Consider the following 57,671-nt stretch of genomic DNA (forward strand, 5'->3'; position numbering starts at 1 on the left):
ACACGCCGCCGGGCGGGCTTCCGGCAACATCCGGGACAGGGTTCAATGACATCGCGGGCTCTTGACTGGCTTGGGTGTAGGAACCGTTTGCCTATCAAGAGCCCGCGACCATACCCAGCCGCCACGCCGGAACCAACCAGCCTCCTACCACCTCACCGACAACCAGGTTCAGAAACAGGCTCTATAGGAAGGGCCCCTTATTCACGGGTCAGCGTCGCAACCCCTGGCCGTTCCGTCACGGCCGGTAACCGCCGGTACGGGCTCCCGGGTCGGTCGGTAGGCTGGCGATCGTGACGACGGAAACCGTGCCCGGCCGGGTCGCCGCGATCGACTGCGGCACGAACTCGATCCGGCTGCTGGTGGCCGACCTGCCCGACCCGTCGGCTGGGCCGCAGGCCGAACTGGTCGACGTGGTCCGCCGGATGGAGATCGTCCGGCTCGGCCAGGACATCGACCGGACCGGCCGGCTGGCGCCGGAGGCGATCGAGCGGACCCGGGTCGCGCTCGCCGACTACACCGGGCAGATCGCCGAGCTGGGCGCCTCCCGGGTACGGATGTGCGCCACCTCTGCCTCCCGGGACGCGTCGAACGCCGACGAGTTCCGGGCGATGGTGCTGGCGACCCTCGGCGTCGAGCCGGAGGTGGTGACCGGCGACGAGGAGGCCCGGCTCTCCTTCACCGGCGCGGTACGCGGCCTCGGCGCCGACGTGCCGGCACCGTACCTGGTGGTCGACATTGGTGGGGGTTCGACGGAGTTTGTCGTCGGTGGCCGCCCGGCCGAGGCTGCTCCGGCGGCGGGCGGTGCGTCGGTGGCCGGCGTCGACCCGGCGGCGGGCGGTGCGTCGGCAGTGGCCGGCGTCGACGAGGCGGCGGCTGGGGCGTTGGCGGTGGCCGCCGCGCTGTCGGTCGACATCGGCTGCGTCCGGATGACCGAGCGGCACCTGTCCGCCGATCCGCCGACCGCCGCGCAGATCGCCGCAGCCGAGGCCGACATCACCGAGGTCGTCGACCGGGCACTCTCGGTGGTGCCAGGGCGGGAGGCGGCCACCCTGATCGGGCTGGCCGGCTCGGTGACCACCGTCGCCGGGATCGCGCTCGGCCTGCCGGAATACCGCTCCGACCGCATCCACCACGCCCGGATCTCGTACGACGACGTGGCGAAGGTGACCACCGACCTGCTGGCCCGCTCGGCCGCCGAGCGGCTGACCATTCCGGTGATGCATCCCGGTCGGGCCGACGTGATCGCGGCGGGTGCCCTGGTGCTGAAGGTGATCATGGAGCGGGCCGGGATGGACTCGATGATCGCCTCCGAGCGCGACATCCTCGACGGGATCGCCTGGTCCCTGCAGACGCCCTGACGCCGGAGCCGACGCGGGCGCTGGCCCGTGAGGTGGCCGCACCGGGACGCGAACTGCTTCGCGGACCCCATCGTCCGGTCCCGTATCGACCGGCCGGCTGGCCCGGTGAGTGCCAGGGCCGGCCTGCGCGGGGGTGATCCGGCGGTCGACGCGGCGGCGACCGAGCGGCGGGACCGCACACCTCACGGTTGTCGTCGCCGCGATGTGAGTGATTGATAGCCTTCCCGTTGCTGAGCGCCAATGATCGTGCAACGCACCGGGCCTAGCGTCCGCTGTATCGTCACGCTCTGGGCGAATACCCCGGATATGTCGACCATCGTCTGTCCAGAAAGGCCACCCCCCCACATGAGCATCTACGATTCCATCGGCGGAGCACCGGCCGTCCAGGCCGCGGTCGACGACTTCTACGTACGGGTGCTCGGCGACCCGCAGCTGGCGCCGTACTTCGTCGGTGTGGACATTCAGCGGTTGAAGGCGCACCAGCGGTCCTTCATCGCGGCCGCGATCGGCGGATCGGAGCTCTACGCCGGGCGGGACATGGCCGCCGCGCACGCCGACCTGAAGATCCGGGACGAGGACTTCGACGCGGTGGTCGGGCATCTGGTCGCCACGCTCTCCGGGCTCGGTGTGCCGGAGGAGACGATCGGCCAGATCGGCGCCGCGCTCTCGCCGCTGCGCGGCGACGTCGTCACCGCCTGAGCCGGTCAGGTCGGCCCGGCGAGCACGGCGAAGGTGGCCCGGGCCTGCGCGACCAGCCGTGCCCAGTCCTGGCCGTGGGTGTACGCGGCGGCGTGCAGCGCGTCGACGGCGGCGACCAGTGGATCCTCCCGTACGGCGGCGCGCAGCGCGGACAACGCCAGCGCCTGCTGCGAGAAGTTCGGGGTGCCGTCGGATGTGGTGACCACCGTCCTGGGCACGTGCGGATCGGTGGACACGTGACGCCATGCTCGCATGGTGTCGCCCAGCGGCGGCGGTGGCGGCTCGCCACGGTCCATCGCCGCCAGTGCGGCGGCCACCACGCCGAAGGCGTCCAACCCGGCCAGCCCGCAGGCTTGGCGGGCCGCCCAGCGGGCGATGTCCCGCTGCTGCTCCGGAGTGGACGCGTCCAACGCGTCGATCAGGTCCCGGTCGAGCCGGGCCAGCGCCCGGGCGTTCGCCGGCAGGCTGCAAATCCGCTCCGACGGGATCCGGCCACCCCAGCGCCGGGCCTCGGCCCGCTGCCGGGCCGCCCGGGCTTCGGCCTCCGTCCGCGCCGCCTCGGCCGCGATCTCCGCGGGTCTCGGCTGCCACGGGTGTGCCGGCGCGGCGTCGTCGGGGGGCGGCACGCCGTTGTCGTCCGGGGCCGGCGGCGCCGAACGCCCGGCAGAGACGGGCCGGTGCTCAGGATTCGGGATAGCGTACGCCGGTGAGCTGCTCGGACACCGCCCAGAGCCGGGCGGTGTCCGCCTCGTCCGGCAGGCTGGCGGGAAACTTCGCCGGAGCGGGCCCGCCGCCGAGTTCGGCGAATCCGGCCGGGCCGTAGTAGCCGCCGCCCTCGGCGTCCGGGCTGGTGACGGCGTACAGGGCGGGCAGGATGCCGGTCTCGACCTGCTGCCACACCGGTGCGAGGTACGCCAGTCGGTTCCGCAGCGCGGTGATCCGGACCCGACGCCCGCCGTGGGTGGCGCCGGTGACGGTGAGGTTGGTGATGGTCGCGCCCGGGTGGGCGGCGTTGCTGCGGATGTCCCAGCCGGCCGCCGTACCGCGTCGGTGGAGTTCTCGGGCGAAGACCAGCATGGCGAGTTTCGAGCGCCCGTACGCCAGCCACGGCCGGTAGCGTCGTTCGCTCTGCAGGTTGCCGAAGTCGAGCCGGCCGAGCCGACTGGTGAGGCTGCTCATCGACACCACCCGGGCGCCGCCGGCGGCCCGCAGCAGCGGTAGCAGGTGGCCGGTCAGCGCGAAGTGGCCGAGGTAGTTGGTGCCGAACTGGAGTTCGAAGCCGTCCTCGGTCAACTCCCGCCTCGGCGGGGTCATCACCCCGGCGTTGTTGACCAGGATGTCGACCGGTCGGCCGTCCGCGACCAGTGCGGCACCGAGCGCGGTGACGCTGGCCAGCGACGACAGGTCCAGCTGCCGGAGGCTGAGCCGGGCGGACGGCAGTTCCGCGCGGATTCCCGCGATCGCGGCGGCGCCCTTCTCCGGGTTGCGTACCGCGAGGACCACCTCGGCGCCGGCTCGGGCCAGCCGTCCGGTGAGCCCGAGGCCGAGGCCGCTGTTCGCGCCGGTGACGACGGCGAGCCTGCCGGTCAGGTCCGGTACGTCGATGTCCGCCATGCTCCGTGTCATGGATCACATTCTGCGCCCTGGCGGCCCTGTCTCGTCCGCCGACTCGGGCATGGCTCCGGGGCGTCGGCGGCCGAACCCGGTCGCCGTCCACGATGGACGATTACGGTCGGCGGGCCCGGGGTATCTGACCGGGGTGACCGAGCAGAGCGGCGGTGGATCAGGCCCGGGTGGTGAGGTGACACCGCCGGGCGGCGAGCCGCGCCAGGACGGCGGCACGCCACAGGGCGGCGTGACGTCGCCGGGTGGTGGTCAGACGTCGGTACGACGTACCCGTCGCAGGCTTGCCCTGGTCGCGGGCATCGCCGCGATCGTCGCCCTGGTCATCGGGCTGGGTCTCACCGTGTTCGGGAACGACCGGGAGATCCGGATGGAAGTCACCTCGGAGGCGGGAGCGGTTGCCGGGATCAGCTGGCGCGGTCCGGACGACAGTGCGGACTCGGACGACAGCGTCGATCCGGGGGACGACACCGGCCGGGACGGCGGGAGTGGCGCGGCAGGTGACCTCGGTGACCCGTACGACCAGGGCGGAATCAGGACGCCGTGGAGCGAGACGGTCGAGCTGTCGACCCGGACCGGCGCCCTGGTGCTGGACGCCCGGGCACTGCCGGGGCATCCGGTGACCTGCCGGCTGATCGTCGGCGATCAGGTGGTCGCCGAGCAGACCGGGACCGTCGGCGTCACCTGCACGGTCACCGTCGAGCACGCCTTCCCGGACGCCTGACCGACCCGCGCCGCTCCACGCCCGCGCCCTCGCGTCGCCGGTTGGCGTTCAGGTTGTCAAAGCCAGGGGCAGGCCGAGCCAGTACGCCAGGTCCTCGATCTCGCGCCGTACCTCTGCGGTCATCGCCCTGGTGAACGGAACGTCCTGGTGGATCGCGTCCACCCGGAACACCCCGGCTGCGCGGTCGGCGGTCGCGTCGAGCTTTCCGACGAGTCGGTCGCCGTAGAGGATCGGCATCGCCCAGTAGCCCCAGCGTCGCGCGGCGGCCGGCTTGTACATCTCCAGTTGGTAGTCGTACTCGAACAGCTCGGCCATCCGTTTCCGGTCGAAGACCAGCCGGTCCAACGGGGACAGCAGCGCGGCGCGGCCGGTGAACGGACGATCCAGCAGCTCGGGGTCGACCCGCCACTGCCCCCGTACGCCCTCGACCACGGCGGGTTCGCCCACGGTCCGTACGTCGTCCGGCTCGCCCGGGCTCTGCGTGGCGCGGGCCCGCGCGATGCCGAGCGCCCGGAGCCGGCGCTCCGCACGGATCCGCAACGCCTCCTCGTACGGCACGACCTCGTCCGGATAGATCCGCTCGGCAAGATCCCACAGTCGGTCGGTTCCGCGCCTGCCGGCGGCCGCGACCTCGCCCCGCTGGACGAGGAAGTCGATCATCTTCGTGAGGTTGCGGTCATTGGTCCACCCGGAGGACCGCCACGGGACAACGCAGGTGTCCGGCAGCTCCCGCGTGGCCAGTGGCCCGTCGGAGCGGAGCCGGGCCAGGATGTCCCGCCGGCAGCCGTTGTTGGCCTCCACCCAGTCGCGCAGGCCCTCCTGCCAGTCACGTAACGGCGGACGACCAGGCCACTCGGCCATCTCCGCCCGGTACAGCGCCAGATCCTCCGGCGGGCGGACGAAGCCGCGCAGCTCCAGCAGGGTCTGCTCGTCGAGGGCGTCGCGCAGCTGTGTCGGTGGGTACGCGGAGCCGAGGCGGCTCCACAGCACCAGATCGGCGCTGCGCGCCACGGCCGAGGTCGGATCGTTCTGCAGCAGGGTCAACCGGCGTACGACGTCGAACATCCCGTCCGGGCGGTCGGCGTCCAGCAGTTGGGCGCGTACGGCGAGTCGACGCGCGTCGGTGCGGGACAGCCTGTGCACGGTCACCGACCGAGACTAGGCACCAGGTGCGACAACAGCAGGTTCAGCGGGCGCGGGTCGCCCTGGTCGCGGTGGCCTTCTTGGCGGCGGTCGCCTTCCGGGCCGGTGCCTTGACCGCCTTCTTCCGGGCGGATGCCTGCGCCGTCCGCTTCCGGGCGGGCGCCTTGGTCGCGGTGGCCTTTCGGGCGGGCGCCTTGGTCGCGGTGGCCTTCCGGGCGGGCGCCTTGGCGGCCGTCGTCGTGCTCGCCGGGCTCTGTGCCCTCAGGTTGCGGGCCCGGGTCGGGGCGGCCTTCTTCGCCACCGGGACTCGTTTCGCTCCCGCGGTCCGTTTCGAGGGCGCTGTCCGCTTGGCGGGGGTGCGGGCGGCGGCGGATTTTGTCGCCTTCTTCGGCGCGCCCTTGGCGACGGTCGCCCCGGTGGCCCGCTTGGTGGCGGTGGCGACCTTCTTCGCCCTGGCCGCCGCCTTCGTCGGAGCCTTCTTCGCGCCGGTGGCCTTCCGGGCGGCGGCGGGTCTGGTGGCGGTCCGGGTCTGACCGCCGCGACCGGTACCACGGCCGGTACCTCCGCTCCGGCCGGAGATGAGTCTGCCCATCGCTGCTCCTCCCGTTCCGTCTGTCGGCGGCTGTCTCCCCCCGACCAGGACGGCTAAACGGCTTTCCCGCCGGTTGCGCCCGGCGCGCCGCCCGAGCGGAGTTCCGTCGGTGTCGCCCGGTACGCCTCCGGAGCGGCGTTCAGCCGGTCAGGTGCAGGTCGGCGCGGTACTGCTCGCGGGGCGCCCGCTCGTCCCGGGACCACCACCAGGCATAGCTGAGCTGTCCGGGGCGGGGCAGGTCGAGCACGATCCGGGCCAGCAGCGGTCCCTCGTACGCGGTGAACCGGCCGGGGGCCTGCTGGGTGAACCGGACCACGCCGGGCAGTTCGAGGCTGGCGACGTGCAGTTCGAGTCGGCCGTCCCCGCCGAGCAGCAGGATGCTGTGTTCGACGTGCCGTAGCCCGTCCCGGTCGTTGGTCGCCTCGTAGTCCAGAATGGCGGCACGCCCGTCCAGCGCGGAGGTCACCACCATCCGGGCCAGGAAGGGGCCGCTCTCCGGGCCGTCGCCGCGCCCCCGGTAGACCCCGGTGGTGCGGAGCAGGCGGTGCAGGACTTCGGTCTCGGCGGGCACGGCGACACGGTAACCCGGGTGCGCCACGGTAGTGCAGCGTTGACGGTACTACGCATTGAACAGTAGTATCCGTGGTCATGGACACGACCCAGTTGCTCAAAGGCGTGCTGGATCTCGCGGTCCTGGCCGTGCTGAAGGACGAGGACGGCTACGGCTACGACATCATGCGTCGGTTGCGCACCGCCGGTCTCGAGGAGATCGGCGACGCCTCCGTCTACGGCACCCTCCGCCGACTCTTCCAGGCTGGCCTGCTCACCACCTACGTCGTGCCCAGCGAGTCGGGACCGCACCGCAAGTACTACTCGCTCAACGCGGCTGGCCGCGACCAGCTCACCCGCTCCGGCAAGGTGTGGCGGTCGTTCGCCGGCACGATGGACCGGCTGCTCGACGACAAGGGGTTGGCAGCGTGACGCACCTGACCGAGCAGGAGATCGCCCGGTATGTCGACCGGGTCAGGGCGGCCCTGTCCGACCTGCCCCCGGCGACCCGGGACGAACTCCTCGAAGACCTGCCCGAGCATCTCGCCGAGGTCGCCGCCGAGGCCGGGACCGCAGCGGGAGTGGGCGGCGCCGCCGGATCACTGGTCGACCGGCTCGGCCCGCCCGAGGCGTACGCGCGGGAACTGCGGGCCGCCGCCGGTGTCGCCCCGCCGGCCGCCACGGTCAACCTCGACCAACGGGTCGGCGCCGTCGTGCGCAAGGGCCGCGCCCGACTGCGCGCGGTCGACCTCAAGCTCGGCCCGGTGATCGGGTACGAGCGGCTCAGCGACTATCTCCGGCTGCTCCGTCCGGCCTGGTGGGTGCTGCGCGGCTACCTGGCCGCCATGCTGATCGCGTTCGTGGCCGGCGGGTCGTACGGGCTGCTGCCCCGACTCGGTGGCAGCAACCTGGCCGCACTGCTGCTGCTCGCCGCCACCGTCACCGGTTCGATCTGGCTCGGCCGCCGGACCGCCCGAATGACCGGCCGGTCGAAGCTGATGCTGAACCTCGGTACGGGGGCGCTGGTCCTCTTCGGCCTCGCCGGTTTCCTCAACGCCGGCATCAACGGCCCGGTCGTCGAGTACCAGCCGGTCTACACCGACGAGTACTCCGGCATCCGGGACGTGTACGTCTACGACAGCGAGGGACGCCTGCTGGAGGGCGTACGGCTCTTCGACCAGAACGGCCAGCCGATCCGGCTCGGCGAGCCGTGGTGTGCCGAGGCCCAGCAGCGGCTGCAGGCAGGCGACGACCCCTACTACAACGATCCGGCGCAGCAGCCGTACCCGTACTGCCCGGAGGGGGCACCGTTCCGGCTGCACCCGACGAGTCCGCCGGCTCCGGCCGGTCCCGTCGCCACCCCGAGCGGCACTGTCGGCCCGACACCGGGCGACGGCGGAGCTCCGACACCAAGCGACGGTGGAGCTCCGACGCCGAGCGAGGATGCCGGCCCGACGACGGGTGAGGATGCCGACCCGGAGGTCGCCCCGACCCCGACCACCTGATCGGTCAGGCCCTTCCGCAGAGGGCGGATGTCGAAGTGGCGTACACCAACGCAACAGGAGGTGTACGCCACTTCGACATTTCCGTCCGTCGGACCGGTCCGGCGTGGCCGGCTACCCGGACACCCGACACGCGAAGACCACCACCACCGTCTTCGGTCGGAAAAACTGTGCGACCAGCCAACGATGACTGACCGACAGGAGGGCCACCGATGGGTGAGATGGTGAGTTACCGCAGTAACGGGGGAACCAGCGAGGGTTACCTCGCGCTGCCCGAGGCCGGTACGACCGGCCCGGCGGTCATCGTCATCCAGGAGTGGTGGGGACTGGTGCCGCACATCACCTCGGTCGCCGACCGGTTCGCCACCGCCGGCTTCGTCGCCCTCGCTCCCGACCTCTACCACGGCGAGTCCACCACGGAGCCGGACCACGCCGGCAAGCTCATCATGGGGCTGGCCATGGACCAGGCCGCCCGGGACATCGCCGGCGCCGCCGACTACCTGGCGGAACGGCCGGAGGTGACCGGCAAGGTCGGCTCGGTCGGCTTCTGCGCCGGCGGCAGCCTGGCGCTCTGGTCGGCGACGCTCTCCGAGCGGATCGTCGCCACGGTCGGCTTCTACCCCGTGCTGCCCTGGGAGCGGATGCGGCCGGAGTGGACGGACTACGCCGGCAAGGCGGCACTGATCCACTGCTCCGAGGAGGACGGCACGTCGGCCGCCGAGGGCGTGCAGGCCGCCCGCCGGGCGATCGAGGCGGCCGGCGGCGAGTGCGCCCTGCACGACTACCCGGGCACCCCGCACGCGTTCTTCAACGACGACCGCCCCGAGGTCTTCGACCAGCCGGCGGCGGCCAGCTCCTGGGCCCGTACCCTCGACTTCTTCCGGAACCGGCTTGCCTGAACCGCGTACCGCCGACCAGGTGGCCGCCCGCGCGCCGCGGGCGGCCGACCTGTCCGAGCTGGACGCGGCCGTCGCCGACTGTTTCGCCTGCCCCCGCCTGGTCGCCTGGCGGGAGGAGGTGGCCGAGGTGCGCCGGGCAGCCTTCCGCGACCAGGTGTACTGGGGGCGCCCGGTGCCGGGGTTCGGTCCCGCCGACGCCCGGATCGCCATCCTCGGCCTGGCGCCGGCCGCGCACGGCGGCAACCGGACCGGCCGGATCTTCACCGGGGACCGCTCCGGTGACGTGCTCTTCGCCGCGCTGCACCGGGCCGGGCTGGCCAACCAGCCGACCAGCGTCGCCGCCGACGACGGGCTCGAACTGCGGCACACCCGGATCGCCGCCGCCGTCCGTTGCGCGCCGCCGGACAACAAGCCCACCCCGGCCGAGCGGGACACCTGCGCGCCCTGGCTGCATCGTGAGATCGAACTGATCAGACCCACTCTGCGGGTCGTGGTCACGCTCGGCGCGTTCGCCTGGGCCGCGTGGTGGCCGACCCTGCGCCAGGTGTACGGCGTCCGCCCGCCCACCCCGCGACCAGTCTTCGGCCATGGGGCACACTGGTCGTGCGACGCCGTTCCACAGGTTCTCGGCTGTTACCACGTCAGCCAGCAGAACACCTTTACCGGGCGGCTCACACCGACGATGCTGGACGAGGTGTTCGCCCGGGCCAGGAGCCTGGCCGGGTTGGACGAGCTGCACTGACTGCACAGGCTTGCACTGACTGCACAGGGGGCGGTGTTGATGACCGACGGGCACTCCGGTCGTGCCCGTCCCGGCGACCGCCCACCCCGCGCCGGCCAGACAGTCGCGCTGCTGCGTGTGCTCTGGCCGCCGGCGGCGGTCGTCGGGCTGCTGGCGCTGGCCGCGTTCGCCGCCGGCCACTCGTCGATCGGGTTCCGGCGGGTCGAACCGCCGGCCGACGTCATGCCGACCCTGCGGCAGCCCGCGGCGCCGACCGAGTTGCCGGCCACCCCGCAGCCCGGTGAGCCCGGCGGCGGTTACCTGCCCGCCTGGCTCCAGACGGCCGGCCTGGTGTTCTGCGGCCTCGTGGCGGCGGCGCTGGTCGGCGCGCTGCTCTGGGCGCTCGTCCGGGACCTGCTGCGCCGTCGGCGCACCGCCCGGCCCGGCCGGGCCAAACCGCGACGTTCCGCCGCCCAGACCACGGAGGAGGTCGTCGCCGCGCTCGACGCCGGTCTGGTCGACCTCTCCGACGGTGACACCGACCCACGCCGGGCGGTGATCGCCTGCTGGGTACGACTCGAACAGGCCGCCGCCGCGGCCGGGGTCGAGCGGCGGCCCGGCGACACCCCGACCGACCTGGTGACCCGGCTGCTCCGGGGCGGCCGACCGGTCAGTGCCGACGTACTCGGCGCGTTCGCCGAGGTCTACCGGGCTGCGCGGTACGCCACGCACACCGTCGACGAGCGGATGCGTGGCCAGGCCCGGTCCGCCCTGCAACGGCTGCGCGCCGAACTCACCGCCCCGCAGGAGGCGGCCACCGGAACGGGCGGTGGGCACGGATGACCGGGTCCAGCACCAGCATCGACGACCTGCTCCGGCACGAGGAGGAGCCGGCGGCGGCCGACCCTGGTCGACGGAGGCCGGGCATGGTCGGCAGGTGGTTGCGCAGCGCACTCGTCGCCGCGGCACTCGCCATCGCCGTGCTGGCCGCGTTGCGGATGGTCGGGGTCGCGCTCTCCCCGGCCGCGGTCTTCGCCGGCTTCCTGGCCCTGTTGCTGCTGCGTCAGGTCACCACCGGGCTCGCCCCGGTCCCGCCGTCCCCGGTCCGGATCAGCCGGAGCGGGACGGGCGGCGAGGAGGACGGCAGTTACAACTGGTCCGCCCGGGACGCGCTGAGCGCCTCGATGAGCCGCTGGGAGAACAAACTCGCCTGGTCACAGGGGGAGTCGGAACGGTTCGCCCGGTCGGTCGTACCCCAGCTCGGCGACCTCGCCGACGAGCTGCTGCGCCGGCGGCACGGGCTGACCCGGGCCACCGACCCGGACCGCGCCCGGGCCCTGCTGGGCGAGAAGCTGTGGGATCTTCTTGAAACGCCGCCCCGACGCACCCCGTCGCCGCGCGACCTCGCGGCGATCGTCGCCCAATTGGAGAAGTTATGAAGGAAGCCCAGCCGGTCACCATCGCCGACGTCGGGCGGCTGGCCCAGAGCGTGCTGGACCAGGTCGGCACGGTGGTGGTGGGTAAGCGGGAGCCCCTCGGGCTGGTGCTGGCCGGCGTCCTGGCCGGCGGGCACGTGCTGCTGGAGGACCTGCCCGGGCTCGGCAAGACGCTGACCGCCCGCTCGTTCGCACAGGCGCTCGGCCTCGACTTCCGTCGACTGCAGTTCACCCCGGACCTGCTGCCCGCCGACGTCACCGGTTCGTTCCTGTACGACCAGCGCACCGCCGACTTCAGCTTCCGGGCCGGACCGGTCTTCACCAACCTGCTGCTCGCCGACGAGATCAACCGGACGCCGCCGAAGACCCAGGCCGCGTTGCTGGAGGCGATGCAGGAGAAGCAGGTCTCGGTGGAGGGGGTCACCTACCGGCTCGACCCGCCGTTCCACGTCATCGCCACCGCCAACCCGATCGAGTACGAGGGGACGTACCCGCTGCCGGAGGCCCAGCTCGACCGGTTCCTGCTCCGGGTCTCGTTCGGCTACCCGAGTCACGAGGAGGAGTGGGACGTCCTGCGCCGCCGGATGGCCCGCCGCCAGGAGGAGGCGGAACTGAAGGCGGTGGTCGACGCCGGCACGCTCCGGGCGATGCAGGCCGCCCTGGAGGACGTGGTGGTCGAGGACTCGATCGGCCACTACATCGTCGCGCTGACCGCGGCCACCCGGGAACACGCCTCCGTCCTGGTCGGCGCCTCGCCCCGGGGCTCACTGGCGTTGCTGCTGCTGGCCCGGGCGATCGCCGCCTTCGCCGGCCGGGACTACGTGATCCCGGAGGACGTCAAGGCGGTCGCGGTGCCGGTCCTGGCACACCGGATCACGCTGCGGCCGGAGATGTGGCTGCGCCGGGTCGACCCCGCGTTCGTGGTCAACGAGGTGCTGGAGACCACGCCCGCCCCGGCCAGCGGTGCCCTGCCCAGCTACGCGGCCGGCCCGGCCGGCATGCTGTCCCCGTGACCTCCGCCGAACCGTCCAGCCCGGCGGGAGAGCCGTTCGTGCGCCCGGCGGTACCCGAGCAGCGTCGGCCCCCGGCGGTCCGGGTGGAACAGCCGGCCGGGCCGGAGTGGACGCCCACCCGGGCGCTCGGCCGGGGGGTGCTGCTCACCGGTCTGCTGCTCGTCGCCGGCGCCCTGTTCGGCCGGGTCGACCTGGTGGTCCTGGCCGTGCCGTTCGCGCTCGGCACCGCGTACGCGCTGCGGCGTCGGCCGACCCAGCTGCCGGAGATCACCCTGAGCGCCGACGACACCAACCTGGTGGAGGGGGGCGCGCTGGCCGGCGCGATCACCGTGACCAACCGGGACGAGATCGGCTACGACCTGGTGATGGCCCGCACGGTGGTGTCGCGCTGGCTGCGGGTCGACCGGGTCAACTTCGCCCCGGAGGCACCCTCGGCGGCCCCCGGGACGCCGGATCCGGCGGGTCGTCCCGGCCAGGCCACCGGAGGCCCGGCCGCCGGTGACCGGGCGGGTGCCGGGAGTTCCGGCGGTCGGCGGGACGCGACCGACCGGCCGTACGGATTCACCGTGCCGGCCGGCACCGTCGTCGACCTGGGCCTGGACGGCGAGTCCCTACGCTGGGGACGGCATCCGCTCGGGCCGGCGGCGATCCGGGCCGCCGCCTGCGACGGGTTGCTGATCAGCCGGCCCGTGGTCAGTGAGCCGCGCACCGTCTCGGTCTACCCGGTCACCGAGCCGTTCGACGCCGACGAGGCGATGCCCCGGGCCGCCGGCCTGGTCGGCGGGCACCGGTCCCGGCGGCCGGGAGAGGGCGGTGAGCTGGCCGGGGTACGGATCTTCGGCCCGGGCGACCGGCTGCGCCGGATCGACTGGCGGGTCTCGCTGCGGGCCCGGCAACTGCACGTCGCCGCGATGCTGTCGGACCGGGACGCCGAGGTGGTGCTGCTGCTCGACGTACTCGCCGAGGCGGGGCGTTCGGGCGGGATCAAGGGCAGCACCTCGGTACTCGACACCTGCGTCCGGGCCGCCGCCGCGGTCGCCGAGCACTACCTGCACCGGGGGGACCGGGTCTCACTGCTGGAGTACGGGCCGAGCGCCCGCCGGCTGCGTCCGGCCACCGGCCGTCGCCAGTACCTGACCGTGCTCGAGTGGCTGCTCGACGTCCAGGTCTCCGACGCGCCGTACGAGCCCTACGAGCAGGTCTTCGGCCCGCACCTGCTCTCCTCCAACGCGCTGGTGGTGGTGCTCACCCCGTTGGTCGATCCCCGGTCGGCGGCGATGCTGGCCCGGCTGGCCCGGTCCGGACGGTTCGTGGTGGCGGTCGACACACTGCCGACCTCGGTCACGCCGCCGTCCCGGGGGCAGTGGAGCGAGGTGGCGTACCGGCTGTGGCGGCTGGAGCGGGACAACACCATCGGTCAGCTCCGCGAGCACGGGGTGCCGGTGGTCGCCTGGGCCGGTGCCGGCAGTCTGGACCTGGTGCTGCGGGACGTGGCCCGGCTGGCCTCCGCGCCCCGGCCCGCGCTGCGGTGAACCGACGGTGGGGCGGAGCGTGACGGTGAACGGAGGCGCGCGGTGGTGAGCCGGATCAGGGCGTTCTACGCGGCCATCGGCCGGGTGACGCTCACCCCGCTGCTGGTACGCGGCGGTGTGCTGCTCTGCGCGCTGCTGGCGCTGCTGTTGGCGTACCCGGCCCAGATGGTCGACAGCCGGGCGGTCGGCCTGCTGGCGGTGCTGGCGGCGTTCCCCGCGGTCGCGCCGAACCGGGCCTGGCCGACCGTGGTGATCCTGGCGGCGGTGGCCGGCTGGACGGTGGCCACCGGCTGGTACGACCAGCGGATCGAGCTGTGGCGGCTGCTCGGGCTGGCCACCTTCCTCTACCTGACCCACAGTCTGGCGGCGCTGGCCGCCCTGCTGTCGTACGACGCGGTGGTGGCACCGGAGGTGCTGACCCGGTGGATCACCCGGGCGCTCGGGGTGACGCTCGCCTCGGCGGTGCTCGCGGTGCCGTTGCTCGCCCTCGACGGGCAGCTGGGTGACCGCAGTCTGGTCGCCGCGCTGATCGGCGGCCTCGCGGTCGCGGTGCTGGCTGCCGCGTTGCTCGGCTGGCTGCTCCGCCGCCGCTGACCTCCGGGCGCCGGCCCGCTGCACCTCCGGGCGCGGGGCCGCCCGGGGGAGGGCGATTTGATCAAGCTTCTCCGATGGGCGTAATGCGCGTCACCTGTTGTCGTCAGTCACAGAAGGCCCTATCTGCCCGGCAGACGCCACCTGGTGGGGGAAAGATAGAGGCGTGAATAGGCAGCGGATCCTTGTGGTGGGTGCCGGTCACGTCGGGCTGTACGCGGCCCTGCGTCTGTCGAAGAAGCTCCGGTCGTGGGAGGCCGAGGTCATCGTCGTCGACCCGCAGCCACACATGACCTACCAGCCCTTCCTGCCCGAGGCGGCGGCCGGCAACATCTCCCCCCGGCACTCCGTGGTGCCGCTGCGACGGGAGCTGCGGCGGTGCACTGTCGTCGCTGGGTCGGTGACCCGGATCGAGCACGCCCGCAAGACCGCCACCGTGCAGCCGATCATCGGCCCGCCCCGGGAGATCCGGTACGACCACGTCATCGTCGCGCCCGGCTCGGTCTCCCGGACGCTGCCGATCCCCGGGCTCAAGGAGCACGGCATCGGCTTCAAGACCATCGGCGAGGCGATCTACCTGCGCAACCACGTGCTGGACCGGCTCGACGTGGCCGCCGCCACCACCGACCCGGAGACCCGGCGCTGTGCGCTGACCTTCGTCTTCGTCGGCGGCGGGTACGCCGGCATCGAGGCGCTCGCCGAGATGGAGGACATGGCGCGGGACGCGCTGAAGTACTACCCGGAGCTCAAGCCCGACGACATGCGCTGGGTGCTGGTGGAGGCCACCCTGCGGGTGCTGCCCGAGGTGGACCGGGACATGGGCGCGTACACCGTCGCCCAGCTGCTCAAGCGGAAGATGGACATCCGGCTGGACACCCGACTGGAGTCCTGCGTCGACGGCCTGGTCCGGCTCTCCGACGGGGACAGCTTCCGGGCCGACACGATCGTCTGGACCGCCGGCGTGAAGCCCTCGCCGATGCTCGACCGGACCGACCTGCCCCGGGACGACCGGCGGCGGGTGACCTGTCTGCCGACCCTCCAGGTGGTCGAGGACGGCAGGGTCGTGGAGGGCGCCTGGAGCGCCGGCGACTGTGCCTCGGTGCCGGACCTGACCAAGCCGCCCGGCAACTACTGCTCGCCGAGTGCCCAGCACGCGGTACGGCAGGCGTCCCGGATGGCCGACAACATCCGGGCGGTGATCCGGGGCCGGACGCCGGTCGACTACAAGCACAAGCACGCCGGCAGCGTGGCCAGCCTCGGCCTGCACAAGGGTGTCGCGCAGGTCTACGGGATCAAGCTCAAGGGCTTCCCGGCCTGGGTGATGCACCGGACGTACCACATGAGCCGGATCCCGTCGTTCAACCGCAAGGTCCGGGTGGTGGTCGACTGGACCCTTGCCTTCTTCCTCCGCCGCGAGGTTGTCGCGCTGGGTCAGTTGCACGACCCGCGCGAGGAGTTCGTCGAGGCGAGTTCGGTGGCGCCGCCGGCCCGGACGACGGTCCGCTAGCGGGACCGTCCCGGTCCCTGAGCGGGGCGGTTGATCCTGTGCTGGGTGGGGCTGGGGGCCGGGTGCCCCGCTCTGGGCGGTCAGGCTTGGTCCCGTCGCGGGTCACCCGGCCCCCAGCCGATCCGCTTCCGGGTGGTCAGGCTTGATTTCGTCGCGGGTCACCCGGCCCCCAGCCGATCCGCTTCCGGGTGGTCAGGCTTGATTTCGTCGCGGGTCACCCGGGCCGGAGCCGATCCGCTTCCGGGTGGTCGGGCTTGATCCCGTCGGCCCGGCCCGGCCCGGGCCGGGCGGGTCAGCCGACCCGCCAGGTCCAGACGTCGACGGCCCGGGTCGCCGGCCCGAGCAGGCTCTCCAGGGTCGTCCGGAGGCTGTCCGCGTGCGGGGCGTCGTCGCCGAGCACCACGCAGGAGGCGTTCCAGAACCGGATGTCCTGCTGCGCCTGCTGGCGTTCGGCGTCGCCGACCGCCGGCACCGCGCCGGTCTTCGCCACCTCGGTCAACAGCTGCGAGGTCGGCTGCTTGTAGGTGCCCATCGACGCCTTGCCCCCGGCCGCGTACGGGCCGATGAAAAAGCCCTCCGGCAGCGCGAACGAGGCATCGGCGGCGACCGCCCAGCGCATCGGCCAGGGTTCCTGGGGCGTCGCCAGCGGCACCGGGACGAGCACCCCGCCCGGTTCGACACAGTCCCGCCAGTGCCCGGCGGTGAAGAACTGCGGCACCTCCGGTCGGGTGGAGACCGGCAGCGGGGTCGGGAAGATCGGCAGCAGGGCGATCACCGCCGACACCGGGAGCAGGATCCGGACCGACCGCTGCTCGGCGGCGAGCGCCCGGTCGACCGCGAGGGCCAGCACCGTGGCGATCAACGGAAGCAGGGCCAGGGCGAACCGCATCGGCAGCGCCCCGTCCACCACCGGTATGCCGAGCAGCAGCGCGTACGGGCCGCTGATCTCGGTGGCCTCCCGGTGGACCACGATGGTCGGGCCGAGTGACAGGGCCACCATGGCGAGCCCGGTGACCGCGGCGGCGATGACAACCGGTCGCCGGATCAGCCAGACCGTGGCGCCGACCGCGGCGACCAGCAGCGGCCAGCCGAGGAAGGTGTTGTACTCGGCGGGTCCGGTGGTCAGCTGGGCGGCCTGGTCGGAGCCGGCGAGCGACAGCGGTGAGATGGCCGGCCAGCTCGCCAGGTCGGCGGAGAAGTAGTACGGGCTGAACATCCCGTTCGGTACGCTCTGCGGCCCGGCGAACTGGAACCAGAGCGGGTACGCCAGCAGCACCCCGGCGACCACGACGGCGAGCGCCATGCCGGCGAGGAACCCGGGCAGTACCCGCCGGGCCAGCGCCGGGTTGGCGGCGGCGTACACCAGGCTCAGGATCACCATGGCGACGGCGGTCAGGAAGAGCACTTCCTCACCGATGAAGACCTGCACCGAGACGGCGACGGCGAGTCCCACCGCCGATGTCACCACCCCTCGCCGGTCGACGCCGGGCTGCTCGGGGCGGGCCTGCGGATCGGCGGCCCGGACCAGCCGGACGACCAGCCAGATCAGCACCGGGACCAGCCACTGCGCGGTCATGTGCAGGTGGCTGTTGGTCTGGGAGAGCATGCCCGGCCCGAAGCCGCAGAGCCCGGCGGCCAGCGCGGCGGCGAGCCGGCGTACCCGCAGCGTCCGGGTGAAGAGCAGGTACCAGGCGGCGGCGGTGCCGGCCAGGTTGAGGGCGGCCAGCAGGGCGAAGGTGACCGGTGCGCCGAAGGCGAGGGTGACCGGGGCGAAGAGCACACCGAGCGCGATGACCGTGGTGTTGGCCATCATGTTGACCCCGTCGGGGGCGTTCAGCCGGTCGCTCAGCAGGCTGAAGTCGCCGTGCAGGACGCGGGCGTCGGCGGCCAGGAACCACTCGTAGAGGGCCTGGTCCTCGGGGTTCAGGGCGAGCACCCGGGCACTCGGAGTCGGCCACATCCCCTGGGTGAGCCAGGCGGCGAGCACCACGAACAGCAGGAGAATGCCGAGGTCGGCGCGGTGGCGTCGGAGTTTCCCGACCCAGCGTTCCCCGCGGACGCGGGACTGCCCGGAGTCGGTGTCGGTCGTGGCCGGGCCGGATTCGGCGCCCTGCGCCGCATGGGCTGTGCTGGTCACGACGATGACCCTAGTGCCGATCCGGCAACGGGGTGCGCCCGGTGGGTGTCGATTCGCTACCGTGGCAGGCACCGGGGCGATCGCTCCGGTGCACCCTGCCCGGGTGGTGGAACGGCAGACACGGCCGCCTTAAAAGCGGCTGCCGCAAGGCGTGCGGGTTCGAGCCCCGCCCCGGGCACCTTCCACCGTCCGACGGCCGCCGTGAGCGGCACCGACCTCAACTTCGTGCGTGCCGAGTGACGTGGATCTCCACAACATCGTCACCGACCATTACCCTGGAAAGGGCACGCCTCATCGTGCACCGACCTTCCAGGAGGCTTGACAAAGTGAAGACGTCCAACCCGGTGCTGGCCCGACTCGGCCAGGCGGCCGAGCGGGAGCGGGCCGCCGGGTACGCCCCGGCCGGCGCATACGGGCAGCCGTACCCGACCGCGGCGGGCTATCCGGCCGCGCCGCCCACCGTACAGCCAATGTCCATCGACGACGTCGTCGTCAAGACCGTGACCCTGCTCGGTATCACCGGGCTCTCCGCCGCGGCCGCCTGGGTGCTGGTGCCGGACGCGCTTGTCGGAGCGGCCTGGATCGGTGCCGCGATCGTCGGCCTCGTGCTCGGCCTGGTGATCTCGTTCATGCGGGTGGCGAACCCTGCCCTCGTGATCACCTACGCCGTCGTCGAGGGCGTTTTCGTCGGCATGGTCAGCAAGTTCTTCAACGACATCATGGGCTACGAGGGCATCGTCCTGCAGGCCGTGATCGCGACCTTCGGAATCTTCTTCCTGATGGCCGGGCTCTACAAGCTCAAGGTCATCCGGGCGACGCCGAAGTTCGTCCGCGGCATGATCGCGGCGATGGTCGGGGTCTTCGCGGTCATGCTGGTCAACTTCGTGCTCGCGTTGACCACCGACATCGACACCGGGATCCGCAGCGGCGGAAAGCTGGCGATCGTCTTCAGCCTGGTCTGCATCGTGATCGCCTCGCTCAGCTTCGTCCTCAGCTTCCACGAGGTCGAGGAGGGGGTCCGGATGGGCCTTCCGCAGCGCTACTCGTGGACCGCCGCGTTCGGCATCCTGGTCAGCCTGATCTGGCTCTACGTCGAGATCCTGCGCTTGCTGAGCTACTTCCAGGGTGACGACTGACCGCAGCCCGTGCGGCTGTGCCGCCCGACGTACGTCTCGACGCCCGTCCCCGGACCCGGGGGCGGGCGTCGCCCGTTCTGGCGCCAGCTGATCAGAGTGGCTATTCCGATATATCCCTTTTGTTAGTCTGGGGCGTGCAGAGTTCGAATCCGGTGCTCACCCGGCTGGACGACACCGTCCGGGTGCAGCGCCAGGTACTCGGCACCGACGTCGGCCGGACGATGACCGTCGACGACGTGGTGCTCCGCACCGCCGTCCTGCTGGTGCTGACCGGGTTCGTCGGCGCGGTCTCCTGGACCCTGGTCCCGGCCGGCTGGGCCGGGCTGGCGGCCCTCGGCTCCGCGCTCGCCGGGTTGGTGCTGGCCCTGGTGATCTCGATCCGGCGGATCACCAACCCGGCCGTGATCATCGCGTACGCCGTCCTGCAGGGTGTGCTGCTCGGCGTCGCCAGTCGTGGCTTCGAGGCGGTCTACCCCGGCATCGTGGTGCAGGCGGTGGTCGGCACCTTCGGCGTCTTCCTCGGCATGGCGCTGCTCTACGGCCTGCGGGTACTCCGGGCCACGCCACGGTTCACCCGGCTGGTCGTCGGCGCGCTGATCGGCGTGGTGGTGCTGAGCCTGGTCAACCTGGTGGTCTACCTGACCGCCGGTCGCCAGGCGCTGGAGGTCTACAGCACCACCAGCATGGTCGGCTGGTTGCCGTACGTCTTCGCGCTGGTCTGCATCACCGTCGGGGCGTTGACCTTCATCCTCGACTTCGCCCTGGTCGAGCGGAGTGTGCGCGCCGGCCTGCCGACCCGGTACGCGTGGTACTGCGCCTTCGGCCTGCTGGTCGGCCTGATCTTCCTCTACTGGCAGATCCTCCGGCTGATCAGCTACGTACGGCGCTGACCGCCTGGTCAGCGCCGTAGACTCAGCCGCGATGACCTCCGCCGAGCCCGACCGACCGGCCGCCGTGCCGGACCCGCAGCACGTCGCCGCACCGGACCCGTACCTCGATCCGTCGACCGGGCGGGACGTGCGACCGCAACCGGCGGTCGAGCCGGTGGACCGGCAGGTCGACCTGCTGGTCAACCAGATCGGCCACTGGACGGCACCGCGCTGGGCGGCGCCGGGCGGCTCCGGGGAGCGCCGGTCGGATCTCCTGCACCGGCTGGTCCAGCGCCTCGCCGACCTGGCGGCGGACGCGGAGGGGCAGCCACGGCGGGCGGTACCCCGGCTCGACAACGACCTGGCCCTGCCGGACCAGCTCCGGGTGGTGGCGGCGGACCTGGTTCTCGCCGACCCGCCGCCGCCGGTACTGGCCGAGGCGGCCACGGCGCTGGCCGCGACCCGGCAGGCCCTCTGACCGCCCGCCGCCACCGGTCCCGGTAAGGGCCGACGGCGCGGTGCCGGACGACGTCGGCGCCGGTCAGCCGAGCCGTTCGAGGACCATCGCCATGCCCTGGCCGCCACCGACACACATGGTCTCCAGCCCGACCGTCCGGTCGTGCCACGCCAGGGCGTTGAGCAGCGTCCCGGTGATCCGGGCCCCGGTCATGCCGAACGGGTGTCCGACCGCGATCGCGCCGCCCATCACGTTGAGCTTCTCCAGCGGGATGTCCAACTGCCGGTACGACGGGATCACCTGCGCCGCGAACGCCTCGTTGATCTCGACCAGGTCGACGTCGTCGATGGTCATGCCCGCGCGGCGGAGTGCCTGCCGGGACGCCTCCACCGGACCGAGGCCCATGATCTCCGGCGACAGCGCGGTGACCCCGGTGGAGACGATCCGGGCCAGCGGGGTGATGCCGAGCTCCTCGGCCCGCTGGGCACTCATCACCACGACCGCCGCCGCGCCGTCGTTGAGCGGGCAGCAGTTGCCGGCGGTGATCCGGCCGTCCGGACGGAACACCGGCTTGAGTCCGGCCACGGCCTCCAGCGTCACCCCGGCCCGGGGGCCGTCGTCGGTGCTGACCACCGTGCCGTCCGGAGTGGTCACCGGGGTGATCTCCCGGGCCCAGAAGCCGGCGGCGATCGCCTGCTCCGCGAGGTTCTGGCTGCGTACGCCGAACTCGTCCATCTCGGCCCGGCTGACGTCGTGGACCTGGGCCAGGTTCTCCGCGGTCTGCCCCATCGCCAGGTAGATGTCCGGCAACTCGCCGTCGAGTCGCGGATCGTGCCAGGTGGGGGCGCCGCCCTCGGCGCGGGTGGCGGACCGGGCCCGGGCCGCGCCGAACCGGGGGTTCTGCCAGCCACCGCCGACCAGCGCCTGCGCCTCCGGCGGCAGGCCGTCGGAGTTGCCCCGGGCGTACCGGGAGACGCACTCCACCCCGGCGGAGACGAAGACGTCCCCCTCACCGGCCCGGATCGCGTGGAACGCCATCCGGGTGGTCTGCAGTGAGGAGGCGCAGTAGCGGGTGAGGGTGGCGCCGGGCACGGTGTCCAGCCCGAGCAGGGTGGCCACCACCCGGGCCTGGTTGAAGCCCTGCTCACCGCCGGGCAGGCCACAGCCGAGGTAGAGGTCGTCGATCTCGGTCGGGTCGAGCTGCGGCACCTTGTCGAGGGCGGCCCGGACGATGGTGGCGGCGAGGTCGTCGGGGCGTACCTCCCGGAGGGAGCCCTTGTGGGCCCGGCCGATCGGGGAGCGGGCGGTGGCGACGATGACTGCTTCGCGGGGGGACGCGGTCGACATGAACCAACGTTAACCTCAGCTGCCGTGACCGTCACCGCGGGGCGGGGTGAACCCCCGCACGACCGCGTCGGCCAGCCCCTCGGCGAACCGGTCCGGATCGTGGCCGATCCCGGCCGGGGTCATGAAGGTGAGCAGGAAGGCCCGGTGGAAGCAGGCGCCGACGAAGAGGTTCGCCACCGCGACCGGGTCGCTGTCCGGGCTGAGCCGGCCCAGGCGCTGCTCGGCCCGGAGGTACGCGGCGAACTGCTCGGGGGCGCGGTGTGGACCCCCGCCGGCACGCTCGAACGCGGTGCGTTGCCGTTCGAGGAGGGCGGGTTCGGCGAACAGACCCATGGCGAGCGGTCCGGCCTCCTGGAAGTTCCGGAGCATCTGGTGGACGAGGTCGACCAGTTGGGCCCGTAGGCAGCCGGCGCCGGCCTGCTCGGGAAGCCGGATCAGCATGTCGACGAACGGGCGGAGCGCGATCCACATCACCGCCAGGACGAGGTCCTCCTTGCCCGAGAAGTGTTTGTAGAGGGTGGCCTCGGAGTAGCCGGCGACTCGGGCGATCTCCTTGGTCGTGGTGTGCGCCAGGCCGCGCTCCTGGATGACCGCGCCGGCCGCGGCCAGGATCCGTTCCCGGGTGGTCTCGCCGCGCCCCATCGCCGCACACCTCTTTCGATACCGATCGCTTGACAGGTGCTGAACGGTTACTACTCTAGGGGTGAGTGAGCACTCACCCACTGGGGGAGCGACATGCGGATGACGATCTTCGCGGCGAGCGGAGGGATCGGTCGGCACCTGCTGGCCCAGGCCGTCGCCGCCGGACACGACGTGACAGCCGTGGTACGCGACCCGGCGCGGCTGCCGGCCGCACACGGCGCGCAGCGGGTGGTCACCGCCGACCTGGGCGCACCCGACCCGGCGGTGCTGGCCGACGCGGTGGCCGGAAGCGACGCCGTCCTCTCCGGCCTCGGCCCGCGAACGAGGGCCGAAGCCGGAGTGACCTCGCGTGGCACCCGGGCGATCGTGGCCGCGATGCGAGCCGGCGAGGTACGCCGGATCGTCGTGGTGACCGCGGCGCCGGTCTCGACCGAGCCGTCGCCGGGCCGGCCCCGTCCGCCCCGGCGCGACCCCGGCGAGGGCTTTGTCATGCGGAACGTGCTGACCCCGGCCGCCAGGGCGGTGCAGCGTCGGCACTACGCCGACCTCGCGGTGACCGAGGACGTGCTCTGCCAGCGTGGGCTGGACTGGACGGTCGTCCGACCGCCCCGGCTCACCGACCGGCCGCTGACCGGAACCTACCGGACGGCGTACGGACGGAACCTGCGTCGCGGGAGCGTGGTGCCCCGCGCCGACGTCGCCCACTACATGCTCCGGGCCCTCACCGAGCCGGACTCGATCCGGCAGGCCGTCGGCATCGCCACCTGACGCGACAGCTTGAGGTGCACCGGGCCGTCCGAGCCCCGGTCCCGGCACCCCGGGGGGTGTGCCGGTGGACGGGGTGCCACCGCCGGGCCCGGGCCTACCGTTGGCGGGTGCCGGCGGCGGCCCGGGCCACGGCCGGCAGCAGGGCGTGCGCCCAGACCCGGTACCCGTCGGCCGACGGGTGGTAGCCGTCGTGGCACAACGTGCCCGGATCGGCCCGGAACACCGCCCCGGTCTCGGCGGCGAGGTCCACCACCGTGCCGCCCGCCTCGACCACCGCGACCGCCTGGGCCCGCGCGGTACGACGGCCGAACCAGCCGGCGAGCTGGCGCAACGGCGGCGCGATGGCCCGGACCGCCCCGAGGTCGGGACAGGTGCCGACCACGACCCGGACCCGGGCCGCGCGCAGCCGTCGTACCGCCTCGCCGAGGTGGGCCGCGGCCTCGCCCGGACGGCGCAGCGAGGTCGCGTCGTTGGCGCCGACGAGGATCACCGCCACGTCCGGACGTTCACCCAGCAACGCCCGCGCCACCTGGGTGGCCAGGTCGGTGGAGCGCGAGCCGGAGACACCGACGCTGGAGAGCCACACCTGCCGCTCCGGGCCGCCGTTCGGCGCCGCGCCCTCGGAGACCAGCCGGGCCAGTTGACCGCCGACGGTGTCCTCGGCCCGTTCCACCCCGACGCCGAGCGCCGCCGAGTCGCCGAGCAGCACCAGGCGCAGCGGTGGCGCGTCGGTGCGGCCGACCCTGGACCGCAGGGCCAGGCCGAGTTCCGGCTGGGCGTACTGCCGGGTGCGGGCCAGGAACGCCTCGCCGACCAGCAGCGCGAGGCCGCCGGCCGTACCCGCGAGCAGGGTGGCCGCGGCGCTGCGGACGATCCGGCTGGTCATCGTCGGCCCGGTCGGCGCCGGCCCGGTCATTCCTCGTCCCGTCATGCCGGTTCCTCTACTGTGGACGTCGTTGCGGCGTCCCGCGCGGTCGATCCGTCCCACGGTGATGTCCCGTTCAACGTTGCCGTCCCGTCCTGGAACGGCGTACGGTCCGGCGCCGGTGTCGTCGTCGATTCCGCCGCCGTCCCCAGTGGTGCCGTTCCCGTCGTCGCTTCCCGCGCCACCGTAACCGTCGTCGGGTCCGGTGTCGCCGATTCCGCCGTCGGACCGGCCACCGTCGCAGCGGTTCGCGGGTGGCCGAACCAGTGTCCCCGGCGACGCAGCTGCGCCCACCGCCCGCCGGGGCCGTGGTCGCGACCGCCGACCCGGACCCCGCGCACCTCGGTGCCGGCGTGCCGGGCCGCCTCGTGGGCCGCCTCTGGGAGAGACCGTACGCCTTGATCGCCGACCAGCGCCGCCCGCCGCTCCGGTCCGGCGCTGAACGCCGCCAGTACGGTCGGCAGCATCGCCGCGGCGGCGATCGCGTAGCCCTCGGCGGACGGGTGGAAGTGGTCCCAGGCGAACATCCGGGTGGGTTCGGCGGCGAACCTGGGCCCGAGCAGGTCCCCCAGGGAAACGGTCCAGCCACCCGCCTCGACCACCGCGACGGTCTGCGCGGTGGCGAGCTGCCGGCTCCACCGGCGGGCCAACCAGCGCAGCGGCGGCTTGATCGGTTGGATCGCGCCGAGGTCCGGGCAGGTCCCGACCACCACCTCCGCGCCGGCGGCCCGCAGCCGGTGGACCGCGTCGACGAGGTACCGGACGGCCACCGCGGGCGGCGTCCGGTTCGTCACGTCGTTGCCGCCGATCAGGATGACCGCCAGGTCGGGATCGCGCTCCAGCGCGGCGTCGACCTGCGGGCGCAGCCCGGCCGAGAGGGAGCCGACAACGGCGTACCGGTACAGCCGGACCGGCCGGCGCAGTCGGCGGGACGTGCCGGTGGCGAGCAGCGCGCCGGGAGTCTCCCGGGGGCGGTGGACCCCGTAGCCGGCGGCGGACGAGTCGCCCAGGACCACCATCGTGATCGGCTCGCCGGGGAACTTGGCGCCGTAGACCCCGTCCCCGCGCGGCGGAGGTGCCTCGGCCATCGGGATCACCCGGCGGGCCTGCCGGGCCTGCGCGACCAGCAGGCCGGTCGTCGCGGCGGTGCCCACCGCGGTCAGCCCCACCCCGACCGCCGTCGCCGTGGCCACCTGCCGGGCCAGCCGCCACGGCGACCGTTTCGTCTGCACTGATCCGGCCGGACTCATCAAGGCCCCCCGACTGTCACGCCGTACCCCCGCGACCTTCGAGACTATCTCGGTTACCCGCTCCGGCGCTGTCGGCGTTACGCCTCTCACCGGGTCAGACGTGCCTCTCGTGAAGATCATCCGGCCCGGCCGCCCACCGGGTGGCCGGATCTCACACCGAGCGACCTGTTGCGGACGGATGCATCATGAATCCAGGCGACGAGAAGGGCACCGACATGGCGAAGACACTCAGGCGCACGGCCGCCTTCAAGGCACTGTTCCACGCGCTGTCCGCCGGTTCCCGGGGCGGACCGTCGCTGGGCCGTCGGCTCGGGGCGCTGCCCCGGATGATCCGGGCCACCCTGCGCGGCGAGTACGACGGCGGCCTGCGGCTGGCGATGATGACCGCCGCCGCCGCGTACGTGGTGTCGCCGATCGACGCCATGCCCGAACTCATGATGCTGCTCTTCGGCCTCGCCGACGACGCGCTGATGGTGACCTGGCTCGCCGGGTCGGTGCTGGCCGAGACCGAGCGCTTCCTCGAATGGGAGGCGCACCGGGCCAACGTGGTCCCCGGCCACGTGGTGGGCTGACGGCACGTAGGCTGGTGTCGGCGGCACCCCACCGGCACGCACGCCGGGGCCGCCGCCGCCAGCCGCACGGTCGGCAGCCATGCCCCGCCGCGGCGACAGCCAGACCCGCCACACAACCAGCCAACAGCCACAGATCGTCGCCCGATCGCGCACGCCACCCGCACCGACCGTGCCCCGGCCTGTGCGGTCCGGCGGGCGAGCACCGGGAAGGGCACGACGAGGTGCGCTACTACGACAACGTCATCGAGCTGATCGGCGACACGCCCCTGATCCGGCTCCGCCGGGTGACCGAGGGGATCTCCGCCACCGTGCTCGCCAAGGTGGAGTACTTCAACCCGGGCGGCTCGGTGAAGGACCGGATCGCGTTGCGGATGGTCGAGGACGCGGAGGCCGCCGGCCTGCTCCGGCCGGGCGGCACGATCGTCGAGCCGACCAGCGGGAACACCGGCGTCGGCCTGGCCCTGGTGGCCCAGATGCGCGGCTACCGGTGCGTCTTCGTCTGCCCGGACAAGGTCAGCGAGGACAAGCAGAACGTGCTGCGGGCGTACGGCGCCGAGGTGGTGGTCTGCCCGACCGCGGTGGCCCCGGAGGACCCCCGTTCGTACTACAACGTGTCGGACCGGTTGACCCGGGAGATCCCCGGCGCGTGGAAGCCGAACCAGTACGCCAACCCGGCCAACCCGCGCTCGCACTACGAGACCACCGGCCCGGAGGTGTGGGAGCAGACCGGCGGCAAGATCACGCACTTCGTCGCCGGGGTGGGTACCGGCGGGACGATCTCCGGCACCGGCCGCTACCTCAGGGAGGCTTCCGGCGGAGCGGTACGGATCATCGGCGCCGACCCGGAGGGTTCGGTCTACTCCGGGGGCACCGGCCGGCCGTACCTGGTCGAGGGGGTCGGCGAGGACTTCTGGCCGGAGACGTACGACCGGGGCATCTGTGACGAGATCATCAAGGTCTCGGACAAGGCGTCGTTCGAGCTCACCCGACGGCTCGCCCGGGAGGAGGGGCTGCTGGTCGGCGGCTCCTGCGGGATGGCGGTGGCCGCCGCCCTGGAGGTGGCCCGGCGGGCCAAGCCGGAGGACGTGGTCGTGGTGCTGCTGCCGGACGGCGGCCGGGGCTACCTGTCGAAGATCTTCAACGACGGCTGGATGGCCCGGTACGGCTTCATGGCCACGAGCGACACCGAGCCGACCGTGGCGGACGCGCTCGCGAACAAGCCGGGCGGCATTCCGGAGCTGATCCACGTCCACCCCACCGAGACGGTCCGGGACGCGATCGACTACATGCGGGAGTACGCCGTCTCCCAGCTCCCGGTACTCAAGGCCGAGCCGCCGGTGGTGACCGGCGAGGTGGCCGGTTCGATCGCCGAGCGGGATCTGCTGGACGCGCTCTTCACCGGGCAGGCCCACCTGCACGACACCATCGAGCGGCACATGGGGCCGCCGCTGCCGATGATCGGCGGCGGGCAGCCGGTCAGCGAGGCGGTCGGGCTGCTGGAGAAGACCGACGCCGCGCTGGTGCTGGTCGACGGCAAGCCGAAGGGCGTACTCACCCGGCAGGACCTGCTCGCCCACCTCGGCGCCCACTGACGTGTAAGGAAGGGCCCCTGCTTATCGTTTCTTGTATAGGAAGGGGCCCTTCCTAACCGCCGTGGCCGGTCAACTCCGCCGGTACGGCGACCACGTCGACAACGCACCCCGGCGGAGCACGGTCACCGGCAGTCGACTGCCGATCGCCGGGCCGAGCATCAGCCGTTGCAGGCTCTGCCCGTTCGCCACCGGTCGGCCACCCGCCGAGACGATCACGTCGCCGAGGTAGATCCCGGCGACCCCGGCCGGGCTGCCGGGCACCACCTCCACCACCCGGAGCCCACCCTGCTGCCCGGTCCGCTCGGCGACCGCCGGCGGCAGCGGTACGGGCACTCCGGCGACGCCCAGCCAGGCCCGCCGGACCCGACCGTTGCCGACCAGCTCACCGATGATCTGCCGGGTGGTCGAGTTGATCGGCACCGCCAAGCCGAGGCCGTACCCGGCGACGGCGGTGTTGATCCCGACGACCCGGCCGGCCGAGTCGGCGAGCGCGCCCCCGGAGTTGCCCGGGTTGAGCGCGGCGTCGGTCTGGATGACGTCCTCGATCAGCCGGACGACCCGGCCGTCCCGGGCCGGCAGCGACCGACCCAGTCCGGAGACCACCCCGGCGGTGACCGAACCGGCGAGCCCCATCGGGTTGCCGACCGCGACGACGAGTTGGCCGATCCGCAGCGGATCGGCGTCGCCGAGTTCGACGGGCGGTGCGCTGGTGGCCCGGACCCGGAGCACGGCCAGGTCGGAGAGCGGGTCGGTGCCGACCACGTCGAACCGGGCCTCCCCGCCGTCGCCGAACGCGGCGAACCCGCCGGTCGCGCCCTGGACCACGTGCGCGCTGGTGAGCAGGAAACCGTCGTCGGTGAAGGTGACCGCCGAGCCGGCCCCGGCGCCGCGCGGCGTCTGGACCGACAGGGCCGCGACGCTGGGCAGCACCCGGGCCGCGACGGTGGTGACGACCCGGGAGTACGCGTCGAGCGCGGCGGACTCCGGGTCGAGGTGTTCGGTGCTCATGTCCGGAGCCAACAACCGGACGAGAACGGTCGATGCCGTCCGCCGCTCCGCCGACAGCGAACACGCCCGCGGGCGGACGGCCGTCAGGGCAGGTCGCGCGCGTACCGGAGCTGTCGGGTCAGCACCGTGCCGATGTCACCCTCCCGCTCGGCGCCGTCGGGACGCCAGCCGCCCCGGAGGTAGAACTCCCGGGCGTGGTGGTTGTCGGTGAGCACCCAGAGCACCGCCCGGGTCCAGCCCCGGGCGTGCAGCTTCGCCAGGGCGTCGACCATCAGCGCCCGTCCCACCCCGCGCCCCTGCTCGGCCGGGTCGAGATGGATCGCGTACAGCTCACCGACGTTCGGACCGGCCGAGGGCGACTCCTCCGGATCGTGCGGGCCGAGATAGGTGAAGCCGGCCAGTCGGCCGTTCCGTTCGGCCACCGTCAGCAGGTGGGTGTCCCGCTCGTACGACCACCGTTCGGTCCAGTAGTGCCCCATCATCTCGGCGGAGACCGAGGCCAGGGCGTCGGCCGGGATGATGTGCCGGTAGGCGGACGCCCGGGACGACTGGTGCAGGGCGCCGATGACGGGCAGATCCTCGGCGGCTGCCGGACGGAGAGTGATCATCACCCGATCGTAGTGACGTACCGGCGTGAGCGTCAGGGACGCGACGGCTGGCCCGGTGCCGTGGACAGCGGCTCGGCGACGGTTCGTCGGGCCGGGACGGGCACCCGGATCAGGTCCTCCGCGATCACCAGGTCGCCGTCGAATCGGGTACGGGCCTCGGCGGTGAACCGCTCCACCGCCGAGGGGCGGTCCGGGGTACCCGGCCCCGGTGCGCCGTAACGCTGGGAGAAGTGGGTGAGGACGAGTCGACGTACGCCGGATTCGGCCGCCACCCGCGCGGCCTGGGCGGCGGTCAGGTGGCCGACCTCGGCGGCGAGCGCCGCGTCCTCGTCGAGGAAGGTCGACTCGATCACCAGCAGGTCGGCCCGCTCGGCCAGCGCGAAGACCGAATCGCAGAGCCCGGTGTCCATCACGAAGGCGAACCGCTGCCCCGGACGCGGCGCGCTCACCTCGTCCAGGGTGACCCGACGTCCGTCGAGGTCGAGGTGACCGACGCGGATCAGCTCGCCGACCGCGGGCCCCCGGATGCCGTACGCCGCCAGCCGCTCCGGCAGCATCCGGCGCTCGTCCGGCTCGACCAGCCGATAGCCGTACGTCTCCACCGGGTGTCTCAACCGACGGGCCTCCAGCCAGCCGGCGGGGGTGTCGAAGCGCTGGCCGTCCCGTTCCACCGGAAGCTCCCGCAGCTCGGCGGTCTCGTGGAAGGAACTGGCCTGCCGCAGCCGGCCGAAGTACTGCCCGTCACCGGCCGGATAGTGCGCCTCGACCGGGTGCGGTACGCGGTCCAGGGAGAGCCGCTGGATCACGCCGGGCAGGCCGAGGCAGTGGTCGCCGTGGAAGTGGGTGACGCAGATCCGGGTCAGGTCGGTCGCCGCGATGCCGGCGAAGGTCATCTGACGCTGGGTGCCCTCGCCCGGGTCGAAGAGGATCACCTCGCGATCCCAGCGCAGCAGGTAGCCGTTGTGGTTGCGGTGTCTGGTCGGCACCTGGCTGGCCGTGCCCAGCACCGCGAGTTCACGTATGGTCACGGCAGGCTCCTGCGAAAATGGTCGACCCCCGGGGTCCCGCGTGACGTCGGTCACGCGGGGGGCCGACTGGACTAGGCCGGCGCCCCGGGGGTCGGGTGGCTGTCGTGGATTCGCCGCACCGCTGCCACACGGTCTCGACGACTTCTGTCACTGCCCGCCTCGCGGCGGACACAACTGTCAAGGACAGCGGCTAGCGGACAGCCACCTCACGAGTCCCATTGCTATACAAAGCTCGGACCACCTCCCTTCCCGTGTACCGCCACGCTATCCACCCCCGGGCGGTGGCGGCAACGGTTTTTGACCACACCGCCGACGGCAGCCCGTACGCCCTGGTCAGGGCTGGTTGGGTGGGGTCGCTCGGCCGATGGCTGGCGGCGTGCCGCCCTCGGGCCGCTCGGCCTCGGCCTGCTCGCGGCGCTGTTCCTCCTCACGCCGTCGGATGGCGTCCGCGCGGCGCGCGAGCGCCTCGTCGCGCTCCTGGACGGCCCGGCGTCGTCGCTCCGCGCGGCGCGCCTGCTCCTCGGGGGGGATCGGCGGCAGTGGCGAGCCGTCGGCGGCCAGGCCGACGGGCCCGGTGAAGCGGCTTGAACGCGGACGGTCGGACGGTGGCTTGTCCCGCAGGGCAGCCAGGTCGCGCTTGGCCTTTTCGTATGCGGCCTGCGCCCGAGCCAGTTCGGCCTCCTCCGAGCGGTCGGACAGGGGCGGAAGGTCGTTCACCGGTGCTCCTCCATAGTAATGAACCACTGCCCAGTTTCCGGGTCCTGGTATTTCAGAATCACCCGGAACTGCGTACCTCTGTCATACAGCACCTCTCGCTCGCCGGGTTCGGCGGTGTATTCCTCAATGAATTTACCGTTTTCGCCGCGAATGGTCATGATCACTTTATTGCTGCGGCCCTCCGCGACCTCCATGCTCTCGCTGGTGCTGATGAATCCGTGCTCCGTGACAATTTTGTGGGGCTCGTACTGCTGCAGTGCCTTGTCGTCCAGATAAACACCGCGATACGTCGCCTCCTCGCCGTACGAGGGCAGTTTGGCCAACGCGTCCGAGATTCGATCTGCGATAGCAGGTATTTCGTCCGGCTTGAGGGATGGGACGATGCTGGGTGGGTCGCCTCGGAGGAAGCGGTTGATGTCGTCGTGCTGGTAACCCGTGTAGAGGCGGATCGAGTCGCGATCTTCTTTCGAGAGGCCGTTGTGGTCGAGCTCCTCCGGGACATTCGGCGAATCGTCCCCGTCAATGTCGGCCGGATCGTCTTGTTCCGGGCCGGCGCTGTCGCCGTCACCCGAAGTGTCCTCTTCACTGGTTCGGTCGTCCGGGCCCTCCGGCTGATTGTCAGCGGCCGGCTCCGGGTCTCGGTCCTTACCTGAGGGAAGGTCGTGCGCCTCGGGTGGCTTCCCCGGATGTGCCGTGTCGGTTCCGGGACCGCCCGACGGAGGATGGGGGTCCAGGGCCTTCAGCTTGTCGAGCGGATCCGTCGGTGGTTGCGGGTCAAGTGCCTTGAGCTTGTCGAGGTCGCTCAGCACGGGCGTGCCGGGTGCCGGGGCAGGGACGCTCCCCGGACCGCCAGCGCTCGGACCTCCACCTGTCGGGCCACCCGGGGAGGTCGGACTGGTCCCGCCCGTGCCCGGTCCGGTTGCCGGGTCCGGTGTGCCTGGTCCCGGTGTGGGAGTGGGGGACGGGGTGTTCGCCAGGTCGGGTACGGCGGGCGTCGCGGGAACGGTTCCGGTCGGCGCGCCGGGGGTACCAGCCGTTGGCGGTGACCCGGGCGGGCTGCCCTGAGGCGTACCGGGGACGTCCTGGCCCCCGCCCGGTACGCCGCCGGGCGGAGCGCCGGGTGTGACCGGAGGGTGGGTCGGTGTGTCCGGGCTTCCGGGGGTGTTGCCCGCAGGGGCCTCCGGAGCCGTCGGTGTCGGGTGCGGGGATCCCGCCAGGCCGCCGTCGGGGGTGACCGGCGGGGGGCCGTGGAGCCCGCCCGGAGGGGGACCGCCGGGGGTCGGTTGTGGGGTGCCGTAGAGCCCGCCGGGGGGAGGGCCGCCGGGGGTCGGTTGTGGGGTGCCGTACAGGCCGCCGGGGGGAGGGCCGCCGGGGGTCGGTTGTGGGGTGCCGTAGAGCCCGCCGGGGGGAGGGCCGCCGGGGGTCGGTTGTGGGGTGCCGTACAGGCCGCCGGGTGGCGGCGTCGCGTGCCCCGTGCCGGGCGGCGTGTTCGGCGGCGTGCCCGAGCCGGCGGGCATCTCCGGGGTGACCGGCGGCGCACCGGTGACGGGCGGACTCACCCCGGCCAGTTGTGGGCTGTTGGACGAGCCGTACACCGTCCCCGGGGGTGTGTTGGTCGAACCGGGCGCGGGGGTCGGTTCCCCGACGGCGACCGGCGAAGGTTCCGGGGTGGGCATCGGCGTCGGCGCCGGAGCTGGCATGGGCGCCGGGCTGGCCGGGGCGGGTGCCCCGCCGCCGCCACCGCCGCCGTACCCACCACCACCGTAGCCACCACCGCCGCCGCCGTAGCCACCACCACCGCCGCCGTAGCCGCCGCCACCAGCGGGTGGTGGCGGCGACACCGCCGGGCCGGGTGGCACCGCAGGACCGGCCGGAGTGGACGGGACCTGCGGACGGACGTCGGGGGCTCCTCCTCCACCGCCGTAGCCGCTACCCGAGGCGGCGCGACGGAAGGCGTCCCAGAGCTGGGCGAAGATGTCGTCGAGCTGACGCAGCATCGGCATCAGCTTGCTGATGCTCCGGACCAGGCCCAGCAGCAGGTCGGAGATCCGGGCGACCCACTTCGCGATCAGGGAGGTGGCCTGGGCCACCACCAGTGGGGTGGCGATGCCGAGGGTCAGGCCGGCCTCCGCCGCCCAGACCGGAATGCGGGCGATCAGGATCGACACGAGGTCGGCGATCAGGTCACGGACCAGCTCACGGACCAGCGAGACGAGCAGGCCCGCACCCTCCACCGCCGACCCGATCCCGTTGGCCGACTGCGCCGCCGAGTTGAGCGCGTCGACCTGGATTCCGATGTTGGTCCGGTACGCGGTGGCCGCCGGACCGGCCCACTCGGCCAGCTCGCTGGCGACGGCGGCACGCAGGTCGGCTGCGGTCTGCGCGGCGTGCTGGGCGACGTTCCGCCAGGTCTGTGCGTTGGCGGCGATCTGGTCGGGGTCGCCGGCCAGCCAGTCGAGTGCGTCGGAGAGCGGCTTCACGTGCTCCATCAGCCACGACACGCCGTAGCTGACCAGCGATCCGATCGGGTCCACGACGAGGCCCAGCGCTTCCAGCGAGGTGGACAGACCACCGATGGTGGTGTCCACCCAACTGCCGGACTCGATGCCGTTCACCAAGTCGGCGACGCCCTCGCCGATGCCGAGGCCGGTGTACCACTCGGTGCTGTCAACACGTGCCGCGACCAGCGGATTGGCCGGCGCGGTCACAGCGGCAGGTCACGTTTCGGCGCGATGGACATGCTCCGGGTGGCGCTGGCCCGATCGGTGGACTCGGAGCTTGTCGCGGCGGTACGGAGCGCGTCGGCGGTGTCCCGCAGCGTCGACACGGACGCATCCAGTGCCTTCACCCCGGACGCCGAGATCATGTTGAGGAGCGCGGGCAGCAGACCGGCGATCAGCTTGCCGTACGACTCCTGGTCACTGTGCACCTGGCTGGCCGCGGCGTGCGCGGTCATCATCGCGTCGGCGGCGGCGTCGACCGAGGTGGCATGCCGGGCGACCGCCTCGACCGGCATCCGGATGTCCTGACCGGACACGGCTACCTCCGATCCGTACGGTCGTCGTCGGGATCGTCGGCGGGGAACCGGCTCCGGAAGCTGGCGATCACCGCCTGCCCGGACTCGGTGTCGGTGCCGACCGTCTCCTTGACCACGGTCGCGACCGACTCGGTCAGCTTGGCCTGCGCCCGGCGCATCGTCTGCATGATCTCGTCGGCGAGGTCGCGGCCGGACAGCGCCCGGGTCCGGTCGTCGAGCTCAAGTCCTTCCAGGACACCGGAGGCGGCGACCCGCACCCGGATCGAGCCGTCGAAGTTGGCCGCGGTCGCCGAGATGGTGGCCACCCGGTCGGCCAGTTGAGTGGCCGCCTCGGCCCGGGCCGAGGCCTGAGCGGACCACGACCGGATCCACTCCTCCGCCTCAGCCGGATCCCTGCCCAGCACGATCCACCCCCATGGAACATCGCCTGTCCGTGCGAGTGTGATTGAACCAGGCACACGCCACATCGTGTGTCCCGCCGGAGCCCGGTCGTCTCCGCCGGTCACCCCTCGGCGTACCTCGGTCAACTGTCAGACCAGCGGAAACAACCCCGGCCGTGATGCCGGGCATTCGCGCAAGCACCGGGCGTGGTGGCCCACAGCACGCTTAGCATTGCCATTAGCGGAAGACGTACGGGGGACAGGGGACGATCGTGGAGTTCTTCGTCGACATGGTGACCACCGTGCCGGAGGGGACCAGCGAGGCGGATGTCGACGACGTCCGCGCCCGGGAGGCGGCCAACTCCGCGAAGCTCGCCGATCAGGGCCACCTGATCCGGCTGTGGCGTCCGCCCCTGGCGCCCGGCGAGTGGCGGAGTTGGGGCCTCTTCCGGGCCGCCGACGCCGATCAGTTGGAACAGGTTCTCGCCACGATGCCGCTGCGGGTGTGGCGTCACGACACGGTCACGCCGCTGTCGCCGCACCCGAACGACCCGGGACCCGGGAACTCGTAGCCGGTCACGGACCGCCCTGTCCGGCCCGCTGGTCGGCGCTGGAACGACGGAGGTTGTGCCATGACTACCCGCACACCGGACGAGCAGGCGGCGCTGCGTGCCGTACTCGACCGGTGGAAGGCCGCCGTCGACGCACACGAGCCGGAGGCTGTCGCGGCCTGCTTCACCGAGCAGGCCATCTTCCAGGGTCTCCGCCCGTACAGCGTCGGACGCCGTGGCGTCGCCGAGTACTACGATTCGCAGCCGTTGGGCATGACAGCCGAGTACACCATCCAGGAGACGCGGCGCCTCGCGCCCGACCTGGTGCTCGGGTACCTGACCGTCGACTTCTCCTTCACCGACCGGCCGACGCTCACCGTCCATCTGAGCGTGATCGCGCGACAGGCCGCCGACACCTGGCTCATCGACCACTATCAGGTGTCGCGGCTCGGCTGACGCCGCTGAGTGGCCCGGTGGAGCAGAACGGGTTCGAACGTCAGCCGGCCGACGGGGTCATGACCGTCGAAGTCCCGGTGCGGGATCGACCCGTAGTGGTCCCAGAAGTCGAACGGCGGCGGGTCGTCCGGCCCGACCCGCACCGGGTGCGGATCCATGGTCGCCCGGTACTCCGGTTCGGTCAGGAGAGGCACGGGCCCACCTTTCCGCCGATGCCCCTCCGAAGCAACGGGGCTCCGCGGACCCGCCGTACGACAAGGCCACCGGGCCGAAGCCCGGTGGCCCAACCAACGGATCGAGCGCTCAGGCGGTACGGGCCACGCCGACCGGGCAGGTCATCCCGTTCGGGCCGTGGTTGCAGTAGCCGCCGGGGTTCTTGGTCGGTGCCAGGTACTGCTGGTGGTAGTCCTCGGCGTAGTAGTAGTCGCCGAGCTTGCCGATCTCGGTGGTGATCTCGCCGTGGCCGGCCGCGGCGACGATCGGCGCGAACGCGTCCCGCGACGCCTCGGCGGTCGCCTGCTGCTCGTCGGTCGTCGTGTAGATCGCCGACCGGTACTGCGTACCGACGTCGTTGCCCTGCCGCATGCCCTGGGTCGGGTCGTGGTTCTCCCAGAAGACCTTGAGCAGGTCCTCGTAGCGGATCTTGGAGGGGTCGTACACCACCTGGACCACCTCGGCGTGGGCGGTCCCGCCGGAGCAGACCTCCTCGTACGTCGGGTTCCGGGTGTAGCCGCCCGCGTAGCCTGCGGAGGTGGAGATCACACCGGGCAGGGTCCAGAACAGTCGCTCGGCGCCCCAGAAACAGCCCATACCGAAGACGGCGACCTCCGCACCCTCGGGCCACGGGCCCTTCAACGGGGTGCCGAGCACCTCGTGCCGGTCGGCGATCGGCATCGCGATCAGCCGGCCGGGCAGGGCCTGGTCGGGGGTGGGCAGCTCGGCCTTCATTCGCCGTAGGAACACGGTTCGAACTCCTCTCGTACCTCTGCCCGGTGCAACGCGGCACGGTCAGGATTCCTTACCCACGACGACGTGGCTCAGGCCACCCGACCGGCCGACCCGGACAGACGGGACGAAATCGTCGATGACCACCCCCGGCCGACGGTGTACGGGCCGCACACCGAGCCGGACGCTCCTAGAATCCCGTTGTCGTGGCCAACACGTTCTTCGCCGAGGGGTCGACCGGACCCGGGCGACTCACCCTCTCCAACGGTGCGACCGACGTCTTCTTCGACGTCCTCACCCTGGCCGGCTGCGCGATCGCCGAAACGCCGTGGCAGCGGCACCTCGCGCTGTTCTGCGCGGACGGGCACCGACTCGACCGCGGCTGTGCCGGCTTCGACCTCGGCGAACTGCCCTGGACCCCGGACTGGCCGGCGGAGAAGTCCTTCTTCCTGCGGCTGATCGACATGGCCGCGACCCGGCACGGCTGGGACCTGCTCCGCTACGAACCCCCGTACGCGTCCAACTATCTGGCGGCCTACCGGAGAATGGTGGACGGCTACCGGCCCGTGCCGGCGGAGTCGTCGGAGGCCGGTGACTGGCGTGAACCACCGGCACCGGAACTGCTGGAGCGCTGCGACACGCACCACATCTACCAGGGTCAGTTCGGCTGCCGCCTCTGCGACCCGGAACTCCAGCCGGAGCCCTCGACCCGGTAGGGGCGGGTCAGTCGGCGAGCGCGGCGGCGATCCGATCGGCGTACGAGCGTGCCTCGTCGTCCGAGACGTACCTGGTCCGGGGCCAGAAGAAGCCGCGCAGACCGTCTCCCTTGGTCCGGGGTACGACGTGGGTGTGCAGGTGCGGCACCGACTGCGAGACCCGGTTGTTGATCGCCACGAAGGTGCCGCCCGCCGCCAGGCCGGCCTCGACCGCCAGGGCGAGCCGCTGGACCAGCGCGAAGTACGCCGGCACCTCGGCGGGTGGCAGGTCGCCGAGGGTCTCGTGATGATCACGCGGCACCACCAGCAGATGTCCCTTGAACACCGGTCGGGTGTCGAGGAAGGCCATCCCCTCCGGGGAGTCGACCACCCGGAACGCCGGCACCGAACCCGCCACGATCCCACAGAACACGCAGCCTGCCACCTGGGCAGACTAGCCTCACAGAAATGAGTCACGGCTTCGAGACACTTGCCATCCACGCCGGCCAGGAGCCTGAGCCCCGTACCGGCGCAGTGGTGCCACCGATATACCAGACCAGCACCTACGCCCAGAACGCCGTCGGCGATCCCCGGCTCGGCTACGAGTACAGCCGCTCCGGCAACCCGACCCGGGACGCCCTGCAGGAGTGCCTGGCCGCGCTGGAGGGCGGCCCGGTCGGGCTGACCTTCGCCAGCGGGCTGGCCGCCGAGGACGCCGTACTGCGGACCGTCTGCCGGCCGGGTGACCACGTGGTGATCCCGGACGACGCGTACGGGGGCACGTTCCGGCTCTTCGCCCGGGTCGCCGAGCGTTGGGGGCTGGACTGGTCGCCGGCCCGGGTCTCCGACATCGACGCCGTCCGGGCTGCGGTCCGCCCCGGCCAGACGAAGATCATCTGGGTGGAGACCCCGACCAACCCGCTGCTCGGCATCGCCGACATCGCCGGGCTCGCCTCGGTCGCCAAGGACGTCGGCGCGCTGCTCGTGGTCGACAACACCTTCGCCTCGCCGTACCTGCAGCAGCCGATCGCGCACGGCGCGGACATCGTCGTGCACTCCACCACCAAGTACGTCGGCGGCCACTCCGACGTGGTCGGTGGCGCCCTGGTCGCGGCGAGCGCCGCGCTCGGCGAGGAACTGCGCTACCACCAGAACGCGATGGGCGGGGTCAACGGACCGTTCGACGCCTGGCTCACCCTGCGCGGGGTCAAGACCCTCGGGGTACGGATGGACCGGCACTGCGAGAACGCCGAACGGATCGCCGACTACCTCAGCGGACACCGGGCGGTCGCCCAGGTCCTCTATCCCGGTCTGCCCGAGCACCCGGGTCACGAGGTCGCCGCCAAGCAGATGCGCCGGTTCGGTGGGATGATCTCCTTCCGTGCCGCCGGCGGCGAGGAGCAGGCGGTACAGATCTGCAACCGGGCGAAACTCTTTGTCCTCGCCGAGTCGTTGGGCGGCGTCGAGTCACTGATCGAGCACCCGGCCCGGATGACGCACGCAAGTGCTGCCGGCTCGGCGCTTGAAGTTCCCTCCGATCTCGTGCGACTGTCTGTCGGCATCGAGACCGCCGACGACCTACTCGCGGACCTGGAGCAGGCGCTCGGCTGACCGCCGTCGGAGACGTACGTGTCCGGGGCGTGCCGCGTGGGATGGCGCGGCCCGCACCGGTCGTACGGCAGGGTGGGTACCGACCCCGCCCGCTCCGGGCGGTACTGCGGACGAGCCGATGGGGAGGTGGCCGTGCAGGACATGATGCCGACCTGGGTCGGCGCGACCGCGAAGCAGATCGCACGGGCGGTCCGCCGTGGTGACACCTCCGCCACCCGCGTGGTGGCGGATCACCTTGAGCACATCGCCCGGGCGGACCGGGAGCTCTGCGCGTTCCGGGTGGTACGCGGCGGCGAGGCGATCGTCGAGGCCGAGAAGGTCGACGAGCAGGACGACCTGGCGAACCTGCCGCTGGCCGGCGTGCCGGTGGCGATCAAGGAGAACACCGCGGTGGCCGGGTTGCCGACCTGGAACGGGTCGGCGGCGGTCCGTACCCCGGTCGCCGAGACCGACCACGAGGTGGTCCGGCGGCTGCGCGGTGCCGGCGCGGTCATCGTCGGGGCGACCCGGATGCCGGAGCTCGGGCTCTTCGCGACCACCGACGACGACACCGCGGTGACCCGCAACCCGTGGCAGCCCGGCCGCACCCCGGGCGGCTCGTCCGGTGGCGCCGCCGCAGCGGTCGCCGCCGGCCTGGTACCGATCGCCCAGGCCAACGACGGCCTCGGCTCGATCCGTATCCCGGCCGCCTGCTGCGGCCTGGTCGGGCTCAAGCCGGGCCGGGGCGTGGTGCCGTGCCAGATGCCCGCCGACGACTGGTTCGGCCTGACCGAGCACGGCATCCTGGCCACCACCGTGGCCGACGCGGCGGTCGGCTTCGCCGTCCTGGCCGGACGCCGCCCGGACAAGCTGGTTCCGCCGGAACGCCTGCGGGTCGCCGTCTCGCTCCGCTCACCGGTCGCCGGGGTACGCGCCGACGCGCCGAACCGGGACGCGGTGACGACCGCCTCCCGGCTGCTGACCACGGCCGGCCACGACACGGCCAACGTGGACCCGGTCTATCCGACCTCGCTCGGCCTCCGGGGCGTCGCGACCTGGCTCGCCTCGGCCAGCCGGATCATCGACGAGTTCGACCTGGACCGGAGCACCCTGCAACGGCGCACCCGGCGGCACGCGGCGCTCGGCGCCTGGGCACAACGGCGTGGCCTGGTCCAGGAGAAGGACCGGACGGCCTGGCGGGAACGATCCATCGCCTTCTTCCAGGACAACTCGGTGGACCTGCTGCTCACCCCGGCCCTGGCCAGTGCCCCGCCGTCGGCGGTCAACTGGGCCGGTCGTTCCTGGCGGGCGAACCTGCTGGCCTGCATCCGGTACGCCCCGTTCGCCGCGCCGTGGAACATCGCCGGCCTGCCGTCGCTGGTCGTCCCGGTCGGGCTCCGCCCGGACGGGCTGCCGGTCGGTGTGCAGCTTGTCGGCCCGCCCGGCTCGGAACTCCTGCTGCTCGGGGTCGCCGGGCAGTTCGAGCTGGCCGCGCCCTGGCAACGGCACGCACCGGGCTTCCCGAAGGTCCCGTCCTCGGTGTGAGGGAAGGGCCGCTGGTGTCGCGGCGGTAGCCGGTGCCCCGGGGGCTCCCCGCCCCCGGGAGGCGGTGGCGAAAATGGATCACGCCTTGTGGTGCGGTTCCACTACGGTGGGCCCACTTCAGTCGACGAGGGCGGGGGACCATGGGCTGCGGGACCTGCGATACCGAGATTCCGGACGGCAGATCGGAGTGCCCCACCTGCTACACCCCGGCCGGGCAACCGGCCGTGCTGCCCGACGTCCGGACCCGTCCGGTGTGGACGTTCGGCCTCGTCGCCACCGGTGCCGTCGGGCTGGCGATGCTGGTGGACGCGGCACTGCTGCTGTCGCCGGTGATCGGTGTCCAGCTGGCCCGCCGGGCGGAACGGGACGGCGACCTGGTCGCGCTCGACCAGGCCCTGGCCATCGAGGCCGTGCTGGGGATCGGCCGGACGCTGACCATGCTGCTGGCCGCCGTACTGGTGATCGTCTGGTTCTACCGGGTGCGGGACAACCTCGACGCGTTCGCCGGCTCGGCACCCGAACTGCGTACCGGGTGGGCGATCGGTGGCTGGTTCGTGCCGTTCGCCAACCTGGTGATCCCGTTCCGGGTGATGGCCGACGTCGCCCGGGTCAGCCTGTTCCGGCCCGGCACCCCCGGCCTGGTCTGGGCGTGGTGGCTGCCGTTCGTGATCTACCAGTGGGGCGGCCAGGCGGTTTCCCGGTACGACCTGGCGGAGTACAACGACCTGCCGCTGCCACTCGCGTCCGAGGATCTCGCCGCCTACGTCGACTACTACCAGCAGGCGCTGAACCGGAACGCGATCATCCTGGTCGCCGGTGTGCTGGCCGCGGTGATGTTCGGCCTGCTCGCGGTGCGGATCTCCCAGGCACAGCAGGCCCGGCTCGCCCGGGGCGCCCCGATCGGACCTGTGATGCCCGGCATGGCGGTGCCGGCGCCTTGACCGTTCCGGCCGTGGTGATGCGACGATCGGGGACATGACGGAGCTGGTCGGACTCGCCGAGGTAACCGCCGCACGCGAGCTGCTCGCCGACGTGATCCGGACCACTCCGCTGGAGCCCTCCAGGCCGCTGTCCGCGGCGCTCGGCGGCCCGGTCTGGCTCAAAGGTGAGCACGTGCAGCGGGCCGGGTCGTACAAGGTCCGCGGGGCGTACGTCCGGATCGCCCGGCTCAGCGCGGCGGAGCGGGACCGGGGCGTGGTCGCGGCGAGCGCCGGCAACCACGCCCAGGGGGTCGCGCTGGCCGCCGGGCTGCTCGGCGCCGCCGCGACGGTCTTCATGCCGGTGGGCGCGCCGCTGCCGAAGGTGGCGGCCACCAAGGGGTACGGCGCCCAGGTCGAACTCGTCGGCAACACCGTCGACGAGTCGCTGGTCGCGGCGCAGGACTTCGCGGAACGGACCGGGGCGGTGTTCATCCACCCCTTCGACCACCCGGACGTGATCGCCGGCCAGGGCACGGTGGCGCTGGAGATCCTGGAGCAGTGCCCCGAGGTACGCACGATCGTGGCCGGGGTCGGCGGCGGCGGGCTGGTTTCCGGTATCGCGGTCGCGGCGAAGGCACTGCGTCCGGAGGTGCGGGTGATCGGGGTGCAGGCGGCCGGGGCCGCCGCGTTCCCGCCCTCCCTGCTGGCCGGAGCGCCGGTACGGCTGCCGTCGTTCGCGACGATCGCCGACGGCATCGCGGTCGGTCGACCCGGCGAGATCACCTTCGCGCACGTGAGCAAGCTGGTCGACGACGTCGTGACGGTCTCGGACGAGGACATCTCGCGGGCCCTGTTGATGCTGCTGGAACGGGGCAAGCAGGTGGTGGAGCCGGCGGGAGCCGCCGCCGTGGCGGCGCTGATGGCCGGCGTCGTGCCGGTCGAACCGCCGGTGGTGGCGGTGCTCTCCGGCGGCAACATCGACCCGCTGCTGATGCTGCGGGTGATCGAGCACGGGCTGGCCTCGGCCGGCCGGTTCCTGCGGATCACCGTGCGCTGCTCGGACCGGCCCGGGCAGTTGGCCTCGCTGCTCGGGTTGATCGCCGAGTACCGGGGCAACGTGGTCGACGTGGTGCACCAGCGGCAGAACCCGCACCTGCGGCTCGGCGAGGTGGAGGTGGCGCTCTCGGTGGAGACCCGGGGCGCCGAGCACTCCGACCGTCTGATCAGCGCCCTGCGGGGCAGCGGCTACCAGATCGACGTCGCCCAGCCGGGGTGAGCCCGGCTGGGCGGTCGGACGGGATCGTCGGGGTGGTCAGCGGCCGAACGGCTCGAACCGGACCACGGTGACCTTGATCTCGGCGCCGCTGGGCGCGGTGTAGTGGACCGTCTGCCCCGGGCGGGCGCCGAGGATGGACTTGCCGAGAGCCGACTCCGGGCTGTACACGGTCAGGTCGGTGGTCGCGGCGATCTCCCGGGACCCGAGCAGGAAGGTCTCGGTGTCGTCGGTGTCGTCGTCGAAGTGGATCGTGACGACGCAGCCCGGCCCCACCACGTCCGCGGCCGGCGCCTCGCCCACCTGGGCGGTCCGGAGCAGCTCCTGGAGCTGGCGGATCCGGAACTCCTGCTTGCCCTGCTCCTCCCGGGCGGCGTGGTATCCGCCGTTTTCCCTGAGGTCACCCTCTTCGCGCCGGGCGTTGATCTCTGCGGCGATGGCCGGCCGAGCGGCGATCAGCTCGTTGAGCTCCGCCTGCAGCCGGTCGTAGGCCTCCTGGGACAGCCAGGTGGCTGCCGCGCGGTCGGTCGTGGACACAGACGATCTCCTCGGGTAGTCGTGCGGCGGACAGGGACGAATTACCAAGTTACCAGTGCACTACACACCGGACGCCAGGTCATTTATCGCCGTACGGCGTCCGGGGGCGGCGGTGCTGCGGATCATGCCCCGGCCTGGGCGGGAATGGCCTCGAAGGGCTTCGACGGGGCGGTGTGCCAACTCGTTCCCGCTTTCGCCCGTCGGTCCGGAACTGTCCGGCCGGTGGTTCCGTTCCCGACCCGCTGAGTCGGGAACCGTCGGCCCGGTCGTTCCGGTCCCGGCCCGGTCAGTCCGGGCTCGGCGTGGGGCGGCGGTTCAGTCGCCGGGCCGGCAGCGGAGCACCTCTCCGATGATCGGCCGGGCGGTGGTGGCGAGCAGGTGCCGGGTGGTCAGGTGACGTTCGCCCGGTGCCGCGGCGACCCGTACCTCCTCGCGTCCGACCTCGACGCCGGTCTTGGCCCTGGCCCGCAGAACGCAGATCGCCGTACCGCCCTCCGGGACGGTCACCCGGAAGTCGATCATCACCTGCGACTCGGTGATCTGGGTGTAGGTGATCACCTGGGCGTCGTAGTTGGGGTCGCCGTACTGGCGGTACAGCCGGAACGAGACCGCTACCATCACCCCGAGCAGCACGACCACCAGCAGTGCCGCGACCCAGGGACGCCGCCGTCGCGCCGCGCGCCGGTGCCCGTACCGTCCGGGTGGGAAGACCGGGGCGACGGTTGGTGATGTGGTGGGCGTCTCGGACACCGGTGGTGATCTCCTGAGAATGATGTCGGTGGGATCGGCAAGAATGGGTAGGCCCATCTTCTCAGCCGAAGGCCCGGCCGGGCACGGCAGGTCCACCACGGGGCACCGGGCGGGTTCACCACGGGGCACGACCGGACCGGCACAACCGGACCAGCACCACCACGCCGGCACGATCGGGGCCGGCACTACCGGACCAGCACGGGTCCGGCCAGGTACGACGAGGGAGCACCGGAGTTGACAGAGCAGCTACGGCTGATGGCCGTGCACGCCCACCCCGACGACGAGTCGAGCAAGGGCGCGGCGACCATGGCCAGGTACGTCGCCGAAGGCGTACAGGTCCTCGTCGTCACCTGTACGGGGGGCGAGCGTGGCAGCGTCCTGAATCCGAAGATGGACCGACCGGACGTCTGGGCGAACATCGCCGAGATCCGTCGGGCGGAGATGGACGCCGCCCGGGCCATCCTCGGCATCGACCAGGCATGGCTGGGTTTTGTCGACTCCGGGCTGCCCGAGGGTGACCCGCTGCCGCCGCTGCCGGAGGGCTGCTTCGCGCTGCAGGACGTCGAGGTCGCCGCCGCGCCGTTGGTCCGGCTGATGCGGGAGTTCCGGCCGCACGTGGTGACCACGTACGACGAGGAGGGTGGCTACCCGCACCCGGACCACATCATGTGTCACAAGATCAGCGTGGCGGCGTTCGACGCGGCGGGCGACCCCGGGCGCTATCCGGAGCTCGGCGCGCCGTGGCAGCCGTTGAAGCTCTACTACGACATCGGCTTCTCCAAGGCCAAGATCATCGCGCTGCACGAGGCGGTGCTCGCCAGCGGCGCCGAGTCGCCGTACCTGGAGTGGCTGGAGCGCTGGGAGGACCGGCCGGACAAGGGCCCGCGGATCACCACCCGGGTCGAGTGCGCCGACTACTTCCCGGTCCGGGACGACGCGTTGCGGGCCCACGCCACCCAGATCGACCCCGACGGCTTCTGGTTCCAGGTGCCGATGGAGCTGCAGAAGCGCGCCTGGCCGACGGAGGACTTCGAGCTGGCCCGCTCGACCGTCGACAGCCCGCTGCCCGAGTCGGACCTGTTCGCCGGCATCCGCGAGACCGCGAACGCCCGGTGAGCCGGGGCAGGCGTACGGTGGGGGGCAGTTCGTACATCGGAGGATTCCCGTCATGATGACCGCTGCGCAGGTGCTCGCGGAGAACAACTTCGGGGACACCCGGACCGGCGGCCTGGCCGGGCCGATGGGTCTGTTCCTGATCGTCGTGCTGGCGATCGCCACGGTGCTGCTGATCCGCAACATGAACGCCCGGCTGCGCCGGCTGCCCGACCGTTTCCCGCACCAGTCGACCGACGGGACGCCCGATGGCGGGCCCGGGTCGGAGCCGACCGCAGACCGCCGGGACGTTGTCCCGGCGGCCTCCGCCGCCAGCGGAACGGTCGATGCGGAGGAATCTCGTGGAAGCGCTCCCAATGACTCTGACCAGGGCGGAGAGAGTCACAGCGCCACATGATTCATGCTAATCCGACCCGGCGCCCCCTGTTGCGCTCAATCGGATTGGCTTAGCCTTCCGCCGGGGGACCAAAAGTCCCCGCACCGTGCGCGGAAGGGGGCGCCGATGATCATCAGACCCGACGCCCGGCGTACTGTGCTGGCGGGCTCCGTCTCCATGCCCGGCCGACACCCCGGTCGACGGCTCGGCGCGCGACGACGTACGGCGAACGGCGGGGATCCGTGACCACCGCCCGGCGGGGTGGGCAGATCCTCGCCGCGCTCGGCATCGTCTCCCGACGCCGGCTCGCGTTCACCCTCGCCGTCCTGACCGCCGCCCTGGCCGCGGCCGTGCTCGGCCTGACCCTTCCCGCCACCCTGCCGACGGACGACCCGGTCAGCCCGTTGACCCGGTTCGGCATCGCCGCCGCCGTCCTCGGCACCGCCCAGTTGTTGCGACTGCGTTTCCGGGTCGCCGACGGAGTTGTCAACGTCTCCTGGGGCGAGGCGGCCCTGATCATCGGCCTCTATCTCGTTCCGCCCGGGTGGCTGCCGGCCGCCACCCTGGCCGGGGTGGGCGTGGCCTGGACCCTCCTGTCGATCGTCGCGGATCGCCGTTCCGTGCTCGACGTGCTGCACACCACCGCCTCGCTGACCGCCGCCATCGCCCTCGCCACGCTGGTCACCACGACGCTGGCGAGCCCGTTCGGCGCCGGCCTGACGCCCCCGCTCGCCGGTACCCTGGTCGTCGGCGCACTGACCTACCTGCTGGTGACCGCCGGGCTCGCCGCGCTGACCCTCGCGCTGCGGCACGGGTGCCGCCCCGGCCCGGTACTGCTCCGCGCCCTGCGGGGCAAGCTGCTGATGTTCGTCGGCAACGTCCTGATCGGACTCGCCGTGGTGGCGGTCATCGAACTCGACCCCCGCTGGCTGCTGTTCCTGCCGGGCGTGCTCTGGCTGCTGCAGCAGTTGTACAGCCAGCACCTCAGGGCCGGCGACGAGCGGCGGACCTGGCAGGCGCTCGCCGAGGCCGCCGGCACCCTCAACCAGCTCGACGAGCACGCCGTGGCGACCGCCGGGGTGACCGGCCCGCTGGCGATCCTCGGCGCGGAGTGGGTCGAGCTGGACGTCCGGCGTGCCGACGGCCGCTGGCGGCGCTACACCGGCGGGCCCGGAACGCCGGTGGTCCACCGTGAACTGTCCGAGGGGGAGTGGCCGGAACCCCGTCAGCACGGCGGCTGGATCGGTCCGGCCCGGTTGGAGGACACCGGCGCGGGCACTGACGGGGAGACCACGACCGGGAGGCTCGATCCGGCGCCGCCGCTGCGGCGAGCGGCGTCCACCGCCGGGGCGGTCGCCGACCAGGGAGCGCCGGCCGGCCGGTACGACCAGGAGCTGGCCCGTTCGCTGGTGGTGGGGACGGTCCAGGTGGGCGAGCTGCGGGTGCGGTTCCCCCGGTCGGGACCGCCGACGCGGCGGGACCAGGACGCCCTCTCCACCTTCGGCGACGCGCTGGCGTCCGCGCTGCACGACGCGGTGACCCATCAGGAGCTGCGGGTCGTGACGGCCCGGTCGTCGTACGAGGCCGTGCACGACCCGGTGACCAACCTGGCCAACCGGGCGGCGGTGTTGAGCCGGGGCGACCTCGCCCTGCACCAGCTGGCCCACGATCACCCGGTGGCGCTGCTGCTGCTCGACATCAACCACTTCAAAGAGGTCAACGACACCCTCGGGCACGCGGCCGGCGACGAGCTGCTGCAGGCGACGGCGGAACGGCTGGACGTGCTGACCCGCCCCGGCGAACTGCTCGGCCGCCTCGGCGGTGACGAGTTCGCGTTGCTGATCCCGTCTCCGGCGGTGTTGAGCGGGGCGACCAGCGGTGACCGCTCACCGACGCCGCAGGTGCTGCGCCGGGCCCGGGAGATCGTCGAACAGCTCGCCGCCCCGATCGAGGTCGCCGGGGTCCGGATGTCGGTCGAGGTGTCGGTCGGAGTGGTGGTCGCGGGGGCGGGTACCGCCGACATGACCGAGCTGCTGCGCCGTGCCGACATTGCGATGTACCAGGCGAAGCAGGGTGGCGGCAGCGTGGCGTCGTACGACAGCGCACGGGACGCGGCGAGCACCGACAAACTCGCGCTGCTCGCCGAACTGCGCGAGGCACTCGGTGTCGACGACCAGCTCGTCCTGGCCCTGCAACCCGCCGTCGACCTGGCCACCGGCGAGCCGACCGGGGTCGAGGCGCTGATCCGGTGGCGGCACCCCCGCAGGGGTCGACTGAACCCGGCCGAGTTCGTCCGGGCCATCGAGGGCAGCGAACTGCTCGGCGCCTTCACCCGGTACGTCGTGGACAAGGCCCTGGCGGTGGCGGCGGACTGGGCGCGGCACGGGCTCGACGTACCGATCTCGATCAACCTCTCGGCCCGCAGTCTGCTCGATCCCCGACTGCCGGCCGAGGTGGCCGAGTCGCTGCGCCGGCACCAGGTGCCCGCGCACCGGTTGGTACTGGAGATCACCGAGACCGTGGTGATGAGCGAGCTGGAGGTCATCGACGAGGTGCTCTCCGCGCTGCGCCAGATGGGCGTGCAACTCGCGGTCGACGACTTCGGCACCGGCTTCTCGTCGCTGACCTTCCTGACCCGGATCTCGGTGGACGAACTCAAGGTCGACCGGTCGTTCGTGATGAAGATGGCGGAGTCACCGGAGGCGGCGGCGATCGTCCGTACCACCGTCGACCTCGCCCGCTACCTGGGTCTGCGGGTGGTGGCCGAGGGCGTGGAGACCGCCGACCAGCGGGCCGCCCTCGCCGAGCTCGGTTGTACGGCGGCCCAGGGTTACCACTTCTTCCGGCCGATGCCGTCAGACAAGATCGTCGCGGTGCTTCGTTCGCTGCTCGACTCGGCCCAGGCCCGGATCCTGCCGTTGCGCGCCGACGGCGCCTCGTAGTCCCGCCCCACCGCCACCGGGCCCTGCACGAGCGGATGTCCCGGCCCGGTGCCGGGTCCTGCGACCGCGCACCGGAACCTCCGCTGAGTACCCCGACTCACGCGGGACCGGCCGTGGATCGGCAGACTGTGCCGATGCGGCGATCGGGTGTGGTGCTGACGGCGGTGCTGGTGGTGGCCATGACTTTGACAGGCTGTGCCCGTCCGTCCGGCGTCGGTACGACGGCGATCCCGGACGAGGTGCTGCTCACCGAGGCCGACCTGGGCGACGGCGCGCGCATCACCGACGGGGGACCGGGCGCCGCGCACCCGCTGCCACCCCAACCCTGCACGACGCCGTCTCCCACCGGTCCGTCTCCCACCGGTCCGTCCGCGGCCGGTCCGTCTTCGACTGGTCCGTCCGCGGCCGGTCCGTCGCCAACCGGTTCGGAAGGGGCGACGGCCACGGCTCCGTCGGCGTCCACACCGTCGTCCACCCGGTCAGCGGCGGGGGCGATCCCGGCGCCGGCCGGGCCGACGGCGGAGCGGACCATCAACGCCGCCGTCGGCCGGTACCACGTCTACGAGTACGTGGCGCGGTACCCGGCCGGGGCGGCCGAGGCGGCGCTGACGCGACTGCGGGACGAGCTGGACCGGTGTGCGCGGCCGACCGCCGACGAACGCTGGAAGGTGCTCGCCGTGGACAGCGCCGGTCTACTGGTGCTGCGCGACTACCAGGACGGTGCAAGGTCCAGCGCGTACTACCTCGGCCACGCCGGGGACTTCCTACTGGCCGTACTCGTCGTCGGCGAGGCGACAACGGACGGCGACCCGACGACGGCGTCCAGTCTGGGCAGCACGGCGTTGACCCGGGCGGGCGGCAGCCGGGGTGTGGTGGCACCGCCGGCCACCCCCTCCGGACCGCCGACCTGGTCCACCATCCAGGCCGACGTGACCGCGGTACGTCCCGGTCCGGACCCGCGCACCCTGCTGCTCGACGTCGACCTGCCGGCCGGGCACCCGGAGTGTGCCCGCGACCCACGGATCACCTACTACACGGAGGAGCCGGGCCCGGACCGGCAGCCCGACCGGATCCACGCGAACGTCGTGGTTGACTCGGCCCGTTCCGGGATGACGGGCGGCTGCCCGAGCCGGGTGACCGGGGAGGTACGGCTGCGCGCGCCGAAACCGATCGGCGACCGGCTGGTGGTGCTCAACTACGAAGCGTGGGCGCGTCAGGGGGCGGCGTACCGCCGCTGCGACTCCACTGTCGGCTGTACCCCGCCGGCCGACCACTGCGACCCGACCTGGGTCATCGCCGCCGTGCAGGGGCTGGACGTCCCCCGCAACAGCGCCCGGAACACGGAACGGTGCGACGGCGCCTGGCTGGTGCTGACCCTGGACACCAACAGTACGGTCTGCGGGGCGGGTGGCCGGCCCGGTTGCGAGGCGCCGCCGTCGGTGCACCGCTACTTCCTGCACTGGCAGGAGGGTGGCTGGCGGACCGTGACACGGACCCAGGATCCGGGCTGCGGGGACGTGTTGGCGCGGCGGCCGGAGTTCCCCCGGAGCCTCTGCCAGGACCTGCCCGCCACCTGGTGACCCGGTTCAGCGGGTCCGGGTCGTCCGACCGGCCCGGGTTCCGCGTATCGACTTGACTCTGCCGCTGCGTCAACTTCTACCGTTTCCTGGTACGACGAGATCGGGGAGCGCGTGACGGTGGAATGGTCGATCCAGGAGCTCGCCCAGTCGGCCGGCACCACCAGCCGTACCCTGCGTCACTACGACCAGGTCGGGCTGCTGGAGCCGAGCCGGGTCGGGCGCAACGGCTACCGCTACTACGACGAGACCGGGCTGCTCCGGCTGCAGCGGATCCTGCTGCTGCGGGAGCTGGGGCTCGGGCTCGCCGAGATCGCCCGGGTACTGGACGGGCAGCGGGACGGTGCCGTGGCGCTCCGGACCCATCTGCGCCTGCTCGAACGGGAGCGGGAACGGATCGGTCGACAGATCACGTCGGTACGTACCACATTGCGCAAACTGGAAGGAGGTGAACAAATCATGGCAGACGAAGTGTTCGAGGGTTTCGACCACACCCGGTACGAGGCGGAGGTGACCGAGCGGTGGGGCCGCGAGGCGTACCAGCGGAGTGACCGGTGGTGGCGCTCGTTGGGTGAGGCCGAGAAGCAGGACTTCATGCAACGGCAGCTCGACATCGCCGCCGACTTCGGTCGGGCCCACGCCGCCGGTGCGCCGGTGGACGGCGACGAGGTCCAGGCGATCACCCAGCGCCACCACGAGTGGCTGTCGCTGTCCGGTAACCCCGTGCACCGGGATTACTTCCTCAACCTGGCCGAGATGTACGTCGCGGACCCGAGGTTCACGGCGAACTACGACCAGCACGGTGCGGGTACGGCGGTTTTCATCCGCGACGCGATGAAGGTCTACGCCGAGCGTCACCTGGCCGGCTGAGCCGGGACCACCGGGTGAGGTTCCGGTCGCCGGAGACCGTCAGATGAGGTTCCGGTCACCGGAGACGACCGGGCGAGGCTGCAGACTCGCCCGGCGGACCGGCGGACCGGCGGACCGGCGGACCGGCGGACGGATCCGCCGGCAGACCGGGGACCTGACGGACCCACAGACCGGTGGACCGGCAGGCCGACGGCAGTCGGGGCATCCCGGTCCGGTGCGGCGGCGTCGGTACGAAGAGCGGCCTCCGTCCCGAGCGGTTATGGTCATCGGGTGACTCGACTGGCCGACGCGACCAGCCCGTACCTGCTCCAGCACAAGGACAATCCGGTCGACTGGTGGCCCTGGTCCCCCGAGGCGTTCGCCGAGGCGGCGCGGCGGGACGTACCGGTGCTGATCTCGGTCGGATACGCCGCCTGCCACTGGTGCCACGTGATGGCGCACGAGTCGTTCGAGGACGAGGCGGTCGCCCGGCTGCTCAACGACAACTTCGTGTCGATCAAGGTGGACCGGGAGGAACGGCCGGACGTCGACGCCGTCTACATGACCGCCACCCAGGCGATGACCGGCCAGGGCGGCTGGCCGATGACGGTCTTCGCCGCCCCGGACGGCACCCCGTTCTTCTGCGGCACGTACTTCCCGAAGGCCCACTTCGTCCAGCTGCTCCAGTCGGTCACCACGGCCTGGACCGAGCGGCGGGCGGACGTACTGGGTCAGGGTGCCGCCGTGGTGGAGGCGATCGGCGGAGCCCAGGCGATCGGCGGGTCGAGCAGCCCGCTCACCGCCGACCTGCTCGACGCCGCCGCCGACCAGCTCGCCCGGGAGTACGACGAGACGAACGGCGGCTTCGGCGGCGCGCCCAAGTTCCCGCCGCAGATGAATCTGCTCTTCCTGCTCCGCCACCACCAGCGCACCGGCTCCGCCCGGGACCTGGAGATCGTCCGGCACACCTGCGAGGCGATGGCCCGGGGCGGCATTTACGACCAGCTCGCCGGCGGCTTCGCCCGCTACTCCGTGGACGGGCACTGGACGGTGCCGCACTTCGAGAAGATGCTCTACGACAACGCGCAGCTGCTGCGGGTCTACACCCAGCTCTGGCGGCTGACCGGGGACGAACTGGCCGGCCGGGTCGCCGCCGAGACGGCCGCGTTCCTCCTCGACGACCTGGGCACGCCGGCCGGCGGGCTCGCCTCGGCGCTGGACGCGGACACCGAGGGGGTGGAGGGCGCCACCTACGCCTGGACCCCGGGGCAGCTCGTCGACGCGCTCGGCCCCGACGACGGTGCCTGGGCCGCCGACCTCTTCGGCGTCACCGAGGCCGGCAGTTTCGAGCACGGCACCAGCGTGCTGCGGCTGGCCCGGGACATCGACGACGCCGACCAGGAGCTGCGGGAGCGGTGGCGGCGGGTACGGGCCCGGCTGCGTGCCGCCCGGGACCGGCGTCCCCAGCCGGCCCGGGACGACAAGATCGTCGCCGCCTGGAACGGCCTCGCGGTCACCGCCCTGGTCGAGTACGCCACCCTCACCGCCGACCCGGTCGCCACCGCCGCGGCGGTCGGCATCGCCGAGGTGCTGGCCGACCGGCACATCGTCGACGGGCGGCTGCGCCGGGTCTCCCGGGACGGCCAGGTCGGCGAGCCGTCCGGGGTGCTGGAGGACCACGGTGCGGTGGCCGAGGCGTTCTGCGCCGTACACCAGTTGACCGGGCAGGGCCGCTGGCTGCAGCTCGCCGGTGAGCTGCTGGACACCGCGCTGGCCCGGTTCGGTACCGGGCAGGGCGGCTTCTACGACACCGCCGACGACGCCGAACAGCTGATCAGCCGGCCGGCCGACCCGACCGACAACGCCACCCCGTCCGGGCTGTCGGCGTTGTGCGCGGCGCTGGTGACGTACACCGCACTGACCGGCCGGTCCCGCTACCGGGAGGCCGCCGAGACCGCCCTGGGCACACTCGCCCCGATCATCGCCCGGCACGCCCGGTTCACCGGCTACGCGGCGGCGGCGGGGGAGGCGCTGCTCTCCGGGCCGTACGAGATCGCGGTGGTCACCGACGCGCCGGCCGGGGATCCGCTGCTCGCGGTCGCCCACCGGCACGCCCCGCCCGGGGCGGTGGTGGTCGCCGGCCGGCCCGACCAGCCCGGGGTGCCGCTGCTCGCGGACCGGCCGCTGCGGGACGGACAGTCCACCGCGTACGTCTGCCGGGGCTTCGTCTGCGACCGCCCGGTGACCGACCCCGAAGACCTGCTGTCGCAGCTCCGGCCGGTCAGCGGCTAGGCTTGCGCGCGCTATGGATTCCCGCACGGGTCTGCCCGTTGTCGGCATGGTGGGTGGAGGCCAGCTGGCCCGGATGACCCACCAGGCCGCGATCGCTCTCGGCCAGTCGGTCCGTGTCCTCGCGCTCAGCCCCGAGGACGGTGCCGCGCTGGTCGCCGCCGACGTCCGGATCGGCCAGCACACCGACCTCACCGCGCTGCGGGACTTCGCCGACGGCTGTGACGTGGTCACCTTCGACCACGAGCACGTGCCGACCGAGCACGTCCGGGCACTCGCCGAGGCCGGGGTGACGGTCTACCCACCGGCCGACGCGCTGCTGCACGCCCAGGACAAGCGGGTGATGCGGGAGCGGCTGGCCGAGCTGGGCGCTCCGGTGCCACGGTGGCGTCCGGTGACGGAACCGGACGACCTGGTCGATTTCGGCAACGAGATCGGCTGGCCGGTCATTCTGAAGGCGGCCCGGGGCGGCTACGACGGCCGGGGCGTCTGGGTCGTCACCGACCCGGCCGAGGCGACCGAGCTGGTCGGTACCCTGCGCGCCGCCGGTACGCCGTTGATCGCCGAGGAGCGGGTCGCCCTGCGCCGGGAGCTGGCCGTGCAGGTGGCCCGGTCGCCGTTCGGGCAGGTGGCCGCGTACCCGGTGGTGGAGACGGTGCAGCGGGACGGGATCTGTGTCGAGGTGCTCGCCCCCGCGCCCCGGCTCGCCGAGGAGGTCGCGGTCCGGGCCCAGCAGCTCGGCATCGACCTGGCCACCTCGCTCGGCGTGGTCGGTCTGCTCGCGGTCGAGCTGTTCGAGGTGACCGGCGCGGACGGCGAGCCGGCCCTGGTCGTCAACGAGCTGGCGATGCGCCCGCACAACTCCGGGCACTGGACCATCGAGGGGGCCCGGACCTCCCAGTTCGAGCAGCACCTGCGGGCGGTCCTGGACTACCCGATGGGCGACACCGCGCTGACCGCCCCGGTGGTGGTGATGGCGAACGTGCTCGGCGGCCCGGACGGCGGCATGTCCATCGACGAGCGGCTGCACCACCTGTTCGCCGAGGACCCCGGCGTCAAGGTCCACCTCTACGGCAAGCAGACCCGGCCCGGCCGGAAGATCGGGCACGTCACGGTGCTCGGTGACGACCTGGAGAAGGTACGCGAGCGGGCCGCCCGGGCGGCCTGGTGGCTGCGGGAGGGACACGCGTGAGTGGCGTCGGCGGGGCGGCGCCCCGGGTCGGTGTGATCATGGGCAGCGACTCGGACTGGCCGACCATGGGCAAGGCCGCCGAGGCGCTCGACGAGTTCGGCGTCGGCTACGAGGTGCGGGTCGTCTCGGCGCACCGTACCCCGGTCAAGATGATCGAGTACGGTCAGACGGCCGCCGACCGGGGCATCCAGGTGATCATCGCCGGTGCCGGTGGCGCCGCCGCCCTGCCCGGCATGGTCGCCTCGGTCACCCCGCTGCCGGTGGTCGGCGTACCCGTGCCGCTGAAGCACCTGGACGGGATGGACTCGCTGCTCTCCATCGTGCAGATGCCGGCCGGCATCCCGGTCGCCACGGTCTCGATCGGCAACGGCCGCAACGCCGGCCTGCTCGCCGTCCGGATCCTCGCCGCCACCGACGTCGCACTGCGCGACCGGATGTCGGCGTACCAGGCGCAGCTGGAGAAGCTCGTCGCGGAGAAGGAAGCCGCGCTGCACGCCACGCTGTAAGGAAGGGCCCCCTGTTATCGCTTTCCGTTGTACAGGGGCCCCTTTCTAACACTTCCCGTCGGGGTCAGCTGGTCGGCGCCCGCGCCCGGCCCCTCCGGACTCCGCCGGAGCGGACCGTCGCGGGTCAACGCATGGTACGGACGGCCCGGAGCCGGTCCTGGGTACGACGCCGGTTCTCGTTGCTCGCCCCGAACGCCAACAGCAGCAGGCCGACCGGGATCAGCACCAGCCACGGCCCGAAGCTGAACAGCGCGCGCAGGGCGGCGAGCGCGGTCACCAACGCCCCGATGATCACCGGCGCCTGCTGCTGCCGGTACGAGCCGAAGATCAGCGTCGCCACCCCGCCGAACAGCAGCAGTACCTGACGCAGTGGACTGTCGTCACCGGCCATCAGGATCACCAGGGTGGGCAGGAACGCCGCCACCAGCGCCGGCCCGTACGCGTACCAGCTGCTCAGGTCGGCGCGGTGCCGCAGTTCCAGCAGTCCGACCAGCAGCGCCAGCAGTGCGAAGGGCAGGGTGTACGCCTCCGGCAGGGCGACGTCGGCCAGCGCCATCAGCAGCCACCAGGCGACGATCTCGCAGCCCACCGCCGACCAGAACAGGGTGCGACGTTCGGCCGTACGCCGGTAGGGCCGGGTCGCGGCCATCCCGAGCACCGCGCCCCAGGCGGCCAGCAGCGCGGCGATGTGCCGGGGCGAGTCGTACGCCAGCGCGGCCGCGATGAGCGCGGCCGCGTGGCCGCTCCACTCCACCGTGGCCGCCTCGCGGGTCGCCTCGGGACGACGCAGCCGGGGCAGTGTCGACGAGGCCAGCACCAGGACCGCGCCGACGGCGAGCACCCCGAACGCGGACCACTCGGGGGCGAGCCCGAGGACCAGTCCGAGGGTGAAGACGAAGGTCTGCGCCATCACCGAGGCGAAGAGCCAGCCGAGGATGCGGGCGTACTGGGTCCGGCCGCCGAGCGCGCCGACCGCGCCGACCGCGACCGCGGCGCCCAGGGTGAAGAGGGTGAGTTCTCGGGTGGCCAGGGCCCCGGCCAGCCCGGCGCCGCCGGCGGCGAGCCCGATGACGAACACCAGCACCCGGGTGAGTCGCAGCGACCGGGCCCGTTCGGCGTCCGGTGGCGGCGGGGTCAGGGCGAGTCCGAGCATCGCGAGGGTGAAGACGGCGAGCGCGGCCATGGTGCTGTGCGGCCAGCCCATGCCGAGCGAGATCGGGGCGATCAGCAGGGTGATCGCGGCGCCGGGCAGCACCACCGGTACGGCCCGGGACGGCCGTCCGCCGCTGAACCCGGTGGCGGCCAACCCGGCCGAGATGGTCAACAGCAGCGCGGCCAGTACGTTCCCGTCGTTGCCCGCCCCGGCCTGCGGCCCGGCGAGGCCCGGCGGCGGACCACCCCAGATGTCCCGCAGGGTCTGGTACGGCTCGATCAGCGCCGCCACCAGCGCCGGGGCGAGTGCCGCCACCGCGAGTACGGTCGGCAGTACCGCGGCGGCCATCGCCCCGACGGCCGGACTGACCGACCAGCGGCCGGCCGGGTGCGGCTCGGGCAGTCGACGCAGCGCCCCGCCGAGCATCACCGACCAGCGCCGGATCGGTTCCCGCAGCGGGGTCGGGGCCGGGGTGACCGCCCGGACGAGTTCGACGAGGACACCGAGCAGGACGGCCGCGGCGGCGTAGACGCCCCAGTGCAGCTGGGTGAGGAGCGCCGCGAGTGCTGCCGAGGTGGCGCCGCCGACGATGCCCACGGTGGCGTACGGCAGGTACTGCGGCACCTGTTCGCGGACCAGTGCCACCACGGCCACGCCGAGACTCGCCCCGCCGAGGGTGGCCAGCACCACCACCTCGGCCGGCCGTTCGAGGGCGGCGCAGAACGAGGCCAGCGCCCCGGGGAGGGCGAGCAGCGCGCCGCCGGCGGCGAAGCCGGCGATCTGGGCGATCTGCGGCGGCATGGTCAACGGCCCGGTGTCGTCGGCCGGGCCGGCGAGTCCGCCGACCAGCCGGGCCAGGGTGGCGACGACCACGCCGATCAGCACGATCATCCCGAGCGCGGCCGCCGTGGTCCACGGCCGGACCAGGCTCGCACCCACGGCGTGCAACGCGACCACCCCGGCGACCGTCGCCCGGGCCAGCCCGGCCCGGGGGTCGGCGGCGACGACGGCGCTGACCCCGTAGATGGTGGCGACCGCCCCGCCGACGATGATCGGGGACCACCACGGCAGGCCGAGGGCGGCCGGGGTGCCGATGGTGGCGAGTCCGACACAGGCGGCGGCGACGTCGTACGCCCAGGGGCGCGGCAGCGCGATCGCGGCGGCCCCGGCGAGCAGTACCAGGGCGACCGGGGCCTGCCAGCCGGTGCCGGTGCCGTCCACCGGCCAGTCGGCGAGGTCGGCGGCCCAGAGCCGGCCGGGCGTGGCCAGTGCCTGCAGGCCACCGGCGAGCGCCGTCCAGCCGGCGATCAGCGCGATCACCCCGCCGCAGAACGCCATGCCGAGGATCGGTCCGCGCCGCCACTGCGCCGGCATGGCCCGGATGCCGGCGGCCACCACCAGGATGACGAACGCGGCGGCGGCCAGTTCGGCGCCGTCGCCGAGGATGCCGGCGATCCGGGCCAGGGTGCCGACCAGCGCGGCGGTGGCCGCGGCGGCGGCGATGTCGGAGCCGTCGAGCAGGCGGTCGGCCCGCCGGCCGGCGTCGATCGACGGGGCGAGCACCAGCAGCGCCGCGCTGACCAGGAGCAGGCCGCCGACCCAGGCGTCCGGCAGGGTCGCACCGGGGGCACCGAAGGCCGCCGCGGTGACCCCGAGCGCGCCCAGACCGGTGCCGATGGCGAGCGGCACGCTGATCCGTCGCTGCGCCACCTGGGTGACCGCCGCGTAGCAGAGCACCGCGCAGACGGCCAGGAAGCTGGCGGCGAGCACCGGCTCGGTGGCGTGGCGGACCGAGAGCGGGGTCGGGGTCGGGTCCATCGGCACCGTCGCCGCGACGAACGCCGCCACCGCGCCCGGGAAGGCGAACGCGGCGCCACCGGCGGCCCAGTCGCCGACCAGACCGGCGGCCCGGCCGAGCTGTGCGGTGCGGAAGGTGGGTGCGACCGCGACCAGCGTCCCGGCGAGGGCCAGCGCGGACAGTACGGCGGCGGTGAGGCCGGGCCGGGTCACCGACATGGCCGCGCCGGCGAGCCCGACCAGGGCGGCGGCG

At 72.8% G+C, this 57,671-nt stretch carries 57 protein-coding genes and 1 tRNA gene (1 of these 58 running past the window's edge); 35 read left to right on the forward strand and 23 right to left on the reverse strand.

What is annotated here, in order from left to right:
- The first annotated feature begins 410 nt into the window (after positions 1-410).
- Positions 411-1,358, forward strand: coding sequence for a Ppx/GppA phosphatase family protein (locus tag V1633_RS03420; protein WP_407951965.1), 948 nt, complete (start codon positions 411-413; stop codon positions 1,356-1,358).
- A 345-nt stretch (positions 1,359-1,703) separates the two neighbouring features.
- Positions 1,704-2,057 (forward strand): group I truncated hemoglobin, encoded by a 354-nt coding sequence (locus V1633_RS03425; protein ID WP_331212668.1) that lies wholly within the window; start codon positions 1,704-1,706, stop codon positions 2,055-2,057.
- Between the two features lie 5 nt (positions 2,058-2,062).
- Here V1633_RS03425 and V1633_RS03430 read toward each other — a convergent pair whose 3' ends face one another.
- Together V1633_RS03430 and V1633_RS03435 are read right to left on the reverse strand one after the other, a co-directional pair.
- Positions 2,063-2,683 (reverse strand): hypothetical protein, encoded by a 621-nt coding sequence (locus V1633_RS03430; RefSeq protein WP_331212669.1) that lies wholly within the window; start codon positions 2,681-2,683, stop codon positions 2,063-2,065.
- A gap of 55 nt (positions 2,684-2,738) precedes the next feature.
- Positions 2,739-3,683 (reverse strand): SDR family oxidoreductase, encoded by a 945-nt coding sequence (locus tag V1633_RS03435; protein ID WP_331212670.1) that lies wholly within the window; start codon positions 3,681-3,683, stop codon positions 2,739-2,741.
- A 133-nt stretch (positions 3,684-3,816) separates the two neighbouring features.
- Here V1633_RS03435 and V1633_RS03440 point away from each other — a divergent pair, with 133 nt between their 5' ends.
- Complete coding sequence (locus V1633_RS03440; RefSeq protein WP_331212671.1) at positions 3,817-4,404, forward strand: hypothetical protein; 588 nt, start codon at positions 3,817-3,819, stop codon at positions 4,402-4,404.
- Positions 4,405-4,452: 48 nt separating this feature from the next.
- On the opposite strand, the gene V1633_RS03445 is transcribed toward V1633_RS03440, so the two are convergent.
- From V1633_RS03445 to V1633_RS03455, 3 genes are all read right to left on the reverse strand, one after another.
- Positions 4,453-5,553, reverse strand: coding sequence for a DNA glycosylase AlkZ-like family protein (locus V1633_RS03445; protein WP_331212672.1), 1,101 nt, complete (start codon positions 5,551-5,553; stop codon positions 4,453-4,455).
- A 37-nt stretch (positions 5,554-5,590) separates the two neighbouring features.
- Positions 5,591-6,139: a hypothetical protein gene (locus V1633_RS03450; protein ID WP_331212673.1), complete on the reverse strand. Its 549-nt coding sequence runs from the start codon at positions 6,137-6,139 to the stop codon at positions 5,591-5,593.
- A 139-nt stretch (positions 6,140-6,278) separates the two neighbouring features.
- Complete coding sequence (locus tag V1633_RS03455; RefSeq protein WP_331212674.1) at positions 6,279-6,710, reverse strand: hypothetical protein; 432 nt, start codon at positions 6,708-6,710, stop codon at positions 6,279-6,281.
- A 77-nt stretch (positions 6,711-6,787) separates the two neighbouring features.
- On the opposite strand from V1633_RS03455, the gene V1633_RS03460 reads away from it, so the two are divergent.
- The 10 genes from V1633_RS03460 (at position 6,788) to V1633_RS03505 (ending at position 15,889) form a co-directional block, all read left to right on the forward strand.
- The gene (locus tag V1633_RS03460) at positions 6,788-7,120 is read left to right on the forward strand and encodes a PadR family transcriptional regulator (protein ID WP_331212675.1); all 333 of its coding nucleotides are present in this window, start codon (positions 6,788-6,790) and stop codon (positions 7,118-7,120) included.
- Entirely contained in the window at positions 7,117-8,193 is a 1,077-nt protein-coding gene (locus tag V1633_RS03465) for an HAAS signaling domain-containing protein (RefSeq protein ID WP_331212676.1), read from the forward strand. Before V1633_RS03460 ends, V1633_RS03465 begins: the two co-directional genes overlap by 4 nt.
- A 209-nt stretch (positions 8,194-8,402) precedes the next feature.
- Complete coding sequence (locus tag V1633_RS03470; protein ID WP_331212677.1) at positions 8,403-9,089, forward strand: dienelactone hydrolase family protein; 687 nt, start codon at positions 8,403-8,405, stop codon at positions 9,087-9,089.
- Between the two features lie 19 nt (positions 9,090-9,108).
- A complete protein-coding gene (locus V1633_RS03475) occupies positions 9,109-9,831 on the forward strand; it encodes a uracil-DNA glycosylase (RefSeq protein ID WP_331213125.1) in 723 nt (240 codons plus the stop codon).
- 39 nt (positions 9,832-9,870) lie between these two features.
- Entirely contained in the window at positions 9,871-10,653 is a 783-nt protein-coding gene (locus V1633_RS03480; protein ID WP_407951955.1) for a DUF4129 domain-containing protein, read from the forward strand.
- Positions 10,650-11,249: a hypothetical protein gene (locus V1633_RS03485; protein WP_331212678.1), complete on the forward strand. Its 600-nt coding sequence runs from the start codon at positions 10,650-10,652 to the stop codon at positions 11,247-11,249. The genes V1633_RS03480 and V1633_RS03485 overlap by 4 nt, the downstream gene beginning before the upstream one ends.
- Entirely contained in the window at positions 11,246-12,259 is a 1,014-nt protein-coding gene (locus tag V1633_RS03490) for an AAA family ATPase (RefSeq protein WP_331212679.1), read from the forward strand. Before V1633_RS03485 ends, V1633_RS03490 begins: the two co-directional genes overlap by 4 nt.
- Positions 12,260-12,297: 38 nt before the next feature.
- Positions 12,298-13,791, forward strand: coding sequence for a DUF58 domain-containing protein (locus V1633_RS03495; RefSeq protein ID WP_407951966.1), 1,494 nt, complete (start codon positions 12,298-12,300; stop codon positions 13,789-13,791).
- 42 nt (positions 13,792-13,833) lie between these two features.
- Positions 13,834-14,385, forward strand: a complete 552-nt coding sequence (locus V1633_RS03500) for a hypothetical protein (protein ID WP_407951956.1) — start codon at positions 13,834-13,836, stop codon at positions 14,383-14,385.
- A 163-nt stretch (positions 14,386-14,548) separates the two neighbouring features.
- A complete protein-coding gene (locus tag V1633_RS03505) occupies positions 14,549-15,889 on the forward strand; it encodes an NAD(P)/FAD-dependent oxidoreductase (RefSeq protein WP_331212681.1) in 1,341 nt (446 codons plus the stop codon).
- A gap of 292 nt (positions 15,890-16,181) precedes the next feature.
- On the opposite strand, the gene V1633_RS03510 is transcribed toward V1633_RS03505, so the two are convergent.
- Positions 16,182-18,026: a hypothetical protein gene (locus V1633_RS03510; protein WP_331212682.1), complete on the reverse strand. Its 1,845-nt coding sequence runs from the start codon at positions 18,024-18,026 to the stop codon at positions 16,182-16,184.
- 97 nt (positions 18,027-18,123) lie between these two features.
- Here V1633_RS03510 and V1633_RS03515 point away from each other — a divergent pair.
- From V1633_RS03515 to V1633_RS03530, 4 genes are all read left to right on the forward strand, one after another.
- Positions 18,124-18,204, forward strand: a tRNA-Leu gene (locus V1633_RS03515).
- A gap of 148 nt (positions 18,205-18,352) precedes the next feature.
- Complete coding sequence (locus tag V1633_RS03520; RefSeq protein ID WP_331212683.1) at positions 18,353-19,162, forward strand: Bax inhibitor-1/YccA family protein; 810 nt, start codon at positions 18,353-18,355, stop codon at positions 19,160-19,162.
- Positions 19,163-19,296: 134 nt separating this feature from the next.
- Positions 19,297-20,052, forward strand: a complete 756-nt coding sequence (locus tag V1633_RS03525; RefSeq protein ID WP_331212684.1) for a Bax inhibitor-1/YccA family protein — start codon at positions 19,297-19,299, stop codon at positions 20,050-20,052.
- A 154-nt stretch (positions 20,053-20,206) separates the two neighbouring features.
- A complete protein-coding gene (locus V1633_RS03530) occupies positions 20,207-20,509 on the forward strand; it encodes a hypothetical protein (RefSeq protein ID WP_331213128.1) in 303 nt (100 codons plus the stop codon).
- Between the two features lie 63 nt (positions 20,510-20,572).
- Here the strand turns inward: V1633_RS03530 and V1633_RS03535 are convergent, their stop codons facing one another.
- Together V1633_RS03535 and V1633_RS03540 are read right to left on the reverse strand one after the other, a co-directional pair.
- Positions 20,573-21,835: an acetyl-CoA C-acetyltransferase gene (locus V1633_RS03535; RefSeq protein WP_331212685.1), complete on the reverse strand. Its 1,263-nt coding sequence runs from the start codon at positions 21,833-21,835 to the stop codon at positions 20,573-20,575.
- A 15-nt stretch (positions 21,836-21,850) separates the two neighbouring features.
- A complete protein-coding gene (locus V1633_RS03540; RefSeq protein WP_331212686.1) occupies positions 21,851-22,477 on the reverse strand; it encodes a TetR/AcrR family transcriptional regulator in 627 nt (208 codons plus the stop codon).
- Positions 22,478-22,570: 93 nt separating this feature from the next.
- On the opposite strand from V1633_RS03540, the gene V1633_RS03545 reads away from it, so the two are divergent.
- Positions 22,571-23,245: an NAD(P)-dependent oxidoreductase gene (locus tag V1633_RS03545; RefSeq protein ID WP_331212687.1), complete on the forward strand. Its 675-nt coding sequence runs from the start codon at positions 22,571-22,573 to the stop codon at positions 23,243-23,245.
- Positions 23,246-23,339: 94 nt separating this feature from the next.
- Here the strand turns inward: V1633_RS03545 and V1633_RS03550 are convergent, their stop codons facing one another.
- Both V1633_RS03550 and V1633_RS03555 read right to left on the reverse strand, forming a co-directional pair.
- Entirely contained in the window at positions 23,340-24,131 is a 792-nt protein-coding gene (locus tag V1633_RS03550; protein ID WP_331213129.1) for an SGNH/GDSL hydrolase family protein, read from the reverse strand.
- A gap of 41 nt (positions 24,132-24,172) precedes the next feature.
- A complete protein-coding gene (locus tag V1633_RS03555; protein WP_331212688.1) occupies positions 24,173-25,420 on the reverse strand; it encodes an SGNH/GDSL hydrolase family protein in 1,248 nt (415 codons plus the stop codon).
- A gap of 215 nt (positions 25,421-25,635) precedes the next feature.
- On the opposite strand from V1633_RS03555, the gene V1633_RS03560 reads away from it, so the two are divergent.
- A complete protein-coding gene (locus V1633_RS03560) occupies positions 25,636-25,992 on the forward strand; it encodes a YkvA family protein (RefSeq protein WP_331213130.1) in 357 nt (118 codons plus the stop codon).
- A gap of 221 nt (positions 25,993-26,213) precedes the next feature.
- Positions 26,214-27,584, forward strand: a complete 1,371-nt coding sequence (locus tag V1633_RS03565; protein WP_331212689.1) for a cystathionine beta-synthase — start codon at positions 26,214-26,216, stop codon at positions 27,582-27,584.
- Positions 27,585-27,653: 69 nt separating this feature from the next.
- Here the strand turns inward: V1633_RS03565 and V1633_RS03570 are convergent, their stop codons facing one another.
- From V1633_RS03570 to V1633_RS03600, 7 genes are all read right to left on the reverse strand, one after another.
- Entirely contained in the window at positions 27,654-28,592 is a 939-nt protein-coding gene (locus tag V1633_RS03570; protein ID WP_331212690.1) for a S1C family serine protease, read from the reverse strand.
- Between the two features lie 83 nt (positions 28,593-28,675).
- Complete coding sequence (locus tag V1633_RS03575) at positions 28,676-29,200, reverse strand: GNAT family N-acetyltransferase (RefSeq protein ID WP_407951957.1); 525 nt, start codon at positions 29,198-29,200, stop codon at positions 28,676-28,678.
- A 32-nt stretch (positions 29,201-29,232) separates the two neighbouring features.
- Positions 29,233-30,228 carry a ribonuclease Z gene (locus V1633_RS03580; protein WP_331212692.1) on the reverse strand — a complete coding sequence of 332 codons (996 nt, stop codon included), beginning with the start codon at positions 30,226-30,228 and terminating at the stop codon, positions 29,233-29,235.
- Positions 30,229-30,561: 333 nt separating this feature from the next.
- A complete protein-coding gene (locus tag V1633_RS03585) occupies positions 30,562-30,945 on the reverse strand; it encodes a hypothetical protein (RefSeq protein ID WP_331212693.1) in 384 nt (127 codons plus the stop codon).
- Entirely contained in the window at positions 30,942-33,653 is a 2,712-nt protein-coding gene (locus V1633_RS03590) for an ADP-ribosyltransferase (RefSeq protein ID WP_331212694.1), read from the reverse strand. Before V1633_RS03590 ends, V1633_RS03585 begins: the two co-directional genes overlap by 4 nt.
- Positions 33,650-33,982, reverse strand: coding sequence for a hypothetical protein (locus V1633_RS03595; protein WP_331212695.1), 333 nt, complete (start codon positions 33,980-33,982; stop codon positions 33,650-33,652). Before V1633_RS03595 ends, V1633_RS03590 begins: the two co-directional genes overlap by 4 nt.
- A 2-nt stretch (positions 33,983-33,984) precedes the next feature.
- A complete protein-coding gene (locus V1633_RS03600; protein ID WP_331212696.1) occupies positions 33,985-34,386 on the reverse strand; it encodes a YbaB/EbfC family nucleoid-associated protein in 402 nt (133 codons plus the stop codon).
- A gap of 248 nt (positions 34,387-34,634) precedes the next feature.
- Between V1633_RS03600 and V1633_RS03605 the strand changes: the two genes are divergently transcribed.
- Both V1633_RS03605 and V1633_RS03610 read left to right on the forward strand, forming a co-directional pair.
- Positions 34,635-34,934, forward strand: coding sequence for a muconolactone Delta-isomerase family protein (locus V1633_RS03605; protein ID WP_331212697.1), 300 nt, complete (start codon positions 34,635-34,637; stop codon positions 34,932-34,934).
- A 60-nt stretch (positions 34,935-34,994) separates the two neighbouring features.
- Positions 34,995-35,369 carry an SgcJ/EcaC family oxidoreductase gene (locus tag V1633_RS03610; RefSeq protein ID WP_331212698.1) on the forward strand — a complete coding sequence of 125 codons (375 nt, stop codon included), beginning with the start codon at positions 34,995-34,997 and terminating at the stop codon, positions 35,367-35,369.
- On the opposite strand, the gene V1633_RS03615 is transcribed toward V1633_RS03610, so the two are convergent.
- Together V1633_RS03615 and msrA are read right to left on the reverse strand one after the other, a co-directional pair.
- The gene (locus V1633_RS03615; RefSeq protein ID WP_331212699.1) at positions 35,348-35,563 is read right to left on the reverse strand and encodes a hypothetical protein; all 216 of its coding nucleotides are present in this window, start codon (positions 35,561-35,563) and stop codon (positions 35,348-35,350) included. The two genes, V1633_RS03610 and V1633_RS03615, sit on opposite strands and share 22 nt — an antisense overlap.
- 109 nt (positions 35,564-35,672) lie before the next feature.
- The gene (gene msrA / locus V1633_RS03620; protein WP_331212700.1) at positions 35,673-36,332 is read right to left on the reverse strand and encodes a peptide-methionine (S)-S-oxide reductase MsrA; all 660 of its coding nucleotides are present in this window, start codon (positions 36,330-36,332) and stop codon (positions 35,673-35,675) included.
- A gap of 188 nt (positions 36,333-36,520) precedes the next feature.
- Between msrA and V1633_RS03625 the strand changes: the two genes are divergently transcribed.
- Positions 36,521-37,030, forward strand: coding sequence for a hypothetical protein (locus V1633_RS03625; protein ID WP_331212701.1), 510 nt, complete (start codon positions 36,521-36,523; stop codon positions 37,028-37,030).
- A 7-nt stretch (positions 37,031-37,037) separates the two neighbouring features.
- On the opposite strand, the gene V1633_RS03630 is transcribed toward V1633_RS03625, so the two are convergent.
- Positions 37,038-37,454, reverse strand: coding sequence for an HIT family protein (locus V1633_RS03630; RefSeq protein WP_331212702.1), 417 nt, complete (start codon positions 37,452-37,454; stop codon positions 37,038-37,040).
- 23 nt (positions 37,455-37,477) lie between these two features.
- On the opposite strand from V1633_RS03630, the gene V1633_RS03635 reads away from it, so the two are divergent.
- The 4 genes from V1633_RS03635 (at position 37,478) to ilvA (ending at position 42,340) form a co-directional block, all read left to right on the forward strand.
- Complete coding sequence (locus V1633_RS03635; protein ID WP_331212703.1) at positions 37,478-38,620, forward strand: cystathionine gamma-synthase; 1,143 nt, start codon at positions 37,478-37,480, stop codon at positions 38,618-38,620.
- A 126-nt stretch (positions 38,621-38,746) separates the two neighbouring features.
- Positions 38,747-40,144 (forward strand): amidase, encoded by a 1,398-nt coding sequence (locus tag V1633_RS03640; protein ID WP_331212704.1) that lies wholly within the window; start codon positions 38,747-38,749, stop codon positions 40,142-40,144.
- Between the two features lie 224 nt (positions 40,145-40,368).
- Positions 40,369-41,085, forward strand: coding sequence for a DUF4328 domain-containing protein (locus tag V1633_RS03645; RefSeq protein ID WP_331212705.1), 717 nt, complete (start codon positions 40,369-40,371; stop codon positions 41,083-41,085).
- Between the two features lie 34 nt (positions 41,086-41,119).
- The gene (gene ilvA / locus V1633_RS03650) at positions 41,120-42,340 is read left to right on the forward strand and encodes a threonine ammonia-lyase (protein ID WP_331212706.1); all 1,221 of its coding nucleotides are present in this window, start codon (positions 41,120-41,122) and stop codon (positions 42,338-42,340) included.
- 36 nt (positions 42,341-42,376) lie between these two features.
- Here the strand turns inward: ilvA and greA are convergent, their stop codons facing one another.
- Positions 42,377-42,874, reverse strand: a complete 498-nt coding sequence (gene greA / locus V1633_RS03655; protein ID WP_331212707.1) for a transcription elongation factor GreA — start codon at positions 42,872-42,874, stop codon at positions 42,377-42,379.
- A 315-nt stretch (positions 42,875-43,189) separates the two neighbouring features.
- Positions 43,190-43,624: a DUF4307 domain-containing protein gene (locus tag V1633_RS03660; RefSeq protein ID WP_331212708.1), complete on the reverse strand. Its 435-nt coding sequence runs from the start codon at positions 43,622-43,624 to the stop codon at positions 43,190-43,192.
- Positions 43,625-43,858: 234 nt separating this feature from the next.
- On the opposite strand from V1633_RS03660, the gene mca reads away from it, so the two are divergent.
- From mca to purE, 8 genes are all read left to right on the forward strand, one after another.
- A complete protein-coding gene (mca, locus tag V1633_RS03665) occupies positions 43,859-44,740 on the forward strand; it encodes a mycothiol conjugate amidase Mca (RefSeq protein ID WP_331212709.1) in 882 nt (293 codons plus the stop codon).
- Between the two features lie 52 nt (positions 44,741-44,792).
- Entirely contained in the window at positions 44,793-45,134 is a 342-nt protein-coding gene (locus V1633_RS03670; RefSeq protein WP_331212710.1) for a hypothetical protein, read from the forward strand.
- Positions 45,135-45,451: 317 nt separating this feature from the next.
- A complete protein-coding gene (locus tag V1633_RS03675) occupies positions 45,452-48,055 on the forward strand; it encodes a putative bifunctional diguanylate cyclase/phosphodiesterase (RefSeq protein ID WP_407951967.1) in 2,604 nt (867 codons plus the stop codon).
- A 134-nt stretch (positions 48,056-48,189) separates the two neighbouring features.
- The gene (locus V1633_RS03680) at positions 48,190-49,635 is read left to right on the forward strand and encodes an RAD23 family protein (RefSeq protein WP_331212712.1); all 1,446 of its coding nucleotides are present in this window, start codon (positions 48,190-48,192) and stop codon (positions 49,633-49,635) included.
- A 117-nt stretch (positions 49,636-49,752) separates the two neighbouring features.
- Entirely contained in the window at positions 49,753-50,502 is a 750-nt protein-coding gene (locus V1633_RS03685) for a MerR family transcriptional regulator (protein ID WP_331212714.1), read from the forward strand.
- Between the two features lie 270 nt (positions 50,503-50,772).
- Positions 50,773-52,773, forward strand: coding sequence for a thioredoxin domain-containing protein (locus V1633_RS03690; RefSeq protein ID WP_331212715.1), 2,001 nt, complete (start codon positions 50,773-50,775; stop codon positions 52,771-52,773).
- A gap of 13 nt (positions 52,774-52,786) precedes the next feature.
- Positions 52,787-53,962 (forward strand): 5-(carboxyamino)imidazole ribonucleotide synthase, encoded by a 1,176-nt coding sequence (locus tag V1633_RS03695; protein ID WP_331212716.1) that lies wholly within the window; start codon positions 52,787-52,789, stop codon positions 53,960-53,962.
- Entirely contained in the window at positions 53,959-54,468 is a 510-nt protein-coding gene (purE, locus tag V1633_RS03700) for a 5-(carboxyamino)imidazole ribonucleotide mutase (RefSeq protein WP_331212717.1), read from the forward strand. The genes V1633_RS03695 and purE overlap by 4 nt, the downstream gene beginning before the upstream one ends.
- A 124-nt stretch (positions 54,469-54,592) precedes the next feature.
- Here the strand turns inward: purE and V1633_RS03705 are convergent, their stop codons facing one another.
- Positions 54,593-57,671, reverse strand: partial view of a zinc ribbon domain-containing protein gene (locus V1633_RS03705; RefSeq protein ID WP_331212718.1) — the 3' portion only. 2,045 nt of this gene lie beyond the right edge of the window; 3,079 of the gene's 5,124 nt are visible here — the last part of the coding sequence; the start codon falls outside the window, past its right edge; its stop codon occupies positions 54,593-54,595.

Source organism: Plantactinospora sonchi, assembly GCF_036422035.1.
Lineage (GTDB): Bacteria > Actinomycetota > Actinomycetes > Mycobacteriales > Micromonosporaceae > Plantactinospora > Plantactinospora sonchi.

Coding starts and splice junctions, on each gene's coding strand:
- V1633_RS03560 (WP_331213130.1), top strand. CDS start 25,636: ATGGCGAAGACACTCAGGCGCACGGCCGCCTTCAAGGCACTGTTCCAC.
- V1633_RS03555 (WP_331212688.1), bottom strand. CDS start 25,420: ATGAGTCCGGCCGGATCAGTGCAGACGAAACGGTCGCCGTGGCGGCTG.
- V1633_RS03470 (WP_331212677.1), top strand. CDS start 8,403: ATGGGTGAGATGGTGAGTTACCGCAGTAACGGGGGAACCAGCGAGGGT.
- V1633_RS03535 (WP_331212685.1), bottom strand. CDS start 21,835: ATGTCGACCGCGTCCCCCCGCGAAGCAGTCATCGTCGCCACCGCCCGC.
- V1633_RS03570 (WP_331212690.1), bottom strand. CDS start 28,592: ATGAGCACCGAACACCTCGACCCGGAGTCCGCCGCGCTCGACGCGTAC.
- V1633_RS03680 (WP_331212712.1), top strand. CDS start 48,190: ATGCGGCGATCGGGTGTGGTGCTGACGGCGGTGCTGGTGGTGGCCATG.
- V1633_RS03425 (WP_331212668.1), top strand. CDS start 1,704: ATGAGCATCTACGATTCCATCGGCGGAGCACCGGCCGTCCAGGCCGCG.
- V1633_RS03450 (WP_331212673.1), bottom strand. CDS start 6,139: ATGGGCAGACTCATCTCCGGCCGGAGCGGAGGTACCGGCCGTGGTACC.
- V1633_RS03540 (WP_331212686.1), bottom strand. CDS start 22,477: ATGGGGCGCGGCGAGACCACCCGGGAACGGATCCTGGCCGCGGCCGGC.
- ilvA (WP_331212706.1), top strand. CDS start 41,120: ATGACGGAGCTGGTCGGACTCGCCGAGGTAACCGCCGCACGCGAGCTG.
- V1633_RS03635 (WP_331212703.1), top strand. CDS start 37,478: ATGAGTCACGGCTTCGAGACACTTGCCATCCACGCCGGCCAGGAGCCT.
- V1633_RS03670 (WP_331212710.1), top strand. CDS start 44,793: ATGATGACCGCTGCGCAGGTGCTCGCGGAGAACAACTTCGGGGACACC.
- V1633_RS03550 (WP_331213129.1), bottom strand. CDS start 24,131: ATGACCAGCCGGATCGTCCGCAGCGCCGCGGCCACCCTGCTCGCGGGT.
- V1633_RS03480 (WP_407951955.1), top strand. CDS start 9,871: ATGACCGACGGGCACTCCGGTCGTGCCCGTCCCGGCGACCGCCCACCC.
- V1633_RS03695 (WP_331212716.1), top strand. CDS start 52,787: ATGGATTCCCGCACGGGTCTGCCCGTTGTCGGCATGGTGGGTGGAGGC.
- V1633_RS03575 (WP_407951957.1), bottom strand. CDS start 29,200: ATGATCACTCTCCGTCCGGCAGCCGCCGAGGATCTGCCCGTCATCGGC.
- V1633_RS03545 (WP_331212687.1), top strand. CDS start 22,571: ATGCGGATGACGATCTTCGCGGCGAGCGGAGGGATCGGTCGGCACCTG.
- V1633_RS03435 (WP_331212670.1), bottom strand. CDS start 3,683: ATGACACGGAGCATGGCGGACATCGACGTACCGGACCTGACCGGCAGG.
- V1633_RS03610 (WP_331212698.1), top strand. CDS start 34,995: ATGACTACCCGCACACCGGACGAGCAGGCGGCGCTGCGTGCCGTACTC.
- V1633_RS03460 (WP_331212675.1), top strand. CDS start 6,788: ATGGACACGACCCAGTTGCTCAAAGGCGTGCTGGATCTCGCGGTCCTG.
- V1633_RS03490 (WP_331212679.1), top strand. CDS start 11,246: ATGAAGGAAGCCCAGCCGGTCACCATCGCCGACGTCGGGCGGCTGGCC.
- V1633_RS03485 (WP_331212678.1), top strand. CDS start 10,650: ATGACCGGGTCCAGCACCAGCATCGACGACCTGCTCCGGCACGAGGAG.